This is a genomic window from Aeromonas sp. R6-2 (genome assembly GCF_040908155.1).
Lineage (GTDB): Bacteria > Pseudomonadota > Gammaproteobacteria > Enterobacterales > Aeromonadaceae > Aeromonas > Aeromonas schubertii.
The window spans coordinates 57,221-112,508 of record NZ_JBFODE010000045.1 but is presented as its reverse complement, the minus strand read 5'-3'; the positions used below and the strand labels follow the sequence as shown (position 1 = coordinate 112,508).

Genomic DNA, 55,288 nt, shown 5'->3' with positions numbered 1-55,288 from the left:
CCATGATCCCCATCGGTCGTGGCCAGCGTGAGCTGATCATCGGTGACCGTCAGGTGGGTAAGACCGCCATCGCCATCGACACCATCATCAACCAGAAAGACTCCGGCATTAAGTGTGTCTACGTGGCGGTAGGTCAGAAGGCCTCCACCATCGCCAACGTGGTACGCAAGCTGGAAGAGCACGGCGCGCTGGCCAACACCGTCGTGGTCGTGGCTTCTGCCTCCGAAGCGGCTGCCCTGCAGTTCCTGGCTCCCTATGCCGGTTGCTCCATGGGTGAGTACTTCCGTGACCGTGGCGAAGATGCCCTGATCATCTATGACGACCTCTCCAAGCAGGCCGTTGCCTACCGTCAGATCTCCCTGCTGCTGCGCCGTCCGCCTGGACGTGAAGCCTACCCGGGTGACGTCTTCTATCTGCACTCCCGTCTGCTCGAGCGTGCCGCTCGCGTCAACGAAGAGTACGTTGAGAAGTACACCAAGGGCGAAGTGAAAGGCCAGACCGGTTCTCTGACCGCCCTGCCGATCATCGAAACCCAGGCCGGCGACGTATCCGCATTCGTTCCGACCAACGTGATCTCCATCACCGACGGCCAGATCTTCCTGACTACCCAGCTGTTCAACTCCGGTATTCGTCCGGCCGTTGACCCGGGTATCTCCGTATCCCGTGTAGGTGGTGCGGCTCAGACCAAGATCATCAAGAAGCTGTCCGGTGGTATCCGTACCGCTCTGGCCCAGTATCGCGAACTGGCCGCCTTCGCCCAGTTCTCTTCCGATCTGGATGATGCGACCCGCAAGCAGCTGGATCACGGCCAGAAGGTAACCGAGCTGATGAAGCAGAAGCAGTATGCCCCGATGAGCGTTGCTCACCAGGCACTGGTGCTGTTCGCGGCCGAGAAGGGTTACCTCAACGACGTTGACCTGAACAAAGTGGTCGACTTCGAAGCCGCTCTGGTCTCCTACGCTAATACCCAGCATGGCGAGCTGATGGCTGAAATCAATGCCAAGGCCGACTACAACGACGCGATCGTTGGCAAGCTGACTGCGTTGCTCGATACCTTCAAAGCAACCCAGACCTGGTAAGCGTGTGTGGCAGCCCCGGGCTGCCACCTGATGGAGAATAGAGATGGCCGGCGCAAAAGAGATACGTACCAAGATCGGGAGTGTGAAGAACACTCAGAAGATCACCAGCGCTATGGAAATGGTGGCAGCGAGCAAGATGCGCCGTGCGCAGGATCGCATGTCTGCCAGCCGTCCATACGCTGAAACCATGCGCAAGGTGATCGGCCACATCGCTCAGGGGAACCTGGAATACAAGCACCCCTACCTCATCGAGCGTGAGGTCAAGCGTGTGGGCTACATCGTCATCTCCACCGACCGTGGCCTGTGTGGTGGTTTGAACATTAACCTGTTCAAGGCCGCCATCAATGACATGAAGCAATGGAGCCAAAAGGGCGCCAAGATTGATCTGGCCCTGATTGGCAACAAGGCGAACGGCTTCTTCCAGAAGTATGGCGCCAAGGTCGTTGCCCAAGTGTCCGGCCTCGGGGATGCCCCGAGTGTCAATGACCTGATCGGTTCCGTGAAGGTCATGCTGAAGGCCTATGACAACGGTGAGATTGACCGTCTGTACCTGGTGTACAACAAGTTTGTGAACACCATGGTGCAACAGCCCAAGGTCGATCAACTGCTGCCTTTGCCCATTACCGAAGACAGCAAGCTCGCCAAGAAACACCACTGGGATTACCTCTATGAGCCGGATCCCAAGCAACTGCTCAACACCCTGCTGGTTCGCTATGTCGAATCTCAGGTGTACCAGGGCGTAGTGGAAAACTTGGCAAGTGAACAGGCAGCCCGAATGGTTGCCATGAAAGCCGCGACTGACAACGCCGGCAACCTGATTAACGATCTGCAACTGGTGTACAACAAGGCCCGTCAGGCCAGTATCACCCAGGAGCTCAACGAGATCGTGTCCGGTGCTGCCGCGGTGTAAGGCAAGGGTTACCCAAAGGTTTAGAGGATTTGACATGAGTAACGGTTTCATCGTCCAAATCATCGGCGCTGTGGTGGACATCGAGTTCCCGCAGAATGCCGTGCCCCAAGTGTACGATGCACTGAAAATCGTCAGCGAGGGTCAAGGCCAGGGTCTGGTGCTGGAAGTTCAGCAGCAGATCGGTGGCGGGATCGTTCGCTGTATCGCCATGGGTTCCTCCGACGGTCTGCGCCGTGGGATGGAAGTCGTCAACACCGGCAACCCGATTCAGGTTCCGGTTGGCAAGGCCACCCTGGGCCGCATCATGAACGTGCTGGGCGAGCCGGTTGACGAAGCCGGCCCCATCGGCGAAGACGAGCGTTGGGCTATCCACCGCGAAGCGCCGAGCTACGAAGAGCAGTCTGGCTCTACCGACCTGCTGGAGACGGGTATCAAGGTTATCGACCTGGTATGCCCGTTTGCCAAGGGTGGTAAGGTCGGTCTGTTCGGTGGTGCCGGTGTAGGCAAGACCGTCAACATGATGGAGCTGATCCGTAACATCGCGATCGAGCACTCCGGTTACTCCGTGTTTGCGGGCGTGGGTGAGCGTACTCGTGAGGGTAACGACTTCTACCACGAGATGAAGGACTCCAACGTACTGGACAAGGTTGCCCTGGTATACGGTCAGATGAACGAGCCGCCCGGAAACCGTCTGCGCGTGGCACTGACCGGTCTGACCATGGCCGAGAAGTTCCGTGACGAGGGTAAAGACGTTCTGCTGTTCGTCGACAACATCTATCGTTACACCCTGGCCGGTACCGAGGTATCCGCACTGCTGGGCCGTATGCCCTCCGCAGTAGGTTACCAGCCGACCCTGGCCGAGGAGATGGGCGTTCTGCAGGAGCGTATTACCTCCACCAAGACCGGCTCCATCACCTCCGTACAGGCCGTTTACGTTCCTGCGGATGACTTGACCGACCCGTCCCCGGCGACCACCTTCGCCCACCTGGACGCGACCGTGGTTCTGTCCCGTCAGATCGCCGCCCTGGGTATCTACCCGGCCGTTGATCCGCTGGACTCCACCTCCCGTCAGCTGGATCCGCTGGTGGTTGGCAAGGAGCACTACGAGACCGCTCGTGGCGTGCAGACCGTTCTGCAGCGCTACAAGGAGCTGAAGGACATCATCGCCATCCTGGGTATGGATGAACTGTCAGAAGAAGACAAGCTGACCGTTGCCCGTGCCCGTAAGATCGAGCGTTTCCTGTCCCAGCCCTTCTTCGTGGCCGAAGTATTTACCGGTTCCCCGGGCAAGTACGTGCCGCTGAAGGAGACCATTCGTGGCTTCCAGGGCATCCTGAAAGGCGAGTATGACGATCTGCCCGAGCAGGCGTTCTACATGGTTGGCGGCATCGACGAAGTCGTCGAGAAGTCCAAGAAACTGTAAGCCTCGATAGGAGGGCTCATGGCTGAGATATCCTTTCACCTGGACGTCGTAAGCGCCGAAGGCAAGCTGTTCTCCGGTCGCGTTCAGAGTGTCGCGGTGACAGGTGCGGAAGGTGAGCTGGGTATTCATCATGGTCACACGCCGCTGCTGACCTCCATCAAGCCGGGCCTGGTCCGGCTGGTGAAGCAACAGGGTGGCGAAGAGGTGATGTACATCTCCGGCGGTATGCTGGAAGTACAGCCGGAAACCGTGACCGTGCTGGCGGACACCGCCATCCGTGCCGATGACCTGGACGAGGCGAAAGCCCTCGAGGCCAAGCGTCGTGCCGAAGAGCGGATCCACAGCTCCCACGGCGATATCGACTATGCCCAGGCCTCTGCCGAGCTGGCCAAGGCACTGGCCCAGCTGCGGGTCATCGACATCGTCAAGAAGAACTATCGCTGATAACGGTGATGCAAAAAGCGACCTTCGGGTCGCTTTTTTTTTGCCCCTTGGATAGACTCCGCCGGGTATTTCCACACGAATTCAAGGCTGAAATCATGTCTCTCAATGTCGTCATCCTGGCCGCGGGCAAAGGCACCCGCATGCGTTCTCCCCTGCCCAAGGTGCTCCATCCGGTCGCCGGCAAGGCCATGGTCTCCCATGTGATCGATACCGCTCGCCAGGTGGGCGCCGGCAAGATGCATCTGGTGTACGGTCATGGTGGCGAGCTGCTCAAGGAGCGGATCCAGGCGGACGACCTGAACTGGGTGTTGCAGGCCCAGCAGCTGGGGACCGGTCATGCGGTGGCACAGGCCATCCCGTTCTGGAGCGATGAAGATGACGTGCTGGTGCTGTACGGCGACACCCCGCTGATCCAGCCCGAGACCCTGCAGCGGCTGCTGGCCGCCAAGGCAAGCGATGGTATGGCGCTGCTGACCGTGGTGCTCGACAACCCCACCGGCTATGGTCGCATCGTGCGGGAAAACGGCCAGGTGGTCGGCATCGTCGAGCAGAAGGATGCCAGCGCCGGGCAGCTCGCCATTCGTGAGGTGAACACGGGGGTGCTGGTCGCCAATGGTGGCCAGCTGCGCAGCTGGCTGTCGCGGCTGGATAACAAGAACGCCCAGGGGGAGTTTTATCTCACCGACGTTATCGCCATGGCCCACGCCGACGGTTGCCCTATCGCTGCCGTGCATCCGGAGCGTGCCGCCGAGGTAGAGGGGGCCAACAACCGGGTGCAGCTGGCGGCGCTCGAGCGCAGCTACCAGCAGATGCAGGCCGAGCGCCTGATGATCGCCGGAGTGAGCATGATGGATCCGGCCCGCTTCGATCTGCGCGGCGAGCTGAGCGTCGGGGAAGAGGTGGTGATCGACGTCAATGTCATCATCGAAGGCAGGGTCACCCTGGGTAACCGGGTGGTGGTGGGTGCCGGCGCCATCCTCAAGGATTGCGAGATCGGTGACGACACCGAGATCAAACCCTACTCGGTGGTGGAAGGGGCCCGGGTGGCCGATCAGTGCTCGGTCGGTCCGTTTGCCCGTCTGCGCCCGGGGGCTGTGCTGGAGCAGGACGCCCACGTGGGTAACTTCGTCGAGATGAAGAAGGCACGCCTCGGGGTTGGCTCCAAGTGTGGTCATTTGACCTATCTCGGGGATGCGGAAGTCGGCGCCAAGGTGAACATAGGCGCCGGTACCATTACTTGTAATTACGACGGGGTGAACAAGTTCCAGACCATCATCGAGGATGATGTCTTCGTCGGCTCCGATACCCAGCTGGTGGCACCGGTGCGCATCGGCAAGGGGGCGACCCTGGGTGCCGGCTCCACCATCACCAAGGACGTGGCCGAGAACGAGCTGGTCATCACCCGGGTGCCCCAGCGCCACATCAAGAACTGGGCCCGCCCGGTGAAGAAGAAGTGATAACCGATCAACCATAAGCAGAGGGCGCCCGCAGGCGCCCTCTTTCGTTTCACTCTCCCCTGTTCAGGGCGTACCAGTCAAACGTGCGGGTCAGCATCATCACCAGAGCCAGGATCAGCAGCAGCAACAGGGCACCCAGCAGCAGGGCGAGATCCTCGGCCTGCAGCAGACCGTAGAGTACGGTGTAGAGCAGTGCCTGCAGGCCGGCGAAGGCGAGGCCTGCACGAGGCCCGCCCAGTGCCTGGCTCAGGTAGACAGCGTTGAGCAGCACACACGCCAGGCTGGCCAGCAGATAGGCCGGGGTGAAGCCGATCTGCTCGGTCAGGGCCAGCAGCACCAGATAGAAGATCACCAGGCTCATGCCGACCAGGGCGTACTGGATGGGGTGGATGCGCAGCCCGCGCAGCAACTCTCCCATCACCACGGCCAGGAAGGTGAGCCCGATAAAGAGCAGGGCATACTTGGCGCTGCGCTCGTTCTGCTGATAGTGATCCACCGGTTGCACCAGGCTGGTGGCAAAGGCCGGCAGTGTATCGCTGTGCTCCTCGATAAGGTCTGGCAGGCGGCTCTCCATGTCGGTCGCAAACCAGCTGGTCTGCCAGCGGGCGTTGAAGCCCTCCTGGGTGACCTCGCGGCTGGTGGGCAGGAAGTCGCCGAGGAAATTGGGGTGTGGCCAGTTCCCCGCCAGGGTGAGGCTGCTGTCGCGGCCGACCGGCACCAGAGCCAGCCTCTCCATCCCCTGCAGGGTCAGCTCTACCTCGAAGCGCCCCCCGGCATCCGTCGTCAGTGGGGCATGAACCCCAGCCAGTTGACCGAGGCGAGCCCCGGGCATCACCTCCAGGGACTTGCCCCCCAGGGTGAGGGTCGGGATCTGGCTGATGCCTCGGGCATCGGAGAGTGCCAGGCTGAGATAGGGGGTCTCGGCCACCGCATCGGCCGGTACCTGCCAATCCGGATCGGCATCCAGGGTTCCGCTCAGGGTCACTTTGGCCTGATAGACCTGGGCCTGATAGATACCCAGAGTGCGCGGGGTGACCTCCATGCCGATATGGGCGTCGAGGCGCTGGGGCAGGCGATAGCGCAGCAGGCGCTCCTGATAGCGCTTCACTTCCTTACCATCGTGCAACGTGACTTCGCGCACAAAGGGCTGCACCAGCACCGGGCCTATCAGGCGCTGGGGACCACTGGCGCTGCCCATGATCTTCTCTATCGCCTCTCGCCGATAGGCCTGACGCTCCTGGTTCAGATCCAGGATCCACTGCATCGGCAACATCAGCAGCAGGCCAAGCAGCAACAAGACGGTCGTTTTATGAGTCAGTATCTGTTTCACCATGACAATCCCTCCTTGAGATGGGAGCACTTTAGGCGGGGGGAGTGAAGCGGGCATGAGGCCGTGTGAAGAGAGGGTGAAGCCATGAAAAAACCGGCCCGTCGGGCCGGTCGTGCTACTCCTTGCCGAGACGGGCCGGCAGGGCTGCCAGCACCTCCTCTTTCGCCTGAACAGAGGCAAACTGCTTGCCAGGGGGCTGGATCCGGGTGCGCACGAAGATGCGATGCTGTGATCCCTTGCTCGCCCAGCCGACAAACCAGCCGATCTGTTGCCCCTTGTCGAGACTGCCATCGGCGCGCTTGGGATACCCCATGCCCGTCTTGCCGTGGATCTGCCAGCCATCGATCTCGGCCACCTTCAGGATGTTCGCACTGTGGCGCAGGGTCTCGGGGGCGAGGCCGAGACGGCCGTCGAGCATACGGCCGAGGAAGCGGGCCTGCTCCTGCGGGCTGATGGCCAGGCTGGCACTGAGCCAGGCCTGGGTCAGACCGTCCTGCTTGCCGGGGTTGCCGGACAGATCCCGGTTGCCGTAGTCGAAGCGATCGACGTAGCGCTGGAATCGCTGCATGCCCAGCCACTCGGTGAGGCGCTGGGAATACCAGACCACGGAGTAGGTCTCCCAGCGTCTCGGGGTGGTGGTTTCGCGCCAGGCGGGCAGCCAGCCATCGTATTGGGGCTGGTATGGCAGGGCCGGGTGCTCCTCATCGGTCAGGTAACCGCTCTCGTAACCCATCAGGGCGAGCGGGATCTTGAAGGTCGAGGCGGGGGGAAGGCGCCGATCGCAGCCTCCCTCCTGCTCGATGGGGTTGCCGTGACCATCGGCCCACAGGAAGCAGCCTGCCGCCGAGGCAGGCAGGGCGCACAACAGGCTCACGGCCAGGGCGGTACTCAGTAAGGGTGAGGGCATGAGGACTCCTTATGGGGAAAAGCCCGACACTACCCCTCCCCTGTGTGGTCAGTGTGAAGCGAGCACCAGCTCGGCCCTGGCTCCCCCATCCGGACGATTGGCCAGAACCAGATCGCCGCCATGCTGGTGGGCAACTTCCCGGGCGAAGCTGAGTCCGAGGCCGCTGCTCTTTCCCTTGTCCGGACGCGGCAGCGAGTAGAAGCGCTCGAAGATGCGATCCAGGGCGTAATCGGGGATGCCTGGGCCCTGATCCTCGACCAGGAAGCGGTAACCGCTCTGGGTCGGGCCTCCCTCCAGGGTGACGGTGCTGCCGGCGGGGGCAAAGTCGAGGGCGTTGTCTAGCAGATTGCCGAGGGCTTGCTCCACCAGCAGAGGATCCCAACGCAGGGGAGCTGCGTCGGCCAGGCTCAGGACGAGGTGGACCTGTCGTGAGGCGGCCTGGGGGGCCTTGATGGCGGCCACCCGCTCGCCCAGTGCGGCGGGGGCGACCAGCTGGCGCTCTATCCCCTGCCCCGACTCGAGACGAGCCAGCTGTAGCATGCGGTCGATGAGTTGCTGCATGCGGGTGCCCTGCTCACTGATGTTGGCAAGAAAGCGCGCCGCCACCTCGGGGGGCGGTGACTCGGCCAGTATCTCGCCGGCACCGCGAATGGCGGCCAGGGGACTCTTGAGCTCATGGGTGAGCCCGTGTACGTAGCGCTCGACATAGTGCTTGCCGTCGAGCTGGCGGCGCATGGTCTCGAGGGCCCGGCCTAGGCGGTCCAGTTCGGGGGTGTAGAGGCGTGGCAGGGGGGCTGCCTCCCCCCGGGTCACGGCGCCGGCGTAGTGCTCCAGCTTGCCGATGGCACGGTTCATCCACCACACCAGCAGGGCGCCGATCAGCAGGGCGATGAGCAGCAGTTGGCCGGCGGCCCTCAGCAGCCGCCGTTCGCTGCGCTCGATGGCCGGCATCAGGGCCCGATTGGGTTTGGCCACGGTGAGCACACCGATGATCGCCTCCCCATCCCGCAGGGGGGCCGCCACATGCATCACCGAGGTGGCGGGATCGTCCGGATCGCTGCGGGTGCTGCGGGCCCCATACTCACCGCGCAGGGTGAGGTAGACGTCGTTCCAGCGTGAATAGTCCTGGCCGAGGGCCGCACCGTCCGAGTCGTAGATCACCCTGCCCAGGCGATCGGTGACATAGATGCGGTACTCCACCTGCTCCTTGAGATGCCCGTCGATGAGGGCATTGATCGGTGCCTGGTTGAGGCGGGCATAGGCCTTGGCAAGGTTGCCGTCGGTCATGTTGCCACGCTGCAGATCCTCCAGCGCCAGGGGCGCCAGCAGTTGGGCCATATCCACCAGGGTGTCTTCGGTGGCACTGCGCACGCCCGGCTTGATCTCCTGCACGAAGATCTCGAGCACGAACCAGGCGCCGAGGGCGAAGATAAGCAGGAGCCCCGCCAGGAGCTGTTGCCAGAGCCGCATTACCCCTCCAGGCTATAGCCCAGACCCCTGTGGGTCAGGATGGGGTTGAAGTCGGGGGCCTGCTCGCGCAGCTTGGCGCGCAGGGTCTTGATATGGGTATCGACGGTGCGATCCAGGCTCTCCTCGGCGTCTTGCCACACCCGTTCCATCAGTTGCTGGCGTGAGAAGACCCGCCCCGGTGCCTGCATCAGGGTCTTGAGCAGCAGGTACTCGTAACGGGTCAGCGCCAGCGGCTGGCCATGCAGGGTGATGCGGGCCCGCTCCTCGTCCAGTTGCAGACCCGCCGCGGGGGTGGGTGCACTCCCCTGGCTGCGCCTCAGTATCACCCGCACCCGGGCCGAGACCTCGCGCGGCGAGAAGGGTTTGGCCACATAGTCGTCGGCCCCGATCTCGAGGCCGATCAGGCGATCCATCTCCTCGCTGCGGGCGGTGAGGAACATCAGCGGCACCTGGCTGACGGCGCGCACCGCCTTGCACAGCTCGAAGCCACTGATATCGGGTAGCCCCACATCGAGAATAAGAAAATCGGGTGTCATCCCGGCCAGCCGCTCCAGCATGGGGCGGCCGAGGGGGAACCACTCCACCGCAAATCCCTCGGTTTGCAGGGTGTAGATCAGGGTATCGGCGATGCTGGACTCGTCTTCCACCAGCCAAATCAGGGGTGTGTGTTGCACCTGGTCACTCCGCCAGAGAAAGGTTGGGAGCAGGTTAGCAGGAGTGGCTGCCCATGTAACGAAGGTCGTGCCGCGTGTATTGAGCAGGGAAAAGGCCCCTCACTCATCGCTGAGGAGGGGCAGGAAGATTACTCGATGTTTTGGATCTGCTCGCGCATCTGCTCGATAAGGACCTTCAGCTCGACGGCGGACTGGGTCACCTCGGCGTTGATCGACTTGGAGCCAAGGGTGTTCGACTCGCGGTTGAACTCCTGCATCATGAAGTCGAGGCGACGGCCACAGGCGCCCCCTTTTTTCAGGATCTTGCGGGTCTCGCCCATGTGCATCTCGAGGCGGTCGAGCTCTTCGGCCACGTCGATCTTCTGGGCCAGCAGCACCATCTCCTGCTCGAGGCGGGCCGGATCCAGCTCCACCTTGGCTTCGGTCAGGCGGTCGGTGAGCTTCTGGCGCTGCCACTCGATGATCTGGGGCAGCTGACCACGCACCTTGACCACCTCGACGCCGATGCCGTCGAGACGCTGCTCGATCAGGGCCTTGAGGTTGGCCCCTTCGCTGGCGCGGGCGGCGATGAAGTCGGTCAGGGTCTCGTCAAAACCGGCCATCAGGGCGGCGTTGACGGCGTCCATGTCCTGCTCGGCGGCGGCCATGACCCCGGGCCAGCGCAGCACGTCGACCGGGTTGAGCTGGCCCTGGCCCGCCTCCTTCATCACCCAGTTGGCGCTGTCGATGATGAGCCTGGCCAGCTCCTCGTTGATGTGCAGCTGGCCGGCACCGGCCTGGGCCGCTTCGAAGCGCAGGTTGCACTCCACCTTGCCGCGCTGCAGGGCATTGCGAAAGCGCTCGCGCAGCACCGGCTCGAGGCCGCGCAGTTGCTCCGGCATGCGGATATAGGTCTCGAGGTAGCGCTGGTTGACCGAACGGATCTCCCAGACGGCGGTGCCCCAGTCGCCCTTGATCTCCTTGCGGGCGTAGGCGGTCATGCTGTGGATCATGGGTGTGTCCCATCTGATGAAAAGTGCGCCGATTATAACCGGCGCCGGGCGAGGCGTCAGCCGCATTGGGCACCAGGCTGATATTTGTCGCCCGATCACGTATACTCCTCCGCCAATTCACGCCAGCCCAGAGGTCATCATGTCCCGTCCCAACGATCGCGCGCCTGCCGACGTCCGTCCGGTCACCATTACCCGCCACTTCACCAAGCACGCCGAAGGCTCTGTGCTGGTCGAGTTCGGCAACACCCGGGTGCTGTGTACCGCCAGCGTCGACACCAACGTGCCGCGTTTTCTCAAGGGCAAGGGTCAGGGCTGGGTGACCGCCGAGTACGGCATGCTGCCGCGCTCTACCCACTCGCGCATGAACCGCGAGGCCGCCTCCGGCAAGCAGGGTGGCCGCACCCTCGAGATCCAGCGCCTGATCGCCCGCTCCCTGCGTGCTGCAGTCGATCTGACCGCCCTGGGTGAGCACACCATCACGGTCGACTGCGACGTGCTGCAGGCCGACGGCGGCACCCGTACCGCCTCCATCACCGGCGCCTGCGTGGCCCTGGTCGATGCCCTGAACTGGATGGTCGGCAAAGGCATGCTCAAGCAGAGCCCGCTCAAACAGATGGTGGCCGCCGTGTCGGTCGGCATTCACGAAGGCCAGGCCATCTGCGATCTGGAATATGTGGAGGACTCGGCCGCCGAGACCGACATGAACGTGGTGATGACCGAGGACGGTCGCATGATCGAGGTGCAGGGCACCGCCGAGGGTGAGCCCTTCACCCACGAGGAGCTGCTGGCCATGCTGGCACTCGCCAAAGACGGCATCGGTCAGTTGATCGAGATGCAGAAGGCATCCCTGAAGTGATTTTCAAAACGCGGCATTGGCCGCGTTTTTTGTATCTGAAGTTTACCCCCCACAAGCAGCAATCAAGGAGCCATGATGAAAGCCTATCAGCGTCAATTTATCGAGTTTGCCCTGGAGAAACAGGTCCTGAAATTCGGTGAGTTCACCCTGAAATCCGGTCGCAAGAGCCCCTACTTCTTCAACGCCGGCCTCTTCTCCACCGGGCGTGATCTGGCCCGCCTCGGCCGCTTCTACGCCGCCGCCCTGATGGATGCCGGCATCGAGTTTGATGTCCTGTTCGGACCGGCCTACAAGGGAATCCCTATCGCCTCCGCCACTGCGGTGCAGTTGGCCGAGCAACACGACGTGGACACCCCCTGGTGCTTCAACCGCAAGGAGGCCAAAGACCACGGCGAGGGCGGCAACCTGGTCGGCAGTCCGCTGCAGGGACGCATCATGCTGGTGGACGATGTGATCACCGCCGGCACTGCCATCCGCGAGTCGATGGATCTGATCCAGGCCAACGGCGCCTCCCTGGCCGGGGTGCTGATCGCCCTGGATCGCCAGGAGAAGGGCAAGGGCGAGCTCTCCGCCATCCAGGAGGTGGAGCGTGACTACGGCGCCCATGTCATCGCCATCGTCCAGCTGGCGGATCTTATCAAGTACCTGGAAGAGAAGCCGGAGATGGCCGAACAACTGGCCGCCATGCGCGCCTACCGCGCCCAGTACGGCATCTGATCGGACGGCCCGGTTGGGCCTCTTAACCCTGTATGATGAGGGGCGCTGCGGCGCCCCGTCTTGTTTGTTCCAAGGAGCCCTCATGTCTCTGCACACCTTCGAGCGCCTGATCCGGCTGCTCGACGCCCACCAGGCCCGCTACCGGGTGGTGCATCATTCGAGCGCCGGCAAGACCGAGGAGGTAGCCAGGGTGCGCGGCACCGCTCACGGCCAGGGGGCCAAGGCGCTGGTGTGCCACGTCAAGGGGAGCGGCATCCGGTGCCATGTGCTGGCGGTGCTGCCGGCCGACTGTCAGGCCGATCTGGCGACCCTCGCCAAGGGGCTGGGCGGCAGCCGGGCGTCACTGGCCAGCCCCGCCGAGGTGGCTACTCTGACCGACTGTGTGTTCGGCGCCATCCCGCCTTTCAGCTTTCACGACGATCTGCGGCTGGTGGCCGATCCACTCCTGTTCGATCGCTTCGACGAGCTGGCCTTCAACGCCGGCGTGCTGGAGCGCTCCCTCATCCTCGCCACCGAGGACTACCGGCGCATCGCCGCCCCTTGCCTGGTTCCGTTCGCCCGTCATCCCTGACAAGAGAGGGGCCTGTGGCCCCTCTGGTTACTCCAGATTGATCGTCGTCGTTGGCGCTGCCACCGCCTGAGCCTTGAGTACGGGCCCCAGATCCAGTACATCGCCGGCCACCTCAGGGTCATCCTGATCGCTGTTGCACACCAGGGCCAGGTCATAGCTGCCCACGGCGACGAAGCCCAGCTCGTAGCGGAAGCCGCCTGCCCCGTCACTCACCACGGGGGCGCTGGCATAGAGGCCATTGTCGGCATCCGCCATGTCGGGGTAGTTGTCGTCGCTGCGCGGGGCGTAGAGGTAAACCGCCCCCTTGTCGGCCAGCAGGCCGCCGCACAGGCCGCCGGCAATGCTGCCGCTCAGGGTCGCTGCCTCGCTGTTGTTGACCAGCCGAACGCCACGGGGCTTGAGCTTGTAGTACTGCAGATGGCCCGGCAGCACCATGGAGTGGCGCAGGTCGAACTCGGTGGTGAAGCTGCTGGTGCCGTTGGCGGCGATGGTGAAGGCATCGAGTTTCAGCTCGCTGCTTGGCACCTCGAGGGGCTTGATGGTGTCGTCATCCTGCTGCACGTAGGAGTAGGGAGTGCCATCGTCAAACTGGTTGGCTGCCTCACGACCGTCGAGCACGGTCAGACGCATCTGGCTGTACTCCCCGGCGCTGACGCTCTGGCCGGCGAGCAGGTTACGGCTGGCCGAGCCCTGATACTTGAGCAGATCGATGTAGACGAACCGGGGAGAGCCGTCGGCGTTGAGGGGAATGCTCTCACCGAGCGGGGTGCAGCCGTCATCCTGGGCGGCGCTGAGGATACTCTGGCTACTCCAGGCGGTCTCGCCGCCGGCGATTGGATGGATGCTGATCCGGCTCACCGCGATGCAGACCCGCTTGGCCGAATCGACCGGTGCATCGGAGAAGGCGAGGGAGAACCTGGCATCGGAAGTTGAGCCGGAGGAGCCGCCGTCACCGCCGCCGCAGGCGGTCAGTGCGGTGGTGAGGCCGAGAAGTAACAGACGCTTCATGGGGGTCATCCTTGTTGGGGGCATCTGTTCCACTCTAGACGAAGGCGGTGGCTTGTCAGGAGGCGGTCGTCAGAGTGGGGAGCCACAACCAGAAGCAATACATTGATTTTGCAGGCAGTGGCGTCTTATGAACCTGGCCGGTAATGCGAAGGGGTTTGACGGAGAGGGTAAAGAATCGGGAGGCGTCATGCCTCCCGTTCGATCAGTCGGGTTGGCCAGCCCATCTTCTGCTGGCGCTCTACTTCCATGCGCAACTCGCTGGCGCGCAGGTAGTGCACATCGAGCCAGCCCTTGGGCAGGGCCAGGGTCAGGGCATCCTCTTCGGCCTGCAGGGTGAAGGTGGGAACCGTCCCTTGAGTGCGGCGCATGCAGAGGATGAGCGAGAGGCGCAGCAGCCGAGCCAGCCGGATCGCCTGGCGGGCGGTGACGGCACCCTGTCTCTCCAGCGGCTCCATCTTGAAGTCGTCGCGCTGGTTGAGCAGCAGGGCCGACAGCAACTTCTTCTGGGCCGGGGTAAAGCCGGGCATGTCGATGTTGTCGATGATATAGGCGGCGTGCTGGGGGGCCTTCTTGTACTCGATACAGAGGCCGATCTCATGCAGCAGGGCGGCGTAGCGCAGGATAGGGCGGCCGTAGCGGCGCGACAGGCGCCAGGCACTCTGTACCTGGGCGAAGGCCTCGACAGCGGTGTCGCGCACTCGTTCGGCGTGTTCCCGATCGAGCTGGTAGCGGTTGATCAGGCTGTTGGCGGTACGATCCCGGGCATCACAGTCGTGGCTGTTGCCGAGCAGACCGTAGATAAGTCCCTCGCGCAGGGCACCGCCGGCGAGCGTCATGCTCTCGATGCCGAGCACCTCGAACAGGGCGATCAGGATGGCGAGCCCGGAGGGGAACACGGTGAGGCGTTCGGCGGTGAGTCCCTCCAGCTGCAGTTGGTCGAGGCGGCCACAGGCGATCGCCTGCTGCATCAGCTCCTGCAGCTTGGGCAGGGTGACCCGCTCGCTCTTGCCCTGGGCCAGCATGATCTCCTGCAGGGCCTGCACCGTGCCGGAGGCACCGACACAGCTCTTCCACCCCAGCAGGCGATAGTCATTGGCCACCTCGGTGAGCACCGCCTTGGCGGCATCGATGGCCTGGGCGAAGCGCTCTGTGGAGAGCTGGCCGTCGCCGAAGTGGTTGCTCAGCCAGGTGACGCAGCCCATGTGCAGGCTGCTCAGCAGCTTGGCCTCGCTCTGCTCGCCGATCACCAGCTCGGTGCTGGCACCGCCGATGTCGATGACCAGGCGGTTACCCTCCCCGGCCGATGTCCAGGAGACCCCCTCATAGATGGTCTTGGCCTCCTCCTCACCCGAGATGATCTCGATGCCGTGGTTAAGCACCCGCTCCGCCTCGGCGAGAAACTCCTCCACGTTGGTGGCGAGCCGCAGGGTGGCGGTGCCGACCACGCGAATATTCTCGGGCGGGATGTCCTGTAACTGTTCGGAGAAGAGGCGCAGGCAATCCCAACCACGCTCCATGGCGGTTCGGCTGAGGCGAAAATGCTCGTCGAGGCCGGAGGCCAGGCGCACCTTGCGCTTGACCTTGGCCACGGTACGCAGGGCGCCGGCGACCTCGCGCACCACCAGCATATGAAAGCTGTTGGAGCCGAGGTCGATGGCTGCGTAGAGGGGGGTACTGCTCACTGCCAGTCTCAGTGACGCTTGGGTGGACGGCGACGGTTGCCACCGCCTCCCTGGCGATCGCGCATGTTGCGGTTCACCGGCGGACGGTTGCGTTGTACCCGGCGCGGCGGGGTCACGTCACCCAGCAGGGCCTCGCGGTCATACTTGCTGACCGGGATCGGGTGACGGATGTACTCCTCGATGGCCGGCAGGTTGAAGGCATAGTCTTCACAGGCCAGGCTGATGGAGTGACCGCTCTTGCCGGCACGGCCGGTACGGCCGATGCGGTGGACGTAGTCCTCGCAGTCGTCGGGCAGGTCGTAGTTGAAGACGTGGGTCACATCCGGGATGTGCAGGCCACGGGCGGCCACGTCGGTGGCAACCAGGATATCCAGCTTGCCCTGGGTGAATTCTTCCAGGATCTTGAGGCGCTTCTTCTGCGGCACGTCACCGGTCAGCAGACCGACCCGATGGCCATCGGATTCCAGCCAGGCGTGCACATCTTCACAGCAGTGCTTGGTGTTGGCGAAGACGATCGCTTTATCCGGCCACTCCTCCTCTATAAGGGTGAGCAGCAGCAGCATCTTGTCTTCGTTGGAGGGGTAGAAGAGCTCCTCCTTGATGCGCACCCCCGTCATCTGCTCCGGCTCTACCTGCACATGACGCGGGTTGGTCATGTGTTCGTAGGCCAGCTCCTGCACCCGCAGGGAGAGGGTGGCGGAGAACAGCATGTTGAGGCGGTCGGCGGCGGCCGGCATACGGCGGAACAGGAAGCGGATGTCCTTGATGAAGCCGAGATCGAACATGCGATCCGCTTCGTCCAGTACCACCACCTGGATGTTGGCCAGATCGATCACCTTGGACTTGTAGTAGTCGATGATGCGACCCGTGGTGCCGATCAGGATGTCGACACCCTGCTCCAGTACGGCCAGCTGCTTGTCATACCCTTCACCGCCATAGGCCAGGCCCAGTTTGAGGCCGGTGCTGGCGGAGATGCTTTCGGCATCCTTGTGGATCTGCACCGCCAGCTCGCGAGTCGGGGCCATGATGATGGCGCGCGGTTGGTTGATGAGGCGGGGTTTGGTCAGGGGATGGGTCAGCAGATAGTTGAAGGTGGCGGCGAGGAAAGCGATGGTTTTGCCTGTACCTGTCTGAGCCTGGCCGGCAATATCATGGCCTTCTACCAGTAGAGGCAGGGAGAGTGCCTGGATCGGTGTACAGTAGTGAAAACCCTTGGTTTCCAGACCGGCCAGCACTTCCGGCTCGAGGCCCATTTGGGCGAATTTTTCGTCAGTTAGGTGTGTTTTGCTCATGGCGGTAGGTTATCAGGTTAGGCTTGCATTAATAAACAGGATCATTTCAAATAGGGCAACTATGGCCTTTATTGGCCTCTCAATAAAGCCTTATTTACTGACTGGAGTTGGAAATGAGTGACAAAATTGTTCAGCTGAGCGATGCCAGCTTCGAGGCAGATGTTCTCAAGGCTGCGGGTCCCGTTCTGGTTGATTTTTGGGCAGAATGGTGCGGTCCGTGCAAAATGATCGCCCCGATCCTGGACGAGGTTGCTCAGGAATACGAAGGTCGCGTGACTGTCGCCAAACTGAACATCGATCACAACGCAGATACCCCGCCCAAATTTGGCATTCGCGGTATTCCGACCCTGCTGTTGTTCAAAAACGGCGAAGTGGCCGCGACCAAGGTGGGTGCGCTGTCCAAGACTCAATTGAAAGAGTTTCTGGACGCCAACATCTGATGAGATAGACAAGGAGCGCATTGCAATAATGCGCTCCTTCCGTTTCTGCCTGTAGACGCTCACCCCGATTGGTGCTAGTTTATTGTTCGTTTGCTAACCGCCTCTGCAATCCAGTCCAATCAGTAGCTACCCAGCAGACTTTCCCCACATCTTAAAACCCTTCTTACAGACCTTCATTGCTATGAATCTGACCGAATTAAAGAACACCCCTGTGTCCGAGCTCATCAAGCTGGGCGAGTCCATGGGGCTGGAAAACCTGGCTCGGGCACACAAAAAAGACATCATCTTTGCCATCCTCAAGGCCCATGCCAAGGGTGGGGAAGATATCTTCGGTGACGGCGTACTCGAAATCCTGACCGACGGCTTTGGTTTCCTGCGCAGTGCCGACGGCTCTTACCTGGCCGGCCCGGATGACATCTATGTCTCCCCGAGCCAGATCCGCCGTTTCAACCTGCGTACCGGTGACACCATTGCCGGCAAGATCCGCCCGCCGAAAGAAGGCGAGCGTTACTTTGCCCTGCTCAAGGTCGACAACATCAACTACGACCGCCCGGAAAACGCCCGCAACAAGATCCTGTTTGAGAACCTCACCCCGCTGCACGCCAACGAGCGTCTGCGTATGGAGCGCGGTAACGGCTCCACCGAGGATATCACCGCCCGTGTGCTGGATCTGGCCTCTCCGATCGGTAAGGGCCAGCGTGGCCTCATCGTCGCTCCGCCCAAGGCCGGTAAGACCATGCTGCTGCAGAACATCGCCCAGAGCATTGCTTACAACCACCCGGACTGTGAGCTGATCGTGCTGCTCATCGACGAACGTCCCGAAGAGGTGACCGAGATGCAGCGCATGGTCAAGGGTGAGGTGATCGCCTCCACCTTCGACGAGCCGGCTGCACGCCACGTTCAGGTTGCCGAGATGGTGATCGAGAAGGCCAAGCGCCTGGTTGAACACAAGAAGGATGTGGTGATCCTGCTCGACTCCATCACCCGTCTGGCCCGTGCCTACAACACCGTCATCCCCTCCTCCGGCAAGGTACTGACCGGTGGTGTGGACGCCAACGCCCTGCACCGTCCGAAGCGCTTCTTCGGTGCCGCGCGTAACGTTGAAGAAGGCGGCAGCCTGACCATCATCGCCACCGCCCTCATCGACACCGGCTCCAAGATGGACGAGGTGATCTACGAGGAGTTCAAGGGCACCGGCAACATGGAGCTGCACCTCTCCCGCAAGATCGCCGAGAAGCGTGTCTATCCGGCCATCGACATCACCCGCTCCGGCACCCGGAAGGAAGAGCTGCTCACCACTCCGGAAGAGCTGCAGAAGATGTGGATCCTGCGCAAGATTGTGCACCCCATGGGCGAGATCGACGGCATCGAGTTCCTCATCGACAAGCTGGCGATGACCAAGACCAACGACGAGTTCTTCGACGCCATGAAGCGTCAGCAGAAATAACCCGTCTCGATGACAAGCCGCGGCCCCAGTGCCGCGGTTTTTTATTTGCCCATGGAGGAGTGGCATCGCACTATAGGGGCGACAGACCAGGGAGTGGCACGGATGAAAAGGATCGGGGCAGGAGTCCTGCTGTGGCTGGTCAGCCTGATGGCCATGGCGGTGAGTGAGGTGGTGCCGGGAGATCATCTCTCCTACCTGCAGGCGCGCCTGCAGCAGGGGCAGGAGGAGGCGGTCGAGAGTCTGCTGGTCACCCTGCCCGTTGAGCAGAGTGAGCAGCTGCGTTGGCAACTGCTCGGTGCCATGGAGGGGAGCATGCGTCCCGCGGCACCGATCCGTCATTGGGTGGACCGGCAGGCCGAACGGGTACCCCTGACGCTGGCTGAGCAGACCCGCGACGGTTTCCTGGTGTCGCTTCCCCGCTATGACTACCCGGCCCGCGCCCGCTATCTGCAACATGCCTGGCGCCAGCTGGACTGGCAGGCCCAGTTTGAGGCCGAGCTGACCGCAGGCCGCTTCGAGCTTCGCTCCCTCTATCGCCTCAACAACCCCGAGGTGGAGTGGCAGCAGGCGGCCCTGTTGGCGGCGCTGAACAAGGCTCCCGCCGGTGAGGTGATCCGTCTGGCCACCGAACTGGCGCAAGAAGCACTCTATCTCCCCGACAACAGGCTGGCCTACGACCTCCTCTCCCGCACCGGTAACCGGGCCCTGTTCCTGGCCCTCTGGCGGCGTCCGGTGGATGAGAGCTCATTGCGGGCCCTCTCCCTGGTGAGCCGCTTCTATCAGGGACGGGACGCCGGCTCCCTGCTGCTGGCCGCAGCCCAGGTCCCCTCTCTCAACGGCCAGGCCATGCTGGCGCTCGGTGCCCTGCGCCCGCTGCCCGATGCCATTCGCGATTATCTCAACCGGGAGCTCGGCATCAGTGACAACGGCGTCGCGCTGGCCAAGCTGTTGCAGCCCAGGGCGGAGTCCTTGCAACTGATCCTGCTGGCCGATCGCCTGCTGCAGGAGCAGAAGTCGGGGCAGGCCGGTGTCGAGCCGGGTCGCCCCTGAGCCCCCGTCAGGGTATACTGTCAAACCCTGAATCCAACGCGGTAGCCTTATGAAATACAAGGATTTGCGCGACTTTATCGCGCAGCTCGAAGCGCGGGGCCAGCTCAAGCGGATCGGCCGCGAGATCGACCCCTATCTCGAGATGACCGAGATTTGCGACCGTACCCTGCGTGCCGGTGGCCCCGCCCTGCTGTTCGAAAACCCCAAGGGGTATCAGATGCCGGTGCTGGCCAATTTGTTCGGCACCCCGGATCGGGTCGCCATGGGCATGGGCCAGCCGGACGTCGGCGCCCTGCGCCAGGTGGGCACCTGGCTCTCCTACCTCAAGGAGCCGGAGCCACCCAAGGGATTCAGGGAGTTGATGGAGAAGCTGCCCATCTTCAAGCAGGTGCTCAACATGCCGACCAAGCGCCTCTCCTCGGCCCCCTGCCAGGAGCAGGTGCTGACCGGCGACGAGGTCGATCTCGACCGTATCCCCATCCAGCACTGCTGGCCGGGGGATGTGGCGCCCCTGGTCACCTGGGGACTCACCATCACCCGCGGCCCCTACAAGAAGCGGCAGAACCTCGGCATTTACCGCCAGCAGAAGATCGGCAAGAACAAGCTCATCATGCGTTGGCTGGATCATCGCGGTGGGGCTATCGATTTTCGCGAGTGGCAGGAGGCGCACCCGGGTGAGCGATTCCCGGTGGTGGTGGCGCTCGGTGCCGATCCCGCGACCATACTCGGTGCCGTGACGCCGGTGCCCGACACCCTCTCCGAATACGCCTTTGCCGGTCTGCTGCGCGGCAGCCGTACCGAGGTGGTCAAGGCTGTCAGCTGTGAGCTGGAGGTGCCGGCGAGCGCCGAGATCGTGCTGGAGGGCTATATCGAGCCGGGCGAGCTGGCGCCGGAAGGTCCCTATGGGGATCACACCGGCTACTACAACGAGGTGGACGAGTTCCCGGTCTTCACCATCACCCACATGACCCTGCGTAAGGATGCCATCTACCACAGCACCTACACCGGCCGTCCACCCGATGAGCCGGCGGTGCTCGGGGTGGCGCTCAACGAGGTGTTCGTGCCCCTGTTGCAGAAGCAGTTTCCCGAGATCGTTGACTTCTACCTGCCGCCGGAGGGGTGCTCCTACCGGATGGCGGTGGTGACCATCAAGAAGCGCTACCCGGGCCACGCCAAGCGGGTGATGCTGGGGGTCTGGTCCTTCCTGCGCCAGTTCATGTACACCAAGTTCGTGGTGGTGTGCGATGACGATATCAATGCCCGCGATTGGAAGGATGTGATCTGGGCCATCACCACCCGGATGGACCCGGCCCGCGACACCACCCTGATCGAGCACACGCCGATCGACTACCTGGACTTCGCCTCGCCGGTTTCGGGGCTCGGCTCCAAGATGGGGCTGGATGCCACCAACAAGTGGCCGGGAGAGACCAACCGCGAGTGGGGGGCGCCCATAGTGCAAGACTCGGCGGTGAAGCAAAAGATCGATGCGATCTGGGACGAATTGGGTATTCTCGACTAATAGCCCAACCGGGAATCGACCGGTCATCATAATGACGACATGAGCCAGGGTGGCGAGTGCCACCGAGAAAGGAAACGAATGCAACGAATCAAGTGCCGCGTAACCGAGTTACGCGAAGTGGTAGAGACCATCTGGCAGGTGGGCCTGACACCTGCCGACGCGATCACCTTCAAGCCGGGCCAGTATCTGCTGGTGGTGATGAGCGACTCGGACAAGCGCCCCTTCTCCATCGCCAATGGGCCGGGCCGTCCTGGCCTCGAGCTGCAGATCGGTGCCACCCCGGAAAATGCCTATGCCGGTCAGGTACTGGCTCGCATGCGCGAGCAGGGGGAGATCGAGGTCGAGCTGGCGGCGGGCAAGGCCTTCCTGCGGGAAGAGTCGCCCCGCCCTCTGCTGCTGATGGCGGGCGGTACCGGTTACTCCTATGTGCGCAGTATATTGCAACAACTGATCGACGGCGGCAGTCAGCGTCCCGTGTTCGTTTACTGGGGGGTGCGTCAGGCCCACTGGCTCTATGAACTCGACGAGATGCGCGCCCTCGAGCAGCGTTATGCGCCGCTCACCTTTATCCCCGTGGTACAGGAGCCCGATCCGCAGTGGCAGGGCCGCACCGGACTGGTGCACAAGGCGATCATGGATGACTTCGTCAGTCTGCACGACTACGACATCTATGTGGCGGGGCGCTTCGAGATGGCCGGTGCTGCGCGCGAGGAGTTCAAGCTGCTCGGCGCCGAGCCGGAGCGCATCTTCGGTGATGCCTACGAGTTTATCTGAATAGGGTGGCTGGGGGTGATCCCGGTGACGCCAATGTATCTGTTTGAATGGGGCCGAACGGCCCCTTCTTCTTTTCTCCCTGTGATGCCTTTCTCTCCCTATGCGTTATCCGCTTGCATTCTATTGATAATCAACACTATTGTGTCTCACTTGGAGCAGAGTTCAGAGCAGGGAGGCGGCGGTGACGGAGGGTTCGGAATGGCTGACCCTGGCCCAGGTTGAGGAAGATGAGCTACGCCAACTGCGTCAGGCAGTGCGTCAACTGGAGCAGGAAAATCGCATCCTGCAGGAGCGCCTCAATGCTGCCCTGGATGGTACCGGCCTCTGTCTGTGGCAGGGGATGATCCCGACCGGTGAGCTTAAGGTCTTCAATCTACAGCACTTTAAAGCTGGTGAGATGGCACCTCACTTCGACCAGTGGCGCGCCAAGCTCCATCCCGAAGACAGTGAGCTGGCCCTCACCCGCTACTTCGATCACCTGTCGGGAGAGACGCCCTTCTACGAGGCCGAGTACCGCACCCTGGCTCCCGATGGTCGGGTGACCTGGCTGTGGGACCGGGGGCGGGTGGTGGAGTGGGATGGGGATGGCAAGCCGCTGCGGATCCTCGGCTCTCATATCGATATCACCCATCGCAAGGAGAACGAGCAGCGTCTGGCTCGCCAGGCCCGTCGCGATGCCCTGACCGATCTGCTCAACCGCCAGGGGTTGGCTCATGCCTTCAGTGAGACGCCGTCGCTGGCGGCGCTGCTCTTTATCGACCTCGATGACTTCAAGCTGGTGAATGACAGTCTGGGGCATGCCTGTGGTGATCGGGTATTGCAACAGATAGCCGGCTGGCTGCGTGACATCATGCCCGAATCGGCCCCGTGCGGGCGTTACGGCGGGGATGAGTTTGTGGTCTGTCTGCCGGAGGGGGTGTCGCCGGGTCCGCTGGCCGAGCGATTACTGGCACAGGTGAGCGACTATCTGCCCGATCCGGGCAGTCGCCTGACGCTGGGGATGAGTATCGGCATCGCCCGTTGGGAGGCGGAGCGCCCCCCTTTTAGGCTGGCGCTGGAGGCCGCGGACCGGGCCATGTACCTAGCCAAGGAGAGGGGCAAGCAGCGTTGGCATCAACTCTACCTGTGACGGCCTGCCCCGGGAATTACTCCCCCTTCTGGCCCAGCTGCTGCTCGAGCTGTTCCAGCTTGGCTTCCAGCGTGGCCAACTTCTCGCGAGTGCGCAGCAACACCTTGGTTTGCACGTCAAACTCTTCGCGGCTCACCAGATCGAGCTTGCCGAGCTGAGCCTGCAGAACCTGACGAATCTTCTTCTCTACCTCTTCCCCAACGCTCTTCATGCCAGGGGGCATGGCGTTGTGGATCTGCTTGGCGATCTCTTCCAATTTTTTCGGGTCAATCATGGCTGTCTCCTTGTTGCTGGTCAGCATTCTACCGCTAATGGCCCCAGCTGCCGAGCCTGTTTGATGGGCCTGGTCGGAGCGGGAGCCAACGCGGGGTGTGCTAGTCTGCGCCTCCTCCCGATGAGGGGTGCGTCGCATTTTTAAGCAAGAGTTGAGATCCGATGACGGACCAGTAGCTTCTGAGCTGTTGCTTTTATGTTAATGTGCCTGGGTGCGGGTTGGAGCCGTACCCGCCTCGTCAGGACACATTCACAATAATGAGACATGGATATGAAGAAGAAGCTGATCTTTGTTGCGGTGGCCACTGCGCTGCTGACCGCCTGTGGCGGTGGTGACGACAACAAGGGGGATACCTCCTCCTCTCTCGATTATCTGCTGACCGGCTCCACGGGTCTGCGTGCCAGTGTGCTGGCTCCCCGCGACGGTGACGGGACCCTCAAGTTCTCCACCGAAACGACGGATCTCTCCAACCCGGTGTCCGCTCTCTCCACCCTGGATGGATGGTCCACCACCCAGCCGGTGACCCTGGTCCCCATCGGGGTCGAAGGGGTGAGTGTGCCGGCTCCTTCCGGCGCCGATTTTGCCGCTGCGGTGGCCCCCCTCTATCTGTTCGAGCTGGATTTTGACAGCAGCACCATGGCGCCCAAGGGGATCAAGAAGCAACTCGTCTATGGCTCCGACTTCGTCGTGGCCGAGAGTGGCGGCAAGCTGGCCCTGGTACCGTTCAAGCCCTTCAATCCCTCCTCTTACTACATGACGGTGGCCACCAGCACCCTCAAGGACAGCCGTGGCAGTGCCCTGCGTGCCGGCGATGACTACGCCAACCTGAGAGCCAATGCGGGCAGCAGCGCCACCGAGCAGAAGCTGCACAACCTGATCGCCCTGCAGGAGGGGCTGTTCCTGCAGAAGACCGGCATTACCTCAGACAAGGTGATCTTCTCCGACTGGTTTGCCACCCAATCCGGCGCCGATGTGCTGACCGCCGTCAAGGGGGCGGCAGCCAGCATCCTGGCAAATTCCGCCACTCTGGACGCCGCCGCTCTGTGGAAGCAGGATGCCAGCGGCAATACCAGCCTGCCGGGGACCTACACCATCAACCAGATCGATGGCGGTACGGCGTTTCTGACCAAGCTGGCCGGTGAAACCTTCCTGCCCCAGGCCTCGCGTGATCAGTTGGCCCAGGTGATTGGTGCCGACCCGACTCTCTCCGGTTTGGCGGCAGCGACCAAGGTCTATAGCGGCACCGTCAGACTCCCCTATTTCCTCTCCACCCCGGCCCTGGCGGGCTCCTGGGACAAGGCCAAGGGACAATCCTGGCACGGGGCTGTCGACAGCCTCTACGCCATCGCCAACGCCCTCAAGGCGGGCGACAAGGAGGTGATTGACGGTCTGGTGGGCGCAGGTGTCAACCCCGCCGAGCTGGCCGAGTTGCTGGCCGATCCCGGCCGCTCGGCCGAACTGCTGGCCGAGGCGAGCAAGTTGATCGGGGTGACCCTCACCTCGGGTGGCAAGCCCATCGACACCCAGCACAACATAGGTCGCTTCAACCCGCTGCCGGCCCTGAGCGAGGTGCAGTCGGTGCCGATGCGCATCTTCGCCGCGGCGCCCCTGAGTGCCGTGACCGATGTGATCATCTACCAGCATGGCGTCACCTCGGTGAAGGAGAACGCCTACGCCCTGGCCCTGAGCCAGATCGGTGCCGGCCTGCAGGCTCTGCCCAGTGCCAAGAATGTAGCCATCGTGGTGATCGACCACCCGCTGCACGGTGAGCGTGGTTACGCCCTGAGCGGCAGCATGGATACGGTCACCAGCAGCAGCAACCCGACCCCCTACCTCAACCTCAGCTACCTGACCGTGGCCCGCGACAACCTCAAGCAGAGTGTCGCCGACCTGCTCGGGCTGCGTCTGGCGGTGGGGCTGGCCAACGGCAAGGGGCTGGGTACCCAGATTGGTACCCAGGGCAACCTCAAGGTGCACTTCCTGGGTCACTCCCTGGGGGCCATCACCGGCACCAATCTGCTGGCGGTGGCGAATGCGGAGCTTAACCCGCAAGTCGATCCTCTGTTCAAGTTCGACACCGGCGGCCTGGCCATGCCCGGTGGTGGCATAGCCCCCCTGCTGCTCAACTCACCGACCTTCGGGCCGACCATCCAGTACGGGATACTGACCAGCAGCTCTGCCGCACTCAAGGATGGCTTCGCCGCCTATGCCCCGAGCTGCCAGAAGGCACCGGATCCTGCCTGCTTCGTCAACGAGTTCCTGCCGAAACAGGATGCGGCGACCCGGGCTGCCGCCACCTCGACCCTGGCCAGTTACAGCTTCGCCGCCCAGTCGGTGCTCGACTCGGCCGATCCCATCAATCTGGGGGTGGGCATCAAGAGCGACCTCAAGCTGTTTGCCACCGAGATCGTGGGCGATGGTGCCCTCAAGCTGCCGGATCAGGTGATCCCCAACAGTATCGCGAGCGCTCCCCTGGGTGGCACCGAGCCTCTGCTCAAGGTGTTGGGGCTGCAGCCACTGACCGGCACCCAGGCCGGACCCATCCGCCATGTGGCACGCTTCGTCGACGGGGGCCACAGTTCGCTGCTGGCGCCGGACGGGGGTGATGACGCCGGGGCTGTGACTGCCGAGATCCAGAAGGAGTTTGCCAGCTTCTTCGTGACCGCCGGCGGGGCTGTGCAGGTGAGTGATCCCAACCTGCTCAAGCAATAAACCAAGCAGCAATGAAAGAGGCCGCCCCACGTGGGGCGGCCTCTCTTTTTTCATGGTGAGGTGTTATTCAGACTTCATATGCACCACACGCTGGGGGAAGGGGATCTCGATACCCTCGGCGTCGAAGGCCATCTTCACCCTCTCGTGGAAGTCGAACCAGACCCCCCAGTAGTCGGCGGTCTTGACCCAGGGGCGCACCACGATATTGACCGAGGAGTCGGCCAGGGCGGCGACGGCGATGGTGACGGCCGGATCTTTCAGGATGCGCGGCTCTTCATGAACCAGGCGCTCGAGGATCTGCTTGGCCTTGCGCAGGTCGGAGCCATAGCCGATGCCGAAGGTCATGTCGACCCGGCGGGTCTCCATGCGCGAGTAGTTCACTATGGTGCCGTTGAGGATGGCGGAGTTGGGGACCACCACCATCTTGTTATCGGCGGAGTTAAGGGTGGTGGTGAAGAGTTGCACCGCCTGTACCACACCACTGGTGCCGGCGACCTCGATAAACTCCCCCGCCTTGATGGGACGGAAGATGATGAGCAGGAAACCGGCGGCAAAGTTGGAGAGCGACCCTTGCAGTGCCAGGCCGATGGCCAGACCGGCGGCACCTATGATGGCCACGAAGGAGGCGGTCTGCACTCCGACCCGGCCCAGCGCCGCGATCACCACGAATATCAGGATGGCGTATTTGAGGATGCTGCCAACGAATTCGGTAATGGTGATATCCAGCTGGCGGGCCTTCATCACCCGGGTCACGCCACCGCTGATGATGTTGGCCGCGAAGTAACCCAGCAGCAGGGTAAGCAGGGCGGCCGCGATATTGACGCCATATTCGATGATCAGGGTCTGATTGTTCTGCAACCAGGTCTGGGCCTCGTTGAGGATCTCGGGTTCCATAGGGTCTCCTGTCCGTGATGGTGATGGTGATGGGCAAAGGGGTGGATTAGAGCACAAGGGTGCGACGACTACGGTCGCATATGAAACAGACAAAGAAAAGGGGGAGACCTCTGGTCTCCCCCTCGGCAATCAGCTCTGCAGCAGCTGGCTGCGAATGAAGTGCCACTGCTCCTCAAAGCCGGCGGTGGGCTTGAGCTTGAACTCGGAGCGAACAAACTGACTGATACGTCCCTCGGCGTAGGCGAGCAGCAGGTTGGCCAGCATGGTCTCGTCGAGCTGGAATCCCTGCCCCTCGCGCAGTCGCTTCTCGCGCAGCACCTGCTTGAGCTGGGTCTCCAGCTTGTCGAACAGCAGGCCGATGCGATCCCGCAGCCGGTCGTTTTCCCCCAGCAGGGCATCGCCGTTGAGGATACGGGTGATGCCCGGGTTGCGCTCGGCAAACACCAGCAGCAGTTGTAGTATGTGGCGGCAGCGCGCCATGGTGTCCTTCTCCTCGGTCAGGATCAGGTTCACCCGGGAGAGCAGGGAGTCCTCGATGAAGTCGATCAATCCCTCGAACATGCGCGCCTTGCTGGGGAAGTGCCGGTACAGGGCTGCCTCCGATACCCCGACCTCGGCGGCCAGGCGGGCCGTGGTGATGCGCTGCCCAGGACTGGTTTCCAGCATATGGGCGAGAGCCTGCAGGATCTGCTCCCGACGGCTCTGCTTGAGTTGACTGCTTGCCATAAATTCCCCTACAAAAACAATGCCTTGTCTTTATTATTTGGCGCTGCCCGGGTGTGTCTGCCGGCGGCGTTACTGGCGTCCGGAGGAGCCAAAGCCCCCCTCGCCGCGCTCGCTCTGATCAAACTCGTCGACCAGGGTAAAACTGGCCTGTACCACGGGCAGGATCACCAGCTGGGCGATGCGCTCGCCCGGTTGCATGGTGAAGCTCTCCTTGCCGCGATTCCAGACCGAGACCATCAGCTGGCCTTGATAGTCGGAATCGATGAGGCCCACCAGGTTGCCGAGCACGATGCCGTGCTTATGGCCGAGGCCGGAGCGGGGCAAGATGGTGGCGCACAGGCCCGGATCCTGGATATGGATGGCCAGGCCGGTGGGGACGAGCGTCGTCTCTCCGGGGGCCAGGGTGATGCTCTCGTCCAGCAGGGCGCGCAGGTCCATGCCGGCAGAACCCGGGGTCGCGTAGGCGGGCAGCGGAAATTCGCGGCCGATGCGGTCATCGAGGATTTTCAGTTCAATCTGTGTCGTCATGAGTGCTTGTTATCTTGGGCGCGGCGGCGCAGATAGTGTTCCGCCACCAGGGTGAGCAGGTGCCGGGCGATCGACAGCTTGTCGGCCAGTGGCAACTCGTGGCGTCCCCCCTGCCAAAACAGGGTAAGGGCGTTGTCATCGGCATTGAATCCTTGGCCGGCGCGGGACACGTCGTTGGCGGCGATCATGTCGAGCCGCTTCCGTTGCAGCTTGTCGAGGGCGTATTGTTCCACATCCACGGTTTCGGCGGCAAACCCCACGGTGAAGGGTTTATCCTCGAGGGCGCCAACCGAGGCGATGATGTCCGGGTTCTTCACCAGGGTCAGCACCATCTCCTCTTTATCGACCGTTTTCTTGATCTTCTGAGGGTGGATCTCGGCCGGCCGGTAGTCCGCCACGGCGGCGCAGCCGATAAAGATGTCGCTGCCGGCCACCTGGGCCAGCACGGCCGCATGCATCTGCCCGGCGCTCTCCACGTCGATGCGGGTGACGCCTGCCGGGGTGGCCAGGGCCACAGGTCCACTCACCAGGGTCACCTCGGCCCCCAGCTCGACCGCCGCACGGGCCAGGGCGAATCCCATCTTGCCCGAGCTGTGGTTGCTGATGTAACGCACCGGGTCGAGGGCTTCCCGGGTCGGGCCGGCGGTCAGCAGCAGACGACAACCGGCCAGGGGGCGTTCTCCCTGCAGCCGGGTCACGCAGCGCTCCACCAACTCGAGCGGGTCGAGCATGCGACCCGGCCCCACATCGCCGCATGCCTGGCTGCCCGAGTCGGGCCCCCACAACAGGATACCGCGGCTGGCCAGGGTCTTGAGGTTGGCCTGGGTGGCGGGGTTGAGATACATCTGCTGGTTCATGGCCGGCGCCAGTGCGACTGTGGCCGGGGTGGCCAGGCAGAGAGTGGTGAGCAGTTCGTCGGCCATGCCGGCGGCCATACGGGCCATCAGGTTGGCACTGGCCGGGGCGATCAGGACCAGATCGGCCCACTTGGCCAGCTCGATATGGCCCATGCCAGCCTCGGCGGCCGGGTCGAGCAGGCTGTCGGCCACCGGATGGCCCGATACCGCCTGCAGGGTCAGGGGGGTGATGAACTCCTTGGCGGAGCGGGTCATCACCACCCGCACCTCGGCCCCCTGATCTTTCAGGCGGCGCACCAGCTCGGCACTCTTGTAGGCGGCGATCCCCCCGCTGATGCCCAGCAGGATGCGTTTGTCGGCCAATCTCATGGATCTCGTTCCGGTCGTCTCAGTCACTGGTCGGCTAAGATATCACACCCCTCTGTTCGGGACAGGGGGCAAGGTCAAGTTCATGGGTGAGCAGAGAAGAGGGGGACGGGCTAAGGTTGTCTCATCCCACAGGGAGGGTGACAAATGGCTATCAAAGATTGGCCCCGGGACGAGCGCCCACGGGAGAAGCTGCTGGCCAGGGGGGCACAGGCGTTATCGGATGCCGAGCTGCTGGCGATTTTTCTGCGCACCGGAGTGAGCGGGACGGATGCGGTGACCCTGGCGCGCAACCTGTTGGGGGAGTTTGGCTCCCTGCGCGCCCTGATGGGGGCCGAGCGGCAGGCCTTTTGTCGTGGCCGTGGTCTCGGTGAGGCCAAATTTGTCCAGTTGCAGGCGGTCCTCGAGATGGCCCGGCGCCATCTGGCCGAGCGGCTGGAGCGGGGGGAGGCCCTCACCAGCCCCCAGCTGACCCGCGACTATCTGCAGGCCAGGCTCAGGGATCGTGAGCGGGAGATCTTCGCGATCCTCCTGCTCGATAATCAGCACAGGGTGATCCATGACGAAGAGTTGTTTCAGGGAACCCTGGGCAGTGCCAGCGTCTGGCCGAGAGAAATTGTGCGGATCGCGATCAAACATAATGCAGCCGCCGTGATTCTGGCGCATAATCACCCGTCCGGCGTGGCCGAGCCCAGCCGGGCCGATCGCCAGTTGACGGAACGGATCCTGGCCGCACTGGCCCTGATCGATGTGCGAGTCCTGGATCATCTGGTGATCGGTGACGGCATCACGGTTTCCTTCGCCGAGCGCGGTTGGCTCTGACAACCATGGCGCTGGGCCCCGTTTTAGTTGATCTTTGATCACAGATGCTGTATAAAATGCCGCCTTCTGTTTGCCCCGCAATCGAAGGCCAGCGGGGCAAATATTTGCTCGAGCAAGAAGTAAGATTTGGAGAGACTGACATGTCTAGAGTATGCCAAGTAACCGGCAAGCGTCCGGCTGTTGGTAACAACCGTTCGCACGCTAACAACGCTACCAAGCGTCGTTTCCTGCCGAACCTGCACACTCACCGTTTTTGGGTTGAGAGTGAAAAGCGCTTCGTAAGCCTGCGTGTTTCCGCCAAGGGCATGCGTATCATCGACAAGCGTGGCGTAGAAGTCGTTCTGGCTGAACTGCGCGCCCGCGGTGAGAAGGTATAAGGACTAAATCATGGCTAAAGGTATTCGCGAGAAGATTCGCCTGAACTCCAGCGCCGGTACTGGTCACTTCTATACCACTACCAAGAACAAGCGCACCATGCCCGAAAAGATGGAGATCAAGAAATTTGATCCGGTCGTTCGTCAGCATGTGATCTACAAGGAAGGCAAAATCAAGTAATTACTTGATCTTGCTCTCCCAAAAACCCGGCTTAGGCCGGGTTTTTTTATGGCCGCGATCCACAGTACACTGTCCTCCCTTTTCAGGAGGAAAGCATGTTCAGACTCTCCCGTCGGGGCTGGAACAACGTCATCATTGTCGGGGTCCTGGCCGCCATCACCCTGTTGCATCGCATGGAGCAGATGCAGGAGATCAACAGCCAGAATCGTCAGCGTACCCTGCTGCCGGCCGATGCCGTGGTGCTCACCTGGCAGGGGCCCACCTGGCAGATCGAGCGGATTGGCCAGGGGTGGCGCAGCCAGCCCGACCTTGGTCTCGACAGTGCGGCGCTGGGAGGGCTGGTGAGCCAGTGGAGCCAGTGGCTGCTTCCTCCCACCGAGCCACTGCGTGGCGCGCCGACCCTGATCCGGGTCTGGCTGGCGGCCAGCGACGATCCGGTCGAGGTTGGCCTCTACCAGGATAACGGCCGCTACGGGGCCCTGTTGCCGCCGGATCGCTGGCTTGCCCTCACGGCCGAGCAGTATCAGGCTCTGCTCTCCCCCACCCCTGCCAAGTAAGGGAACACATGCCAGAACTGCCCGAAGTCGAGGTGAGTCGGCAGGGGATTGCCCCCTGGCTCACCGGTATCGCCGTGACCCGCGTCGTGGTGCGTGACGGCCGCCTGCGCTGGCCGGTGCCCGGGGAGATCCAGGAGCTGGCCGGGCTCACCCTTCGCCGGGTCGCCCGGCGTGCCAAGTACCTGTTGCTGGAGACCGATTTTGGCACCGCCATCCTGCATCTGGGGATGTCGGGCAGCCTGCGGGTGCTGCCCATAGGCACCCCGGCCGGGAAGCACGATCACGTGGACATAGAGTTTGCCAACGGCAAGCTGCTACGCCTCAACGATCCCCGTCGTTTCGGCGCCCTGCTGTGGACCCGGGACCCCGCCGAGGCACATGCCCTGCTCGCCAGGCTGGGCCCGGAGCCGCTGACCGATGCCTTCAGCGCCGATTATCTGGCCCAGCGTGCCAAGGGGCGCAGCACCGCCATCAAGCAGTTTTTGATGGACAATCAGGTGGTGGTCGGGGTCGGCAACATCTACGCCAACGAGGCCCTGTTTGCCGCCGGTATTCATCCCAAGCGGGCGGCCGGCAACATCAGCCGGGAGCGGCTGGGGCGACTGGTTGAGGAGATCAAACGGGTGCTGACCGAGGCCATCGCCCAGGGGGGGACCACCCTCAAGGACTTCACCAGTGCCGATGGCAAGCCGGGCTACTTCGTGCAGCGGCTGCAGGTTTACGGGCGTTCCGGGGAGCCCTGCCACACCTGTGGCAGCGAGATCCATTCCCTGCGCCTGGGGCAGCGCAACACCTTCTTCTGCCCCCACTGCCAGCATTGAGATCCCTTCTCATCTTGTAAGAGAGTGTTGCAGGGGCTTGTCCTGGTGGTCGCTCCTTCCTTAGTATCTCGTCCGTTCAGGCTGTACACGAGATAAACAACAATGACAACTTCACACGCATGTTGGGCCGACCTGGCCCGGCAGGAGCGCTATCGCGCCTCTGCCATGGCTCGCTACCTCTATCCCGAGGGGAGTGCCCGCTGTACCTTCAACCGCACCAAGTTTGTGTTGCGTAGTCTGCTCTACCGCAAGCCGCTCAGCCGGGTCTATCGGCTCTTCTGCGAGGCGCCCCTGTGCGAGCTGCCGACCCGTTATCCCGAGCTGCTCGACAAGCCGATGCGCCCCTATCGTTTCGCCAGCTCCAGTGCTCACCAGCGCGCCGCCATGGTGGAGGAGCACTATCGACTGATGCTGGAGCGCTTCCCGTCACTCATCGTTCCCCTCTATCTGGAGCAAGGGGTCGAGGTGGGGCGGATCCCTGACTCCGAAGTGCGCCTGGTGCTGCGTCACGACGGCACCTTCCGCCGTGAGGCCGAGCTCTCCCTCTCCCTGCTGGATGGAGAGGGCAAACGTCTCTACAGCTGTGCCTTCTCCCTGGAGCGTTGTGGCGGCTCGCTGGGGCTGGTGATCGGCTCGGTACAGGGGCCTGAGCCCTCGGTCGAGGCTCCCCAGGAGCGGGTCCGGTTACTGACCAAGCTGTGCCATGGCCTGCGTCCCAAGTCGTTGGTGGTGATGCTGGTGCTGATGCTGGCAGAGAGTGTGGGGGCCAGCCGGGTGAGTGCTATCCGCAAGTGTGCCCACATCTTCCAGGCCAAGCGCTACAGCAAGAAGAAGAAGGAGTGCCTGCAGGCGGACTATGACGAGCTGTGGGAGGAGTTTGGCGCCCGGGTGCTGGACGCCAACTTCGTGACCCTGGCCCCCCTGGAGCGTAAACCCCTCGAGGAGATAGCGTCCAAGAAGCGGGCCATGTATCGCCGTCGTTACGACTGGCTGGACGAGTTGGCCCGCCGGCTGGATCAGGTGTTCGGCTGACGCTGGGCCAGCTTGGCGGCGATCGCCTTGCCGACTCTGGGGTCGACAAACTGACCGATGTCGCCCCCGTGCAGGGCCACCTCCTTGACCAGGGTGGAGGAGATAAAGGAGTTCTCCTCCGCCGGGGTGAGGAAGACGCTCTCGAGCTCCGGCATCAGGCGGCGATTCATGTTGGCCAGCTGAAACTCATACTCGAAGTCGGAGACGGCACGCAGGCCACGGATCAACACATTGGCCTGGTGAGCCTTGGCAAAGTCCACCAGCAGGCCACAGAAACCCACCACGGTGACGTTGGGCAGGTGTGAGGTGACCTCGCGGGCCAGCTCGACCCGTTCGTCCAGCTCGAACAGGGGGCGTTTGCTCGGGCTGGCGGCGACACCGACGATCACCTCGTCGAAGAGGCTGGCGGCCCGGCCGATGAGATCCGTATGGCCATTTGTGATGGGATCGAAGGTGCCCGGATAGATGACCCGATGGCTCATGATGTTCTCTCCTGGGATCGAAATAGGGCGCATTATACGACCACACCTTGAGAAGTGCAGTCGGTCGGGCAAGAATAGCGCACCACAGGTAACGATCGTCCCCACCATAGTGGTCGGGGCACAGGATGAGGTTGTGATGAAACGTATTCTGGTGGTGCGCAACGACAAGATCGGTGACTTCATGTTGGCATGGCCAAGCTTCGCCATGCTCAAGCAGTCACTGCCCTGTCATGTGACCGCCCTGGTGCCGTCCTATACGGCGCCGCTGGCCAGGCTCTGTCCCTGGATCGACGAGGTGTTGATCGATCCGGGCAAGGGGGCCGACAAGGAGAAACAGCAGGGGCTGCTCGGCGCCATCCGCGAGCAGGCTTTCGATGCGGCCATCTGCCTCTTCTCCAACTCCCGCAATGCCATGCTGGTGTGGAAGGCGGGCATTCCCTATCGGCTGGCACCGGCCACCAAGCTGGCCCAGGTGCTCTACAACCAGCGCCTGACCCAGCGTCGTTCCCGCTCCGAGAAGCCCGAGTACGAATACAACCTCGACCTGATACGTCGCTTCCTGGCGGATCAGGGGGTGACGCCGGTCGAGCCCGTGGCGCCTTTCCTGCGCTTCCCGGGCGAGGTGCTGGCACGGGTACGCGAGCAGGTGGCCGCCCGCTTGCGGGTCGATGCCAACCGCCCCTGGCTGCTGGTACATGCCGGCAGCGGTGGTTCGGCCAACAACCTCTCCATCGAGCAGTATGCCCGTATCATTATCAAGCTGAACCAGGCTCGTCCCGAGCTGCAATGCATCCTCACCGCCGGTCCCGGCGAGGAGAAGATGGCCGAGCAGCTGGCCGCCGAGCTGCTGGCCCACGGGGGGAATGGCTGGATCTACCGCTCCGAGGGGGGACTTCCCCTGTTCTGCCAGGTGATCGCCAACGCCGCCCTCTTCATGGCCGGCAGCACAGGGCCCCTGCATATCGCCGCCGCCCTGGACGTGCCCACGGTCGGCTTCTTCCCCATGCGTCGTTCGGCCACGCCCCTGCGCTGGCGTCCGCTCAACGGGGAGGGACGCCACCTGGCATTCAGCCCGCCAGAAGATAGCGACCATCCCGAAGACATGAGCCAGATCGAGCCCAGGGTGGTGGCGGCCGCCATCACCGAGTGGGCTCCGCCATTCTGGCAAGCCTCCTGAATGAACAAGGCCCCGTGAGGGGCCTTGTGGTTATTCGGGGCGTTGTGGCTGGTGGCGGATCCAGAGGTCGGCGTACTTGATGAAGGTCGAGTGAGCCGAGAGGATGGCCAGCAGCAGTCCCTGCCGTCCGTCGAGGAAACCCGCCTTGAGCAGGTACATCTTCATGAAGCAGCCGATCGCATGCAGCAGCCCCTGGCCGAGGGAGCTCTTCTTGCCGCGGGCCTGACGCTGGTCGGCCCAGGCGCGGCCATAGCCGGCCGATTTCACCAGATAGTGTTCGAGATCCCGATAGGTGTAGTGGAGCAGGTCGCCGCTGAGGTCCACCACCTTCATGTTGGCGCGCACTTCTACCTTTTCGTGGACCAGGGCGTCGTTGTAACCGGTCAGCGCCCTGGGGTAGAGACGCAGCACCCGATCCGGGTACCAGCCGCTGTGGCGGATGAAACGGCCAAACACCCAGGAGAGGCGCGGCAAGGTGTAGAGGGTATCGGCTGGCGGGTTCTCCAGCACGGTGCGGATGCTTTGAGCCAGCTCGGGGGTGAGGCGCTCGTCGGCGTCCAGCCACAGCACCCAGTCGGATTGTACGTGAGACTGGGCCAGCTGACGCTGGCGACCAAACCCGGGCCATTGGTTGTTAACGAAGAAGCGGGCGCCAAACTCGGCGGCGATGGCGGCGGTCTCATCCTGGCTGCCGGAGTCGAGGATGACAATCTCGTCGACCACTCCCTGCAGGGTGGCCAGGCTGGCTCTCAGGTTTTCGGCCTCGTTCTTGACGATGAGCACGGCGGCCAGGGTCGGTTTCATGGGTCTTTCCATCGGGGAGTGCAGGGGCTCCATTCTAGTGAGGTGAGAGGGCCGGCGCCAGCACCGGCCCGGCTCAGGTGGAGATAAGTACCCGGCTGCCGCCGGGGGGCAGGGTCAGTTGCAGTTCCCCTTGCACCAGCTCGAAACGCTCGCCGGTGAGGGCATCACAGAAGCGGCTGACCGGTGCGCCGGTCTGCCACAGGGGCAGGGTGAGGCTGCGCGGATTGTCCGGGTGGCGGTTACAGGCCACCACCACCTGATCCCGCTCCAGGGTGCGGGCATAGGCTAGCGTGTGCTCCCCGGCATAGAGGGTCTGCAGATCGCCCCGACGCAGGGCCGGTCGCTGGCGGCGCAGCCGGATCAGGCGGCGGTAGAGATCGTGCAGGGCGTGATCCCAGCGGGTGCTCTCCCAGGGGAAGCAGCGGCGACAATCCGGATCATTGCCCCCCCGCATCCCCACCTCGTCACCGTAATAGACGCAAGGGGCACCGATATAGGTCATCAGCAGGGTGACGGCCAGGGCCATCCGTTCCCTGTCTCCCCCCAGCAGCTCGAGGAAGCGGGCGGTATCGTGGCTGTCGAGCAGGTTGAACTGGGCCAGCTGGTTGGCAAAGGGGATGTGGGCGCGGGCCAACCGCAGCCAACGATCCAGCTCGACGGCGCTGATCCGGATCGGTTGATAGGCGATGTCCTTGCCGGCGAGGAAGGCGCGGATCGGGTGGGCGAAGCCGTAGTAGTTCATGGCGCCGTCCTCCTGATCGCCCTGCAGCCACTGGCTGGCCTCGAAGAAGTGCTCGCCGAGCACGTAGGCGTCCGGGTTCTCCTGTTTGACTGCACCGCGCAGGGCCCGCACATGGTGGCGGTTACCGCTGGCCGAGCCCTGCTCTCCCAGCATGTGGATGACGTCGAAGCGCCAGCCGTCGATCTGGTAGGGGGGGCGCATCCAGTGGCGCACTATGGCGTCGTCGGCCCGGTAGATGACGTCCTGTACCCGCTCGCTGGCGAAGTCGAGCTTGGGCAGGCTGCGGATCCCCTTCCAGCTCACGTAGTCCCCGTCTTCAGCGAAGGTGTAGAAGCTGCGCCAGGGGGAGTCCGGGTTACCGTGTGCTCCCTCGGGGGGAGCAAACCAGGGGTGCTCGGTAGAGGTGTGGTTGACCACCGCATCGAGCACGATGCGCATGCCGCGCTGACGCAGGTTGCGGGTCAGCTGGGCGAACTGCTCGTTGCTGCCGAAGTGGGGATCGATCCGGTAGTAGTCCTGGGTGTCGTACTTGTGGTTGCTCGGCGAGGCGAAGATGGGGTTGAGGTAGAGGGCCGTCACTCCCAGGGAGTGCAGGTAGTGGAGCTTCTGGTCGATGCCGGCCAGATCGCCGCCGTAGAACTCGCTCGCCTCGTCACCGCTGCCCGGCAGGCTGACCGGTTCACCCCAGGCCTTGCTCAGTACCGGACGACCGCGGTAGTCGTACTCTCCCTCCTGCACGTTCAGGCTGGGATCTCCGTTGCAGAAGCGGTCCGGGAAGATCTGGTAGAAGACCTGATCCTGCACCCAGGCCGGTGGTTGGTGCCTGGCGTTGTAGCGAAAATGGGTGGCGCGTGGGGGCATGGCGGGATCGATGCCGCCTCCGTGCAACCACCATTGGCTTTCATCGGTCAACCCCTTGAAGCAGTAGAGGTGCTGATCCTGATGAGGGGACAAGGGCAGGGTGAGTTGCCAGATCTGCAGGCGATCGCGTACCTCGACCAGAGTCATGGGGTGCAGCTCTTCCTCGTTGTCGGGTTCGATGCGCAGCAGCACCTGATTCAGGTTGGCGGCGCGATCGACAAAGAGGGTGAGCAGTAATGTGTCGTTGGTCGCCCTGAACCAGGGCGACGCTTGGGGATGAAACAGAAAGGGGGTCATCTTTATCCGGTCAGGATCTCGGCCAGGGCGTTGCCCTGTTCGTGCAGGGATTCCAGTTGGTTGGCGAGTTTCTCCGGCTGCAGGCCGAGGTGGGTCGCCAGGGGTTTGGGGAAGCGGGCAATGATAGCCTGGGCCGGGACGCCGGCGTTCCAGGCAAACGAGACAAACATGGCGAGTCGGATCAGTACTGCCTCCTTGCTCACCGGTTCGTGTTCCAGCGGGTCGAGTTGCTGGGCAATGGCGGTGATGAAGGCATCGGCCAGGTTCCAGCGGCGAGCCAGCTCGGCGCCGAGCTGGGCGTAGTCGTAGCCCAGCATCTCCCGCTGGGCCTCGACCCGGCTTGCCCCCTTGGCCATGGCCAGGCTGATGAGCTCGGCCTCTTCCGGCAGTGTGCTCTGGATGAGCAGCTCACCGATGTTGTGGATCAGGGCGCAGGTGAAGGCGGTCTCCGGGTCGACCGTGCCGCACTGCTGGGCAAGGGTCTTGGCGATGGTCGCCACCTGAAAGGTTTCGGTCCAGAACTTGTTTTTGTCGAAGCTGGGGGGCGCCTTGAAGCTGCCAATGATGCCGGAGGCCACCACCACGGAGCGCAACCGGTTGAAGCCGAGCCGGATCACCGCCTGCTCGATGGAGGTAACATCCTGCCCCCGTCGGAAGGCCGCCGAGTTGGCCATGCGCAGCACCTTGACGCTGATCACCTGATCCATTGCGATCTTGCGGGCGATCTCGTCGATGCGGGCATTCTCGTCGTTGAAGCTCTCCATCAGCTCGTGCAATAGCTGGGGGATGGTGGGGAGCTGCTTAATCTTGTCAAACAGACGATCCATCGACATGGCAGTGGTGGCCTCCCTGGTCCTTACTCCTGTTTATTGTGCCACAGGGGCGGTGGGGATGCCTGCAAATATGCCCCTTGTGTTCATAAGGGGTTCAAGGTGGCGGTGCCATCCTGCCACCCAGTAGAGCTCACGCTCTCTCAGCACTGTGTGGAACACCTGTTGTTTCTTTTAACCGGCTCTCGCAGCCGGTTTTTTTATTTCCAGTCTTCCAGCCGGTAGTGCAGGGTGTGCCGCTTTCCCTTCAGGATCAACTGCTCGGGCTCGAGGGTCAGGCTGGCCCCCTCCTGCAGGGTGGTGAGTACCGCCTGCTCCACCGTATCGAGAGGGACGGTACAGGCCATCTCGGTGTTCCCCAGACTGGTGACCCAGAAACGTCCCCGATCCAGATTGCCCATGCCGAAGTAGCGGTTGCAGCCGGCGATGCCGTTGACCGTGAAATTCTCCCCAATCTCCAGATCCGGCTCCTGCCCGCGCTCGGCACGAACGGCTTGGCCATCCAGGCTCTCCAGCACCCAGTGGTGGTGCATCAGATCGGTCTGGGTAGGACAGGTGGTGCTGCAGGCGGTCAGCAGCAAGAGGCTGGCGAGGGTCATGGCAGGGCGGTTCATCACTGTGGCTCCTTGGTAGGGCTCAAGGATAGAGTGAGGCGAGACGGGGTGACAGGGGGCGGTGGCGGCCAACCGACCGCCCCTGTCGCTTCGCTCAGGCGAACAAACGCTCGGCGTAGCGAGCGAGTCCCGAGGCCACCGAGCCGAGGTCGTCGCCCCCCTCCAGCGGCACCCCGGGCAGGCGAGTGCGGATGAACTGGCCGATCAGGGGGGACTTGGCGCTACCCCCGGTGATGAAGATGCGATCGGGTTGGCAACCGGCCTGGGCGATGGCCTCGTCCATCAGCTCACCGATCTTCCCGAGCAGGGGGGCGGAAGAGTCGGCGAGCTGGGCGCGGGTCAGGGTCACGACCAGCTCCCGTTCCAGTTCGCCGAGGGGCTGGAGCGCGCTCTCCTGGCTGGAGAGGGCGATCTTGCCCTGCTCGGCACGCCACACCACCTGATGGCTCAGCTTGTGCTCGCGCAGGCGGATGAGTCGGGCGAGGTGGCTGCCGCTCGGGCAGTCGAGCAGCATGTCTTGCAGCTCGCGCCCCGTGGTCAGGCTGTAGAAGCGACTCTGGGCGGCCACATCGTTGATGGCGGCGGCGTCCCAGAACAGGGGGTGGGGCAGGGGCTTGCCGCTCTTGAGTCGTTCATGCATGCCGAGCAGGGGCATGATGCCCTCCACCGTCAGGCGGATGTCGAAGTCGTTGCCGCCGATACGCTGGCCACTGTGCCCCAGCATCTGGGCGCTGCGATCGAGCCGGGCGCGGTAGCTCGGTCCCATGCGCAGCATGGAGCAGTCGGTCGTACCGCCGCCGATGTCCACCACCAGCACGGTGCAGTCCGCATCGAGGCGCGCCTCGAACTCGAAACCGGCGGCCACCGGCTCATAGAGGAACTCCACCCGCTCGAAGCCGGCCAGGCTGGCTGCCTCGGTCAGAATGGCGATCGCCTGGCGGTTGCTCTCTTCCCCGGCCAGCCCCTGGAAGTTGACCGGTCGGCCGATCACCGCCCGGTCGATGGGGACCCCGGTGAGCGCCTCGGCACGCCGCTTCACCAGCAGCATCATGGCGCAGACGATGTCTTCGAACAGGGCGATCTGGGGCGGCTTGAGCCCATAGGCACCGAGGAAGGACTTGGGGGACTTGATGTAGTACCCCTCTTCCGGCTCCTCCAGATAGGCGCTGAGGGCCGCCTCACCGATGGCGAGGGCATCGTCGAGCCCCTCTTCGCGCAGCTCGCGGCGCAGGCTCTGGGCCCGTTGCACCTGGGGGCCGCGCAGGGTCAGATAGCGGGCCCGCCGGGTCTCGGGCAGCAGCTCGGCGAGCAGGCCCGGGATGGCATCACGATGGGGTGAGTGCAGGGTGGAGGGGAGATAGCTACCCTGGCCCAGGGGTAACAGGCGTGGCGCTCCCTGCTCCATCACGGCGATGGCGCAGTTGGAGGTGCCATAATCGAATCCGACAAACATGGGCAGGTTCTCCCGGCAAAAAGGGAGAGCCTACCCAAAGCGTCGGCCCGTCTCAAGGGGCTGCGTTATTCCACTTCGTTGCCGCTCACGCATCCCTCGCGTACCGCCTTGACGTTGGCCAGGGTGGTATCGGCGATGGCGTGCAGGGCCTCGCGGGTCAGGAAGGCCTGGTGACCGGTAAAGAGCACGTTGTGGCAGGCCGACAGGCGGCGGAACACGTCGTCGGTGATCACCTCGTTGGACTTGTCCTCGAAGAAGAGCTCTTCTTCCTCCTCGTAGACGTCGAGGCCCAGGGCGCCGATGCGACCGCTCTTGAGTGCCTCGATGGCGGCGTTGGCGTCGAGCAGGCCGCCCCGGCTGGTGTTGATGATCATCACCCCGTTCTTCATCCTGGCGAAGGCTTCACCGTTGAGCAGGTGGTAGTTCTCCTGAAGCAGGGGGCAGTGCAGGGAGATGACATCGGACTCGCGATAGAGGGTGTCGAGGTCCACGTACTCGGCCCCGAGATCCAGGGCTGCCTGGTTCGGGTAAGGGTCGCTTACCAGCAGGCGCATGCCGAACCCCTTGAGGATGCGCAGGGTGGCGATACCTATCTTGCCGGTGCCGATGACGCCGGCGGTGCGACCGTACATATTGAAGCCGACCAGACCCTCGAGGGAGAAGTTGGCGTCGCGGGTGCGCTGGTAGGCCTTATGGATGCGGCGGTTGAGGGTCATCATCAGCCCCACCGCGTGCTCGGCCACCGCCTCTGGCGAGTAGGCGGGTACCCGCACCACCTTGAGCCCCAGCTCCCTGGCGGCCACCAGATCCACGTTATTGTAACCGGCGCAGCGCAAGGCGATGACCCGGGTGCCATTCTCGGCCAGCTCGGTCAGTATGGTGCGGTCGGCCTCGTCGTTGACGAACAGGCAGACCACGGGGAAGCCGTGGGCCAGCCGCAGGGTCTTGGCCTCCAGCCGGACATCGAAGAACTCCAGCTCGAAGCCGTAGCCGGCGTTTGCCTGCTGAAAGTACTCCTTGTCGTAATTCTTGCTGCTGAAGAGGGCGATTTTCATGGTGTGGACTCCCGAGGATGCGTGGCCACACCTTACACCAAAGTGTGATCCCTATCACCCGTGCCGAGGCAGGGGTATTAGCCCCACGGCATGATGGGTACGGCGCTCACCGCACTCTTGTAGGATCCATCGACCAGCCGGGTGCTGTAGGTGAGGTAGACCAGGGCATTGCGCTTCTGGTCGTAGAAGCGGACCACCTTCTGCTCTTTGAAGACCAGCGAGGTGCTGACGTCGAACACCTCCTCCCCCTCCTTGAGTGTGGCCGGCACCCGGATGGGGCCGACCTGATGGCAGGAGAGGGTGGCGTGAGAGGGGTCCTCGGCCAGCCCCAGACCGCCCTTGATGCCGCCGGTCTTGGGGCGTGCCAGATAGCAGGTGACCCCCTGGATTCGCGGGTCGTCGAACGCCTCGATCACTATCTTGTGGTTGGGGCCAAACAGCTTGAAGGCGGTGCTCACCTCGCCGACCCGATCGGCGTCGGCCCCCTGGGCGAAGGCCGTCAGCAGGGGCAGAGTGAACAGCAGCGGATATTTCATTAAAACCTCCTGTCAGTAGGGGATGTGCAGTCGGCGATAGAGGCCTGCCAGTACCCAGAGGGGGCCGATCAGCAGGAACTGCAGGTCGGTGAGAAAGGCCGGGCGACGCCCCTCGTGCCGGTGCCCGATAAACTGGGCCACCCAGAAGAGGGCAAACAGCAGCAGCGCCAGGGGCCAGGCGTAGCCTCCTGCCCCCAGTTGCTGCCAGCTCCACAGGCCGGCCGCGGTCAGCAATCCCATGCCGAGAAAGAGGCGAAAGGAGAGGTACAGGTAGAAGAGCAGGACCGGGATGGCCATGAGCAGGGCCCAGTCCAGCCCGGCCGGCGCCCAGGGCAGCTCTCGCAGCAGGCCAATGGAACAGAGGTAGATGCCGGGCACCGCCACCCTGTGTATCGCCTGGTTGAGCGGGTGCCGGTGGCTCTCTCCATAGAGGGAAAACCAGGTGGTCAGGTCTTTCATCGGGCTCCTCCTTGAGCCGGTTGGTCAGGGCTGTGGCCACTCCCAATAGGCGGCAGGAACGGCCCTGAGAGCGGGGGTCATGTCCGGGTTGGCCAGATCGATGGTGACACGCTGGCCCAGATTGGCCCGGGCCAGTGCATCGCGCACCAGGGGATTACCCCGAAAGAAGCGCAGAAAACTGCCATCGGCGTAGAGCCGCTCCAGACCCGTCTGCAGGGCCTTGGCCAATTCGCTCTCATCGTGGCCGACGAAGAAGAACTGGGCATAGGGATAACGCACTTGCAGGTGGGTGTCGATCATCAGATTGGGGTACTGCTCGGCCAGTTCACGACGCTCGGCATAGGCTTCGACCAGAGCCCTTGGAAAGAAGTCGACCTCCTGATGGTCATTGATGAGGTGGAACAGGGTGTGAAAGCGCCCCGCATAGGTGGGAATGCCGGCGGCCTCCAGAATCCGGTTGTCGCCCCAGCCCACCCCCTGGGCCGCCTTGTGCTGCCTTAGATCATCGAGATTGTTGATGCGGGCGAAGGTCTCCTGGGCGTCGCGGTGGATGATGGCGACCCGCACCCCTTCCAGCCCTCGAAACAGGGGAACCGGTATGGGGGTGAGGCGCTGCTCCAGATCGCTTGAGGTTCCCATCCAGAAGAGGTTGAACTGCTTGCCCTTCTCGAGCTCGCGGCTGATGGAATCCTGGGTGAGTGTGGTGGGAACTTCGGTGATCTCGAAGGGAATGCCCGACTTCTCCAGGGCCAGCCTGAGCAGGGGCAACTGGTACTGTTCGGCCATCTGGTTGACCGGCAGGCGGGGGACTCGGACCGTGAGGGTCTGTGCCTGTACCAGCAGAGGAAGGTACAGGCACAACCAACCAAACCATTTCATCGAATCGGACTCCGTATGGAAACTGGCCCGATTCTAACAGAAATGTCAGGCGACGCGGCGATAGACGTGGGTGTCGTTGAACTCCTTGGTACTCTGACACTCGACGCAGAAGCGCGACTCGGGGCGTGCCTGCAGACGCTTGATGGCGATCTCGTCGCCACAGGACTCACAGTAACCGAAATCCCCTTCGGAGATGCGCTTGAGGGCAGCCTTGAGCTTGCGCAGATGGAGTTTGTCGTGCTCGATGCGGTTGAGCTCGAGGCGGCGTGCCTCTTCGACGCTGGCGCGATCGATCTCGTCAGCCATCTCGTTGGTGTCGGTGGCAATCGCCTGACTGGCCTGGGAGTTGAGACGCTCCTCGATCTCGACGATCTGGGCCTCGATTTGGCCCTTGTAGAAGCTCAGTTGGTCTTCAGTCATAAAGTCACACATGTGTTACTACCCGTGTATTCAAACCCGAATTATCAGTATGGATAGGGGCGGTCTGTGACCAGACCAATTCCCGGTGCTCTGAACTCGTGCGTGAGCACGAAATCAGGGCGGGCCTTTTATCAGATCTTTTCCGGCTAGCAAAGGGGGGCGTCGCTATTTTGTGCACTTCTTCGGGAAAAGATGGGTTCCGAGTGAGTTTTTGCGTCGATTTCGGCCTCATGGCACCTGGATCCGGCCTTGGGTCAAGGTGTTTAATATTTGCGTCCGTAAAGCTGTTTTTGGGGTGAATCTTTTTATTTTTTTAAACACCCTCCCTTGACAGTGGATCCTATAACCGGCTTAGATGGTGACAAGTTACATTTCGGTAACATCGCTCCAGACGGGGCAGATTCACAGTCGGGGTTAACATGGATCGCATCAAGGGTTGGATGGACGCCAACCGCATCACAGAGGTGGAGTGCCTGATTCCGGACTTCACCGGTAACGCCAGGGGCAAGATTCTTCCCGCCAGCAAGTTTCTGCGCGAGGGGGGAATGCGACTGCCCGAGGTCATCTTCATCCAGACCGTCACCGGGGACTACCCGGAGGACGAGAGCATGGTCGATCCCCTGGAGCGGGACATGCTGCTCTACCCCGACCCCAACACCATTCGCTTCGTGCCCTGGGCTCTGGAGCCCACTGCCCAGGTGATCCACGACTGCTTCGACTCTCACGGTCAGCTGGTGGATATCGCCCCCCGCTCCGTGCTGCACCGGGTCCTCTCCTTCTATGAGAAGCAGGGGTGGAAACCGGTGGTGGCCCCCGAGCTGGAGTTCTATCTGGTCAAGCGCAACGAGGATGCCGACTACCCGCTGGAGCCGCCCATCGGGCGCAACGGGCGTCCCGAGACCGCCCGCCAGTCGTTCAGTATCGATGCGGTCAACGAGTTCGACCCCATCTTCGAGGACATGTACGACTACTGCGAGGCCCAGGAACTGGAGGTGGATACCCTGATCCATGAGTCCGGTGCCGCCCAGATGGAGATCAACTTCCTGCACGGGGATGCCATCGACCTGGCCGATCAGGTGTTTCTGTTCAAGCGCACCATGCGTGAGGCCGCCCACCGTCACGGTATCTACGCCACCTTTATGGCCAAACCCATGAGCAACGAGCCCGGTTCGGCCATGCATATCCACCAGAGTCTGGAGGATAGCGAGGGGCGCAACCTGTTTGGTACCGAGGATGGGGGACATACCCAGCTCTTCATGCACTTCATTGCCGGACTGCAGAAGTACACCCCGGCTGTCACCGCCCTGCTGGCCCCCAACGTCAACTCCTATCGTCGCCTCACCTTCGGCGAGAGCGCGCCGCGCAACGTGCAGTGGGGGGTGGAGAACCGCACCTGTGGTCTGCGGGTGCCCCACTCCGATGCCTCTGCCCGCCGCGTCGAGAACCGCTTCGCCGGGGCCGATGCCAACCCCTATCTGGCCCTGGCTGCCACCCTGGCGTGCGGCTTCCTCGGCATCCAGGAGAAGCTGGAGCCCCTGCCCGAGATGAAACACAGTGCCTACGACCTGCCCTACAGCCTGCCGCGCACCCTGGAGGAGGCCCTGAGCCACCTCGAGCAGTGCGAGCCCATCAAGGAGATGCTGGGAGAGCGCTTCGTGCGGGCCTTCGTGGCGGTCAAGCGCAAGGAGTACGAGACCTATTTCGGTGTCATCAGTTCCTGGGAGCGGGAGTTCCTGCTGCTCAACGTCTGATCCCGGCGGGCCGCCTGGCGGCCCGCTTCAACTGGAGGGCGGCCAGTCCGTCCGCGCAAGGAGCGAAAGATGCAATTCGATACCCGTGAGTGGCAGCGTCTGGATGCGAGCCACCACCTGCACCCCTTTACCGATCACCAGCCGTTGCGCCAGAAGGGGTCCCGCATCATCACCCGGGGTGAGGGGGTCTACCTGATCGACTCCGAGGGGAAGCGCATTCTCGACGGCATGGCCGGCCTGTGGTGCGTCAACATGGGTTACGGCCGCGAGGAGCTGATCGAGGCTGCAGAGCGCCAGATGCGCGAGCTTCCCTACTACAACCTCTTCTTCCAGACCGCCCATCCGCCCGCCATCGAGCTGGCCAGCCTGCTGGCCGAGGTGACCCCGGCCGGCCTGAACCAGGTCTTCTTCACCGGATCGGGTTCCGAGTGCAACGACACTGTGCTGCGCATGGTGCGCCACTACTGGGCCTGTCAGGGCAAGCCGGAGCGCCAGGTGATCATCAGCCGCCACAACGCCTATCACGGCTCCACCGTGGCCGGTGCCAGCCTGGGTGGCATGAGCGGGATGCATGAACAGGGCTCCCTGCCGATCCCGGGTATCGTCCACATCGATCAGCCCTATCACTTCGGTGAAGGGAGTGGCATGACTCCTCACGAGTTCGGTCTGGAGCGGGCCCGACAGCTCGAGAAGAAGATCCTCGAGGTGGGGCCGGAGAAGGTCGCCGCCTTCATCGGCGAGCCGATCCAGGGGGCCGGTGGCGTCATCATCCCTCCCGAGAGCTACTGGCCAGAGATCCAGCGCATCTGCGATGACTACGGCATCCTGCTCATCGCCGACGAGGTGATCTGTGGTTTCGGCCGTACCGGCGCCTGGTTTGGCAGCGACACCTTCGGCATCCGTCCCGACTTCATGTGCCTGGCCAAGGGGATCACCTCGGGTTATGTGCCGCTCGGTGCCGTGATGGTAAGCGATCGGGTCGCACGTGTGGTGGAGAAGGGGGGAGAGTTCGCTCATGGATTCACCTATTCAGGCCATCCGGTGGCTTGCGCCGTAGCGATCGCTAACATCAAACTTATGCAAAAAGAGAGCATAGTTAGTCGCGTGCATGATAGAATCGCCCCCTATCTTCAGCAGCGCTGGTCGGAGCTCTCTGACCTGCCCATCGTCGGGGAGACCCGGGGCAAGGGGATGGTGGCGGCGCTCGAGATAGTGCAAAACAAGCAGGACAAACGTCGCTTCCCGGCCTCGTCAAAAGCGGGTCTGACGTGCCGTGAGTTCTGCTTTAACAATGGCTTGGTGATGCGGGCGGTAGGGGATACGATGATCATATCCCCCCCCTTGGTCATCACCGAGACGGAGGTGGATAACTTGGTCAACCTGGCCAGACGGAGTCTGGAGCTGACCGCCGATAGCCTGCTCGGCTGAGTCTGAGGCCCGGTTGCCGTATGCAAACTTGAAGGAGACAAGGATGATGTCTTTTAAGAAGGGTGTGCTCGCCGCCTGCGTGGTTTCTGCCATGCTGGCCACGAATGCGGTAGCCGCAGACAAGAAGCTGCATGTTTACAACTGGTCCGACTATATCGCCCCGGACACCATCGCCAAGTTCGAGAAAGAGACGGGCATCAAGGTGGTGTACGACGTGTTCGACAGTAACGAGGTGCTGGAAGCCAAGTTGCTGGCGGGCAAGTCGGGCTATGACGTGGTGGTGCCTTCCAACCCCTTCCTGGCCAAGCAGATCAAGGCCGGTGTCTTCCAGAAGCTGGACAAGTCCAAGCTGCCCAACTGGAAGAATCTGGACACCGATCTGCTCAAGGCGCTGGAGCCGAGCGATCCGGGTAACCAGTACTCCCTGCCCTACATGTGGGGCACTATCGGTTACGCCTACAACGTGGACAAGGTCAAGGCCGTGCTGGGGGACAAGGCCCCGGTCGATTCCTGGGATCTGGTCTTCAAGCCGGAGAACATGGCCAAGCTCAAGGAGTGCGGCGTCTCCTTCCTGGACTCTCCGACCGAGATGCTGCCGGCTGCCATGCACTATCAGGGGCTGCCCAGCAACTCGGAGAAGCCGGCGGATCTGAAGAAGGCCGAGGAGCTGTTCCTCTCCATCCGTCCCTATACCGCCTATTTCCACTCTTCCAAGTACATCGGTGATCTGGCCAACGGCAACCTCTGTGTCGCCGTGGGTTACTCCGGTGATCTGCAGCAGTCCAAGTCCCGTGCCGTCGAGGCGAACAATGGGGTGAACATCGTTTACACCATTCCCAAGGAGGGGGCGGGCAGCTTCTTTGACATGCTGGCCGTGCCGGCCGACGCCAAGAATGTGGAGGAGGCCCACGCCTTCCTCAACTTCCTGATGAAGCCGGAGATCATTGCCGAGATCACCAATGCCGTTCAGTTCCCGAACGGTAACAAGGCGGCCACGCCGCTGGTGGATGAGGCGATCCGCACCGACCCGGGCATCTACCCGACGGCGGAGACCCTCAAGAAGATCTACACCTTCCCGGATCTTCCGGCCAAGGTGCAGCGGGCCATGACCCGTAGCTGGACCAAGATCAAGTCCGGTAAGTAATGCCGTATCGCCCCTCCGGTTCGCCGGAGGGGAATTCGCCGGAGTGTGAGGGGTTCAGGTTCTCTAACCCAAGATACGAGGATGGATTCTGTGCATAGCAAACTGTTGACCGCGACCCTGTTGTTGGGAGCCTCTTCCCTGCTCCAGGCTGCTCCGACCGTACACATCTATAACTGGTCCGATTATATCGGCGAAGAGACGCTGCCCTCTTTCCAGAAGGTCACCGGCATTCGACCCGTCTATGACGTGTTCGATTCCAACGAGACCCTGGAAGGGAAGCTGCTCACCGGTAATACCGGTTATGACGTTGTGGTGCCTTCCAACAACTTCCTCGGCAAGCAGATCAAGGCGGGCGCCTTCCAGAAGCTCGACCGCAGCCTGCTGCCCAACTGGAACAATCTGGACCCCATGCTGCTCAAACAGCTGGAGGTCAACGATCCCGGCAACCAGTACGCGGTGCCCTACCTGTGGGGGACCAACGGCATCGGCTACAACGTCGAGAAGGTGAAGGCAGTGCTGGGAGTGGATCACATCGACTCCTGGGCCGTCATCTTCGAGCCGCAGAATATCCAGAAGCTCGCCAAATGCGGCGTCGCCCTGCTCGATTCAGGGGATGAGATGCTGCCTCTGGCGGCCCTCTACCTTGGGCTCGATCCCAACAGCAAGGACCCGGAGACCTTCAAGAAGGCCGAGGCCCGCCTGATGGAGATCCGCTCCTATGTCACCTATTTCCACTCCTCCAAGTACATCGGCGATCTGGCCAACGGCGACATCTGCGTGGCGGTCGGTTATTCGGGCGATGTGATGCAGGCCGCCGCCCGTGCCGAAGAGGCGGGCAAGGGGATCGAGATCGCCTATTCCATCCCCAAGGAGGGGAGCAACCTCTGGTTTGACATGATGGCGATTCCGGTGGACTCCAGGCATGTCAAAGAGGCCCACGCCTATATCAATTATCTGCTCGATCCCCAGGTGATCGCCGGGGTCAGCAAGTACGTGGGGTACGCCAATCCCAATACCAAGGCGGTGCCCTACATGGATGAGGGGATGCTCACCGATCAGGGCATCTACCCCAGTAAAGACGTGCTCGGTCGGCTCTACATCGCCGCCGAACGTACCCCCAAGATCCAGCGACAGTTCACGCGCAGCTGGAGCCGGGTCAAGACCGGAAAATAACAAAAAGTGGGGTCGGGCCGGCAGGCCCGCCCCTTCGTCTCAGTAGCCAGGACACGGCCGTGAGGGGCAGTGTGCATTGTTTGGGAGTTTGGTGATGGCAATAGCCTCCAGTGCCTACAAGAAAGCCCTAGAAGGGAGCCAGCAGCCGAAAGAGGTGCTGGTGAAGATCGACAGGGTGAGCAAGCAGTTTGACGAGACCCTGGCGGTCGATAACGTCTCCCTCAACATCAACAAGGGGGAGATCTTCGCCCTGCTGGGGGGCTCGGGCTCCGGTAAATCGACCCTGCTGCGGATGCTGGCGGGGTTCGAGCGTCCGACCGAGGGTCGCATCTTCCTCGACGGGGTGGACATCACCGACATGCCCCCCTACGAGCGCCCCATCAACATGATGTTCCAGTCTTACGCCCTCTTCCCGCACATGACAGTGGCGCAGAATATCGCCTTCGGTCTTAAGCAGGATGGTCTGCCCAGGGCTGAGGTCGATGCCAGGGTCGAGGAGATGCTCAAGCTGGTGCAGATGACCCAATATGCCAAGCGCAAGCCGCACCAGCTCTCCGGTGGTCAGCGGCAGCGGGTGGCCCTGGCCCGATCTCTGGCCAAGCGCCCCAAGCTGCTGCTGCTCGACGAGCCCATGGGGGCGCTCGACAAGAAGCTGCGCTCCCAGATGCAGCTTGAGCTGGTGGAGATCATCGAGCGGGTCGGGGTGACCTGCGTCATGGTGACCCACGATCAGGAAGAGGCCATGACCATGGCCGAGCGTATCGCCATCATGCACCTGGGGTGCATCGAGCAGATCGGCAGCCCGATGGACATCTACGAGACCCCGGCCAGCCGCCTGGTGTGCGAGTTTATCGGCAACGTCAACCTGTTTGACGGCGTGTTGGTGGAAGATGAGCTGGACCACGCGGTGATCGCCTGTCCCCATCTGGATCAGCCCATCATGGTGGGCCACGGCATCAGTACCCGGGCCGAGGACAAGAAGGTCACCTATGCCCTGCGTCCCGAGAAGCTGCTGATGAGCACCCAGAAGCCGGAGGACCTGGAGCATCCCAACCATAACGGCACCTGGGGCAAGGTGTACGACATCGCCTACCTGGGGGGCCACTCCGTCTACTTCATCGAGCTGCCGTCGGGCATGGTGGTTCAGGCCTTCATCGCCAATGCCGAACGCCACGGCAAGCGGCCCACCTGGAACGACCAGGTGTTCCTCTACTGGGAAGATGACAGCGGCGTGGTGCTGCAATCATGAAGACGATGAATCTTGCCATCGGCCGCCGGTTGGTCATCGGTGTGCCCTTCTTCTGGCTGTTCCTGTTCTTCCTGCTCCCCTTCATCATGGTGCTGAAGATCAGTTTCGCCGAGGCGGATGTGGCCATTCCGCCCTACACGGATGTGATGACCTGGGCCGATAACCAGCTCACCATACTGCTTAACCTCGGCAACTACCTGCTGCTCGACGAGGATGAACTCTATCTGGCCGCCTATCTCGGTTCGCTCAAGATGGCGTTCATCAGCACCCTGCTCTGTCTGCTGATCGGCTACCCCATGGCCTACGCCATCTCACGGGCCGAGAAGCATATGCAGACCGTCTACCTGCTGCTCATCATGATGCCCACCTGGACCGCCATCCTGATCCGGGTCTACGCCTGGATGGGCATCCTCAGCAACAATGGGCTGCTCAACAGCGTCTTGATGGGGATCGGCCTCATCGATCAGCCGCTGCAGATCCTCAACACCAACGTGGCCGTCTACATCGGCATCGTTTACTCCTATCTGCCCTTTATGGTGCTGCCCCTTTACGCCAACCTGGCCAAGCACGATCACAGCCTGCTCGAGGCAGCCTCGGATCTGGGGGCGCGCAACCTGACCCGTTTCTGGCAGATCACCGTGCCTCTCTCCAAGAACGGCATCATCGCGGGCTGCATGCTGGTGTTCATCCCTGTGGTGGGGGAGTTCGTCATTCCCGAGCTGCTCGGTGGTCCAGAGACCCTGATGATCGGCAAGGTGCTGTGGCAAGAGTTCTTCAACAACCGCGACTGGCCGGTGGCCTCGGCCCTGGCGGTGGTGATGCTGGCGATCCTCATCATCCCCATCATCCTGTTCAACCGTAACCAGGCCAAGGAGCTGGAGGGCAAGGTATGAAACAGCACAACTTCTCCCGCTTCATGCTCTGGGCCGGTCTGACCTTCATCTACCTGCCCATGGTCATCATGGTGATCTACTCCTTCAACGCCTCCAAGCTGGTGACCGTGTGGGGGGGCTGGTCCCTCAAGTGGTATTTCGGTCTGCTCAAGAACACCCAGCTCATCAACTCTGTGCTGCGTTCCCTCGAGATCGCCTTCTACACGGCGATCGCGGCGGTGGCGCTCGGTACCCTGGCGGCCTTCGTGCTGACCCGCATCCCCCGCTTCCGCGGCCGGACCCTGTTCGGTGGCATGGTGACGGCGCCGCTGGTGATGCCCGAGGTGATCACGGGTCTCTCCCTGCTGTTGCTGTTCGTGGCCATGGCCCAGCTGGTGGGCTGGCCGGCGGAGCGGGGCATGCTGACCATCTGGATCGCCCACACCACCTTCTGTTCGGCCTATGTGGCGATCGTGGTGTCGGCGCGCCTGCGCGAGCTGGATCTCTCCATCGAGGAGGCGGCCATGGATCTGGGGGCCCGCCCGTGGAAGGTGTTCTTCCTTATCACCATCCCGATGATCGCCCCCTCCCTGGCGGCCGGTGGCATGATGTCGTTTGCCCTGTCGCTGGACGACCTGGTACTGGCCAGCTTCGTGGCGGGCCCCGGCGCGACCACCCTGCCGATGGAGGTCTTCTCCGCCGTGCGTCTCGGTGTGAAGCCGGAGATCAACGCCATCGCCAGCCTGATCCTGCTCTCTGTCTCCCTGTTTACCTTCTTTAGCTGGTACTTCATGGCCAAGGCAGAGAAGCGTCGCAAGGCGGAGATTGCCCACATGCTGCAGATGCAGTCGGTGGTCGACGCCCAGTGATGATAAGATCCGCATTCTCTCGTCAATCAGGAGGATGAGAATGCGGATTACCCTCTTTACCGGCAGCCGGGCTGCACTCTCCCCCCAGCTTGATTCCGCCATCGCCAAGCGGCCGGCCACGGCTTCGCTCTGGTGTGGTGCAACCGGGCTGGAGGGGGATGAGCAGGCCGATCCCCGCCATCACGGTGGCCCGGAACGGGCCCTGCATCACTATCCTGCCGACCACTACGCCTTCTGGCGCAGCTGGCAGCAGAGCCTGGGGTTACCCGATCCCGCCACTCCCTGGTTGCCCGGCGCCTTCGGCGAGAACCTCTCGTGCACTGGCCTGACCGAGGAGGGGGTTCATATCGGGGACCTCTTTCGCCTGGGTGAGGCACTGGTGCAGGTGAGTCAGCCCCGTTCTCCCTGTTTCAAGCTCAACCTGCGCTTCGGTTACCCCGACTTCTCCCTGATGATGCAGCTGAGCGGTCGCTGTGGCTGGTTACTGCGGGTGGTGGAGGAGGGCGCTGTTGCGCCGGATGCCGAACTGACCCTGATCGATCGTACCTCGACCCTAAGCGTGAAGCGCTGTGCGGATATCCTCTTCAACCAGGCATTGGTTGAGGCCGATCTGCGTCTGCTGGCGGAGCATCCAACCCTCTCCCCCAACTGGCGACACCATGCCAGCCAGTGGCTGGAGCGGGGGGAAGCCGCCGACTGGCGCCATCGCCTGCTCGGTCCCCAGGGTCTTTCTGGTTGAAAAAACGGCGCTTCGGGCAGGCGGTGAGCAAACGCGCCGCTTTTCCAAAAAAAAGTGAAAAAAACCTTGTCACGGGGCGGGGGTTTAGGTAAATTCACGCCCCGTCGACATCGGTGTGTAGCGCAGCTTGGTAGCGCACTTCGTTCGGGACGAAGGGGTCGGAGGTTCGAATCCTCTCACACCGACCACATTTGAAAAGGCCGCTCATAGAGCGGCCTTTTTGCATTTCAGCCCTGCCGATGACGGGCCGCCTCCTGTTGCAGTAACCGGAGCATGGTCGTCCACTCCTCCCCCTGCCGGTAATACACACCTATGATGCCCCTGTTGTACTCCTCGCTCATCCGCAGGGGCAGCAGCCCCTGCCGGCCCAGGTATTCCCCCATCTGACGCGGGAAGGGCATGATCATGTTGCTCCCCCGCAGCAGGTCCATGGCCACCATCATGGAGTTGGTGGTGTGGATGAATTTGTCGTCGATTCCCATGCGTTGCTTCTCTGCCTGCTTGGTGGAGAGGTCGTGTACCAGCCGGATGAAGCGATGTTCATCGGGGGTGACCAGCAGGGTCGGGTAGCGGGCCAGGTCCTGCTTGCTGCAGAGGGTGTGGCTCAGGGGGTGTCCAGTGCGGACGAAGAGGGCATCCTCGGCCTGCAGCAAGGGCTCGAAGTGGAGTTGGCTCTGTTCGGCCAGCCCGTGGATCTCGTGGCCGATGAAGAGATCGATCTCGTGATGGGCGAGCAGGTCCAGCAGGCGCAGGTGGTTACCCACCTGGATGTTGAGCGAGGCGGCCGGGTGGGCGTCACAATAGCGGCTGACGACCGGCAGCAACAGGCCGTGCCACCAGGCGTGACCGGTGCCGATGCGCAGGGCGTGGTGCTGGCGATCCCGGATTCGTTGCAGGCGTTGGTGAGTCTGTTGATAGAGCGCCTCTATCTCCCTGGCCTGCTCCAGCAGGCAGAGTCCCGCCTCGGTCAGGGTGATGCCGCTGCTGTTGCGTTGGTAGAGGGTGACCCCCAGCCTCTCCTCCAGACGGCGCATGTTGTGGGTGAGGGTGGGTTGGGTCACGCCGAGGTGTCGGGCCGCCTGGCTCAGGTTACGGCAGGTGGCGACCTGAATGAATTGTTGTAGCTGTCGGTTCACTGTGATGATGGGGGCTTGGCAAGGGGAGGCCACCATATCCCCGCCGAGTGTGGGTAGCAAGGTGCGGAAGGCGGTGCGGGGAGCCCCGTCACGATCACAGTTTCAGAGAATCGAAATAGCGGGTTATGGCCTCTCAACGGTGACCCGATCACACTTTTCGGGGGCGTTATAGATGGCCTCTATCGGTGGTGAGGCCCTGTGCTATTTCTAACCCCATGATCCTCTTCCCTAGAATGGCGCGGCACATCGTTGCCTATAAAAAATAAAGGGAAAATCATGAAGCTCCATCCTGTCGCCATGGCCGTTGCCCTCTGCAGCGGCGGCCTGCTACTCAGCGCCTGCAACCAGAATGACTCGACAACCCCGCCCAACCCCGAGGCCCAGAAGGCCCCCTGGGCGTTCGATCTCTACATGGTCGGGGAGTTCAGTGGCTGGAATCGCGATAACAAGTTCAAGTTTGTCTATCGTGACGGCGCCTATCACCTGGATAACCTGCGTCTCAACAGCGGCATGCCCCCCTTCAAGGTGGCGGGCCCCGAGTGGGGGACCTATCCGGACTTCGCCGCCGACACCCAGAAAGAGACCGCGATTCACCCGGGGCAAGCCTATCCTATGTACTACCTGGACGGGGGACAAAACAACCGGCTGGTGGTAGAGCGCAGGGGGCTGTTCGACATCAGGGTCGAGGTGAATCGCGCCGATCTGGCGGCCCCCGGCATCACCTTCACCATGGAGCGGGATGACCCTGTGTACCCTCAAACCCTCTATCTGTTCGGCATCGAGGGGAGCCGCGAGCCGGTCCTCTCCCTCACCTATCTGGGAGACGGTCGCTACGTCACCGTGGCCCGCCTGGCGGCCGGTGATCACCGGCTGGAGATAGGCTCAGCCGGCGGCGAACTGGGCCTGTCGAGCCTGGGTGCGCAGGCCAAACCCAGCGAGAGCCTGCCGCTGGCGCGCTGTGATGGCGCCTGCAGCCCGTTCGATCTCACCCTGGCTCAGGAGG

At 62.7% G+C, this 55,288-nt stretch carries 56 protein-coding genes and 1 tRNA gene (2 of these 57 cut by a window edge); 32 read left to right on the top strand and 25 right to left on the bottom strand.

Translation table 11 applies throughout. The annotated features are described in order from the left end of the window. The 5 genes from atpA to glmU form a co-directional block, all read left to right on the top strand. Positions 1-1,079, top strand: the 3' portion of a protein-coding gene (atpA, locus tag AB5Y48_RS12320; protein WP_050665277.1) for a F0F1 ATP synthase subunit alpha. It extends 463 nt beyond the left edge of the window; 1,079 of the gene's 1,542 nt are visible here — the last part of the coding sequence; its start codon lies beyond the left edge, outside the window; the stop codon is at positions 1,077-1,079. A gap of 43 nt (positions 1,080-1,122) precedes the next feature. Then, positions 1,123-1,989 (top strand): F0F1 ATP synthase subunit gamma, encoded by an 867-nt coding sequence (atpG, locus tag AB5Y48_RS12315; RefSeq protein ID WP_050665278.1) that lies wholly within the window; start codon positions 1,123-1,125, stop codon positions 1,987-1,989. 34 nt (positions 1,990-2,023) lie between these two features. After that, positions 2,024-3,412, top strand: coding sequence for a F0F1 ATP synthase subunit beta (gene atpD, locus AB5Y48_RS12310; RefSeq protein ID WP_050665279.1), 1,389 nt, complete (start codon positions 2,024-2,026; stop codon positions 3,410-3,412). A gap of 18 nt (positions 3,413-3,430) precedes the next feature. Then, entirely contained in the window at positions 3,431-3,856 is a 426-nt protein-coding gene (locus AB5Y48_RS12305; RefSeq protein WP_050665280.1) for a F0F1 ATP synthase subunit epsilon, read from the top strand. A 95-nt stretch (positions 3,857-3,951) separates the two neighbouring features. Continuing rightward, positions 3,952-5,313, top strand: coding sequence for a bifunctional UDP-N-acetylglucosamine diphosphorylase/glucosamine-1-phosphate N-acetyltransferase GlmU (gene glmU / locus AB5Y48_RS12300; protein WP_368164630.1), 1,362 nt, complete (start codon positions 3,952-3,954; stop codon positions 5,311-5,313). Between the two features lie 49 nt (positions 5,314-5,362). On the opposite strand, the gene creD is transcribed toward glmU, so the two are convergent. The 5 genes from creD to AB5Y48_RS12275 all read right to left on the bottom strand — a co-directional run bounded on the left by creD (position 5,363) and on the right by AB5Y48_RS12275 (position 10,686). Then, on the bottom strand, positions 5,363-6,646 hold the full coding sequence (gene creD / locus AB5Y48_RS12295; RefSeq protein ID WP_368164629.1) for a cell envelope integrity protein CreD: 1,284 nt from the start codon (positions 6,644-6,646) through the stop codon (positions 5,363-5,365). 112 nt (positions 6,647-6,758) lie between these two features. Further along, positions 6,759-7,550 carry a class D beta-lactamase gene (blaOXA, locus tag AB5Y48_RS12290; protein WP_224160936.1) on the bottom strand — a complete coding sequence of 264 codons (792 nt, stop codon included), beginning with the start codon at positions 7,548-7,550 and terminating at the stop codon, positions 6,759-6,761. 48 nt (positions 7,551-7,598) lie between these two features. Continuing rightward, positions 7,599-9,020, bottom strand: coding sequence for a beta-lactam sensor histidine kinase BlrB (blrB, locus tag AB5Y48_RS12285; RefSeq protein WP_368164628.1), 1,422 nt, complete (start codon positions 9,018-9,020; stop codon positions 7,599-7,601). Next, positions 9,020-9,694, bottom strand: a complete 675-nt coding sequence (gene blrA, locus AB5Y48_RS12280) for a beta-lactam response regulator transcription factor BlrA (protein WP_060588172.1) — start codon at positions 9,692-9,694, stop codon at positions 9,020-9,022. The genes blrB and blrA overlap by 1 nt, the downstream gene beginning before the upstream one ends. Positions 9,695-9,822: 128 nt before the next feature. Then, positions 9,823-10,686 (bottom strand): YicC/YloC family endoribonuclease, encoded by an 864-nt coding sequence (locus tag AB5Y48_RS12275; RefSeq protein ID WP_136612587.1) that lies wholly within the window; start codon positions 10,684-10,686, stop codon positions 9,823-9,825. Positions 10,687-10,825: 139 nt separating this feature from the next. Between AB5Y48_RS12275 and rph the strand changes: the two genes are divergently transcribed. The 3 genes from rph (at position 10,826) to AB5Y48_RS12260 (ending at position 12,830) form a co-directional block, all read left to right on the top strand. Further along, on the top strand, positions 10,826-11,542 hold the full coding sequence (rph, locus tag AB5Y48_RS12270; RefSeq protein ID WP_136612588.1) for a ribonuclease PH: 717 nt from the start codon (positions 10,826-10,828) through the stop codon (positions 11,540-11,542). 75 nt (positions 11,543-11,617) lie between these two features. Further along, positions 11,618-12,259: an orotate phosphoribosyltransferase gene (pyrE, locus tag AB5Y48_RS12265; protein WP_050665288.1), complete on the top strand. Its 642-nt coding sequence runs from the start codon at positions 11,618-11,620 to the stop codon at positions 12,257-12,259. 82 nt (positions 12,260-12,341) lie between these two features. Further along, on the top strand, positions 12,342-12,830 hold the full coding sequence (locus AB5Y48_RS12260; RefSeq protein WP_368164626.1) for a YbaK/prolyl-tRNA synthetase associated domain-containing protein: 489 nt from the start codon (positions 12,342-12,344) through the stop codon (positions 12,828-12,830). A gap of 27 nt (positions 12,831-12,857) precedes the next feature. On the opposite strand, the gene AB5Y48_RS12255 is transcribed toward AB5Y48_RS12260, so the two are convergent. From AB5Y48_RS12255 to rhlB, 3 genes are all read right to left on the bottom strand, one after another. Next, positions 12,858-13,838 carry a DUF4382 domain-containing protein gene (locus tag AB5Y48_RS12255; RefSeq protein WP_368164625.1) on the bottom strand — a complete coding sequence of 327 codons (981 nt, stop codon included), beginning with the start codon at positions 13,836-13,838 and terminating at the stop codon, positions 12,858-12,860. 185 nt (positions 13,839-14,023) lie between these two features. Further along, positions 14,024-15,520, bottom strand: a complete 1,497-nt coding sequence (gppA, locus tag AB5Y48_RS12250) for a guanosine-5'-triphosphate,3'-diphosphate diphosphatase (RefSeq protein WP_224162942.1) — start codon at positions 15,518-15,520, stop codon at positions 14,024-14,026. Between the two features lie 8 nt (positions 15,521-15,528). Next, entirely contained in the window at positions 15,529-16,812 is a 1,284-nt protein-coding gene (gene rhlB / locus AB5Y48_RS12245; protein ID WP_050665292.1) for an ATP-dependent RNA helicase RhlB, read from the bottom strand. 113 nt (positions 16,813-16,925) lie between these two features. Between rhlB and trxA the strand changes: the two genes are divergently transcribed. The 6 genes from trxA (at position 16,926) to AB5Y48_RS12215 (ending at position 23,171) form a co-directional block, all read left to right on the top strand. Then, on the top strand, positions 16,926-17,252 hold the full coding sequence (trxA, locus tag AB5Y48_RS12240; RefSeq protein ID WP_005349340.1) for a thioredoxin TrxA: 327 nt from the start codon (positions 16,926-16,928) through the stop codon (positions 17,250-17,252). 181 nt (positions 17,253-17,433) lie between these two features. After that, entirely contained in the window at positions 17,434-18,699 is a 1,266-nt protein-coding gene (gene rho / locus AB5Y48_RS12235; protein WP_005349337.1) for a transcription termination factor Rho, read from the top strand. 102 nt (positions 18,700-18,801) lie between these two features. Next, the gene (locus AB5Y48_RS12230) at positions 18,802-19,749 is read left to right on the top strand and encodes a hypothetical protein (RefSeq protein WP_060588166.1); all 948 of its coding nucleotides are present in this window, start codon (positions 18,802-18,804) and stop codon (positions 19,747-19,749) included. A gap of 49 nt (positions 19,750-19,798) precedes the next feature. Beyond that, complete coding sequence (gene ubiD, locus AB5Y48_RS12225; protein ID WP_368164623.1) at positions 19,799-21,268, top strand: 4-hydroxy-3-polyprenylbenzoate decarboxylase; 1,470 nt, start codon at positions 19,799-19,801, stop codon at positions 21,266-21,268. 78 nt (positions 21,269-21,346) lie between these two features. After that, entirely contained in the window at positions 21,347-22,042 is a 696-nt protein-coding gene (gene fre, locus AB5Y48_RS12220) for an NAD(P)H-flavin reductase (protein ID WP_060588164.1), read from the top strand. Between the two features lie 181 nt (positions 22,043-22,223). Beyond that, on the top strand, positions 22,224-23,171 hold the full coding sequence (locus tag AB5Y48_RS12215; protein ID WP_144431435.1) for a sensor domain-containing diguanylate cyclase: 948 nt from the start codon (positions 22,224-22,226) through the stop codon (positions 23,169-23,171). A gap of 16 nt (positions 23,172-23,187) precedes the next feature. Here AB5Y48_RS12215 and AB5Y48_RS12210 read toward each other — a convergent pair whose 3' ends face one another. Further along, positions 23,188-23,445 carry an accessory factor UbiK family protein gene (locus tag AB5Y48_RS12210; RefSeq protein ID WP_050665296.1) on the bottom strand — a complete coding sequence of 86 codons (258 nt, stop codon included), beginning with the start codon at positions 23,443-23,445 and terminating at the stop codon, positions 23,188-23,190. Between the two features lie 270 nt (positions 23,446-23,715). Here AB5Y48_RS12210 and AB5Y48_RS12205 point away from each other — a divergent pair, with 270 nt between their 5' ends. After that, positions 23,716-26,157, top strand: a complete 2,442-nt coding sequence (locus AB5Y48_RS12205; protein WP_368164621.1) for a VolA/Pla-1 family phospholipase — start codon at positions 23,716-23,718, stop codon at positions 26,155-26,157. 63 nt (positions 26,158-26,220) lie between these two features. Here AB5Y48_RS12205 and AB5Y48_RS12200 read toward each other — a convergent pair whose 3' ends face one another. From AB5Y48_RS12200 to coaBC, 4 genes are all read right to left on the bottom strand, one after another. Beyond that, positions 26,221-27,051, bottom strand: coding sequence for a mechanosensitive ion channel domain-containing protein (locus AB5Y48_RS12200; protein ID WP_050665298.1), 831 nt, complete (start codon positions 27,049-27,051; stop codon positions 26,221-26,223). 129 nt (positions 27,052-27,180) lie between these two features. After that, on the bottom strand, positions 27,181-27,777 hold the full coding sequence (gene slmA / locus AB5Y48_RS12195; RefSeq protein ID WP_050665299.1) for a nucleoid occlusion factor SlmA: 597 nt from the start codon (positions 27,775-27,777) through the stop codon (positions 27,181-27,183). Positions 27,778-27,846: 69 nt separating this feature from the next. Then, on the bottom strand, positions 27,847-28,305 hold the full coding sequence (dut, locus tag AB5Y48_RS12190; RefSeq protein WP_050665300.1) for a dUTP diphosphatase: 459 nt from the start codon (positions 28,303-28,305) through the stop codon (positions 27,847-27,849). Next, the gene (gene coaBC, locus AB5Y48_RS12185; protein ID WP_368164618.1) at positions 28,302-29,531 is read right to left on the bottom strand and encodes a bifunctional phosphopantothenoylcysteine decarboxylase/phosphopantothenate--cysteine ligase CoaBC; all 1,230 of its coding nucleotides are present in this window, start codon (positions 29,529-29,531) and stop codon (positions 28,302-28,304) included. The genes dut and coaBC overlap by 4 nt, the downstream gene beginning before the upstream one ends. A 144-nt stretch (positions 29,532-29,675) precedes the next feature. Between coaBC and radC the strand changes: the two genes are divergently transcribed. The 6 genes from radC to AB5Y48_RS12155 all read left to right on the top strand — a co-directional run bounded on the left by radC (position 29,676) and on the right by AB5Y48_RS12155 (position 33,315). Then, positions 29,676-30,350, top strand: a complete 675-nt coding sequence (radC, locus tag AB5Y48_RS12180; RefSeq protein ID WP_050665302.1) for a DNA repair protein RadC — start codon at positions 29,676-29,678, stop codon at positions 30,348-30,350. Between the two features lie 140 nt (positions 30,351-30,490). Further along, entirely contained in the window at positions 30,491-30,727 is a 237-nt protein-coding gene (gene rpmB, locus AB5Y48_RS12175; RefSeq protein ID WP_005349438.1) for a 50S ribosomal protein L28, read from the top strand. Positions 30,728-30,737: 10 nt separating this feature from the next. Then, positions 30,738-30,905: a 50S ribosomal protein L33 gene (rpmG, locus tag AB5Y48_RS12170; RefSeq protein ID WP_005307500.1), complete on the top strand. Its 168-nt coding sequence runs from the start codon at positions 30,738-30,740 to the stop codon at positions 30,903-30,905. Between the two features lie 95 nt (positions 30,906-31,000). Beyond that, a complete protein-coding gene (locus tag AB5Y48_RS12165) occupies positions 31,001-31,462 on the top strand; it encodes a hypothetical protein (protein WP_050665303.1) in 462 nt (153 codons plus the stop codon). Between the two features lie 8 nt (positions 31,463-31,470). Further along, positions 31,471-32,283 carry a bifunctional DNA-formamidopyrimidine glycosylase/DNA-(apurinic or apyrimidinic site) lyase gene (mutM, locus tag AB5Y48_RS12160; RefSeq protein WP_368164616.1) on the top strand — a complete coding sequence of 271 codons (813 nt, stop codon included), beginning with the start codon at positions 31,471-31,473 and terminating at the stop codon, positions 32,281-32,283. A 165-nt stretch (positions 32,284-32,448) separates the two neighbouring features. Then, complete coding sequence (locus tag AB5Y48_RS12155) at positions 32,449-33,315, top strand: VirK/YbjX family protein (RefSeq protein WP_368164652.1); 867 nt, start codon at positions 32,449-32,451, stop codon at positions 33,313-33,315. Here AB5Y48_RS12155 and coaD read toward each other — a convergent pair. Further along, a complete protein-coding gene (gene coaD, locus AB5Y48_RS12150) occupies positions 33,300-33,797 on the bottom strand; it encodes a pantetheine-phosphate adenylyltransferase (protein ID WP_050665306.1) in 498 nt (165 codons plus the stop codon). The genes AB5Y48_RS12155 and coaD overlap by 16 nt on opposite strands. Positions 33,798-33,933: 136 nt before the next feature. Between coaD and AB5Y48_RS12145 the strand changes: the two genes are divergently transcribed. After that, positions 33,934-34,974 (top strand): glycosyltransferase family 9 protein, encoded by a 1,041-nt coding sequence (locus AB5Y48_RS12145; RefSeq protein WP_368164615.1) that lies wholly within the window; start codon positions 33,934-33,936, stop codon positions 34,972-34,974. Between the two features lie 30 nt (positions 34,975-35,004). On the opposite strand, the gene AB5Y48_RS12140 is transcribed toward AB5Y48_RS12145, so the two are convergent. The 10 genes from AB5Y48_RS12140 to AB5Y48_RS12095 form a co-directional block, all read right to left on the bottom strand. Continuing rightward, on the bottom strand, positions 35,005-35,778 hold the full coding sequence (locus AB5Y48_RS12140) for a glycosyltransferase family 2 protein (protein WP_368164613.1): 774 nt from the start codon (positions 35,776-35,778) through the stop codon (positions 35,005-35,007). A gap of 73 nt (positions 35,779-35,851) precedes the next feature. Further along, a complete protein-coding gene (gene malZ / locus AB5Y48_RS12135) occupies positions 35,852-37,678 on the bottom strand; it encodes a maltodextrin glucosidase (protein WP_368164612.1) in 1,827 nt (608 codons plus the stop codon). A 2-nt stretch (positions 37,679-37,680) separates the two neighbouring features. Next, a complete protein-coding gene (locus tag AB5Y48_RS12130; protein ID WP_050665310.1) occupies positions 37,681-38,511 on the bottom strand; it encodes an HDOD domain-containing protein in 831 nt (276 codons plus the stop codon). Between the two features lie 197 nt (positions 38,512-38,708). Further along, positions 38,709-39,122, bottom strand: a complete 414-nt coding sequence (locus AB5Y48_RS12125; protein WP_050665311.1) for an META domain-containing protein — start codon at positions 39,120-39,122, stop codon at positions 38,709-38,711. A 94-nt stretch (positions 39,123-39,216) separates the two neighbouring features. Then, on the bottom strand, positions 39,217-40,575 hold the full coding sequence (gene yegD / locus AB5Y48_RS12120) for a molecular chaperone (protein ID WP_050665312.1): 1,359 nt from the start codon (positions 40,573-40,575) through the stop codon (positions 39,217-39,219). A 65-nt stretch (positions 40,576-40,640) separates the two neighbouring features. Next, complete coding sequence (locus AB5Y48_RS12115; protein WP_368164611.1) at positions 40,641-41,630, bottom strand: 2-hydroxyacid dehydrogenase; 990 nt, start codon at positions 41,628-41,630, stop codon at positions 40,641-40,643. A gap of 77 nt (positions 41,631-41,707) precedes the next feature. Then, complete coding sequence (locus tag AB5Y48_RS12110) at positions 41,708-42,166, bottom strand: CreA family protein (protein ID WP_136612602.1); 459 nt, start codon at positions 42,164-42,166, stop codon at positions 41,708-41,710. 12 nt (positions 42,167-42,178) lie between these two features. Further along, complete coding sequence (locus AB5Y48_RS12105; RefSeq protein WP_060588150.1) at positions 42,179-42,625, bottom strand: DUF962 domain-containing protein; 447 nt, start codon at positions 42,623-42,625, stop codon at positions 42,179-42,181. Positions 42,626-42,649: 24 nt separating this feature from the next. Continuing rightward, positions 42,650-43,504, bottom strand: a complete 855-nt coding sequence (locus AB5Y48_RS12100) for a hypothetical protein (RefSeq protein ID WP_368164610.1) — start codon at positions 43,502-43,504, stop codon at positions 42,650-42,652. Positions 43,505-43,549: 45 nt separating this feature from the next. Next, positions 43,550-43,936 (bottom strand): TraR/DksA C4-type zinc finger protein, encoded by a 387-nt coding sequence (locus tag AB5Y48_RS12095; protein WP_050665317.1) that lies wholly within the window; start codon positions 43,934-43,936, stop codon positions 43,550-43,552. Positions 43,937-44,343: 407 nt separating this feature from the next. On the opposite strand from AB5Y48_RS12095, the gene AB5Y48_RS12090 reads away from it, so the two are divergent. The 9 genes from AB5Y48_RS12090 (at position 44,344) to AB5Y48_RS12050 (ending at position 53,337) form a co-directional block, all read left to right on the top strand. Continuing rightward, the gene (locus tag AB5Y48_RS12090) at positions 44,344-45,675 is read left to right on the top strand and encodes a glutamine synthetase family protein (RefSeq protein WP_060588143.1); all 1,332 of its coding nucleotides are present in this window, start codon (positions 44,344-44,346) and stop codon (positions 45,673-45,675) included. Between the two features lie 69 nt (positions 45,676-45,744). Beyond that, positions 45,745-47,103: an aspartate aminotransferase family protein gene (locus AB5Y48_RS12085; protein WP_060588141.1), complete on the top strand. Its 1,359-nt coding sequence runs from the start codon at positions 45,745-45,747 to the stop codon at positions 47,101-47,103. Between the two features lie 46 nt (positions 47,104-47,149). Beyond that, positions 47,150-48,247 carry a polyamine ABC transporter substrate-binding protein gene (locus tag AB5Y48_RS12080; protein ID WP_136614561.1) on the top strand — a complete coding sequence of 366 codons (1,098 nt, stop codon included), beginning with the start codon at positions 47,150-47,152 and terminating at the stop codon, positions 48,245-48,247. A gap of 81 nt (positions 48,248-48,328) precedes the next feature. Beyond that, positions 48,329-49,420, top strand: coding sequence for a polyamine ABC transporter substrate-binding protein (locus AB5Y48_RS12075; RefSeq protein ID WP_368164609.1), 1,092 nt, complete (start codon positions 48,329-48,331; stop codon positions 49,418-49,420). A 94-nt stretch (positions 49,421-49,514) separates the two neighbouring features. Continuing rightward, complete coding sequence (gene potA, locus AB5Y48_RS12070; protein ID WP_050665322.1) at positions 49,515-50,669, top strand: polyamine ABC transporter ATP-binding protein; 1,155 nt, start codon at positions 49,515-49,517, stop codon at positions 50,667-50,669. Further along, entirely contained in the window at positions 50,666-51,562 is an 897-nt protein-coding gene (locus tag AB5Y48_RS12065) for an ABC transporter permease subunit (RefSeq protein ID WP_050665323.1), read from the top strand. Before potA ends, AB5Y48_RS12065 begins: the two co-directional genes overlap by 4 nt. Next, a complete protein-coding gene (locus tag AB5Y48_RS12060; protein WP_050665324.1) occupies positions 51,559-52,410 on the top strand; it encodes an ABC transporter permease subunit in 852 nt (283 codons plus the stop codon). The genes AB5Y48_RS12065 and AB5Y48_RS12060 overlap by 4 nt, the downstream gene beginning before the upstream one ends. A 40-nt stretch (positions 52,411-52,450) precedes the next feature. Further along, positions 52,451-53,149 carry an MOSC domain-containing protein gene (locus AB5Y48_RS12055; protein ID WP_050665325.1) on the top strand — a complete coding sequence of 233 codons (699 nt, stop codon included), beginning with the start codon at positions 52,451-52,453 and terminating at the stop codon, positions 53,147-53,149. Between the two features lie 111 nt (positions 53,150-53,260). Next, positions 53,261-53,337 (top strand) — tRNA-Pro (locus AB5Y48_RS12050). A 39-nt stretch (positions 53,338-53,376) separates the two neighbouring features. Here the strand turns inward: AB5Y48_RS12050 and AB5Y48_RS12045 are convergent. Then, on the bottom strand, positions 53,377-54,321 hold the full coding sequence (locus AB5Y48_RS12045; RefSeq protein ID WP_231686236.1) for a LysR family transcriptional regulator: 945 nt from the start codon (positions 54,319-54,321) through the stop codon (positions 53,377-53,379). A 240-nt stretch (positions 54,322-54,561) separates the two neighbouring features. On the opposite strand from AB5Y48_RS12045, the gene AB5Y48_RS12040 reads away from it, so the two are divergent. Then, positions 54,562-55,288, top strand: partial view of a hypothetical protein gene (locus AB5Y48_RS12040; protein ID WP_368164606.1) — the beginning only. Its footprint extends 2,579 nt past the window's final position; the window shows 727 of its 3,306 coding nt (coding positions 1-727); its start codon is at positions 54,562-54,564; its stop codon lies beyond the right edge, outside the window.

Coding starts and splice junctions, on each gene's coding strand:
- atpG (WP_050665278.1), top strand. CDS start 1,123: ATGGCCGGCGCAAAAGAGATACGTACCAAGATCGGGAGTGTGAAGAAC.
- atpD (WP_050665279.1), top strand. CDS start 2,024: ATGAGTAACGGTTTCATCGTCCAAATCATCGGCGCTGTGGTGGACATC.
- AB5Y48_RS12305 (WP_050665280.1), top strand. CDS start 3,431: ATGGCTGAGATATCCTTTCACCTGGACGTCGTAAGCGCCGAAGGCAAG.
- glmU (WP_368164630.1), top strand. CDS start 3,952: ATGTCTCTCAATGTCGTCATCCTGGCCGCGGGCAAAGGCACCCGCATG.
- creD (WP_368164629.1), bottom strand. CDS start 6,646: ATGGTGAAACAGATACTGACTCATAAAACGACCGTCTTGTTGCTGCTT.
- blaOXA (WP_224160936.1), bottom strand. CDS start 7,550: ATGCCCTCACCCTTACTGAGTACCGCCCTGGCCGTGAGCCTGTTGTGC.
- blrB (WP_368164628.1), bottom strand. CDS start 9,020: ATGCGGCTCTGGCAACAGCTCCTGGCGGGGCTCCTGCTTATCTTCGCC.
- AB5Y48_RS12275 (WP_136612587.1), bottom strand. CDS start 10,686: ATGATCCACAGCATGACCGCCTACGCCCGCAAGGAGATCAAGGGCGAC.
- rph (WP_136612588.1), top strand. CDS start 10,826: ATGTCCCGTCCCAACGATCGCGCGCCTGCCGACGTCCGTCCGGTCACC.
- pyrE (WP_050665288.1), top strand. CDS start 11,618: ATGAAAGCCTATCAGCGTCAATTTATCGAGTTTGCCCTGGAGAAACAG.
- AB5Y48_RS12260 (WP_368164626.1), top strand. CDS start 12,342: ATGTCTCTGCACACCTTCGAGCGCCTGATCCGGCTGCTCGACGCCCAC.
- AB5Y48_RS12255 (WP_368164625.1), bottom strand. CDS start 13,838: ATGAAGCGTCTGTTACTTCTCGGCCTCACCACCGCACTGACCGCCTGC.
- rhlB (WP_050665292.1), bottom strand. CDS start 16,812: ATGAGCAAAACACACCTAACTGACGAAAAATTCGCCCAAATGGGCCTC.
- trxA (WP_005349340.1), top strand. CDS start 16,926: ATGAGTGACAAAATTGTTCAGCTGAGCGATGCCAGCTTCGAGGCAGAT.
- rho (WP_005349337.1), top strand. CDS start 17,434: ATGAATCTGACCGAATTAAAGAACACCCCTGTGTCCGAGCTCATCAAG.
- AB5Y48_RS12230 (WP_060588166.1), top strand. CDS start 18,802: ATGAAAAGGATCGGGGCAGGAGTCCTGCTGTGGCTGGTCAGCCTGATG.
- ubiD (WP_368164623.1), top strand. CDS start 19,799: ATGAAATACAAGGATTTGCGCGACTTTATCGCGCAGCTCGAAGCGCGG.
- fre (WP_060588164.1), top strand. CDS start 21,347: ATGCAACGAATCAAGTGCCGCGTAACCGAGTTACGCGAAGTGGTAGAG.
- AB5Y48_RS12210 (WP_050665296.1), bottom strand. CDS start 23,445: ATGATTGACCCGAAAAAATTGGAAGAGATCGCCAAGCAGATCCACAAC.
- AB5Y48_RS12205 (WP_368164621.1), top strand. CDS start 23,716: ATGAAGAAGAAGCTGATCTTTGTTGCGGTGGCCACTGCGCTGCTGACC.
- AB5Y48_RS12200 (WP_050665298.1), bottom strand. CDS start 27,051: ATGGAACCCGAGATCCTCAACGAGGCCCAGACCTGGTTGCAGAACAAT.
- slmA (WP_050665299.1), bottom strand. CDS start 27,777: ATGGCAAGCAGTCAACTCAAGCAGAGCCGTCGGGAGCAGATCCTGCAG.
- dut (WP_050665300.1), bottom strand. CDS start 28,305: ATGACGACACAGATTGAACTGAAAATCCTCGATGACCGCATCGGCCGC.
- coaBC (WP_368164618.1), bottom strand. CDS start 29,531: ATGAGATTGGCCGACAAACGCATCCTGCTGGGCATCAGCGGGGGGATC.
- radC (WP_050665302.1), top strand. CDS start 29,676: ATGGCTATCAAAGATTGGCCCCGGGACGAGCGCCCACGGGAGAAGCTG.
- rpmB (WP_005349438.1), top strand. CDS start 30,491: ATGTCTAGAGTATGCCAAGTAACCGGCAAGCGTCCGGCTGTTGGTAAC.
- rpmG (WP_005307500.1), top strand. CDS start 30,738: ATGGCTAAAGGTATTCGCGAGAAGATTCGCCTGAACTCCAGCGCCGGT.
- AB5Y48_RS12165 (WP_050665303.1), top strand. CDS start 31,001: ATGTTCAGACTCTCCCGTCGGGGCTGGAACAACGTCATCATTGTCGGG.
- mutM (WP_368164616.1), top strand. CDS start 31,471: ATGCCAGAACTGCCCGAAGTCGAGGTGAGTCGGCAGGGGATTGCCCCC.
- AB5Y48_RS12155 (WP_368164652.1), top strand. CDS start 32,449: ATGGCTCGCTACCTCTATCCCGAGGGGAGTGCCCGCTGTACCTTCAAC.
- coaD (WP_050665306.1), bottom strand. CDS start 33,797: ATGAGCCATCGGGTCATCTATCCGGGCACCTTCGATCCCATCACAAAT.
- AB5Y48_RS12145 (WP_368164615.1), top strand. CDS start 33,934: ATGAAACGTATTCTGGTGGTGCGCAACGACAAGATCGGTGACTTCATG.
- AB5Y48_RS12140 (WP_368164613.1), bottom strand. CDS start 35,778: ATGAAACCGACCCTGGCCGCCGTGCTCATCGTCAAGAACGAGGCCGAA.
- malZ (WP_368164612.1), bottom strand. CDS start 37,678: ATGACCCCCTTTCTGTTTCATCCCCAAGCGTCGCCCTGGTTCAGGGCG.
- AB5Y48_RS12130 (WP_050665310.1), bottom strand. CDS start 38,511: ATGTCGATGGATCGTCTGTTTGACAAGATTAAGCAGCTCCCCACCATC.
- AB5Y48_RS12125 (WP_050665311.1), bottom strand. CDS start 39,122: ATGAACCGCCCTGCCATGACCCTCGCCAGCCTCTTGCTGCTGACCGCC.
- yegD (WP_050665312.1), bottom strand. CDS start 40,575: ATGTTTGTCGGATTCGATTATGGCACCTCCAACTGCGCCATCGCCGTG.
- AB5Y48_RS12115 (WP_368164611.1), bottom strand. CDS start 41,630: ATGAAAATCGCCCTCTTCAGCAGCAAGAATTACGACAAGGAGTACTTT.
- AB5Y48_RS12110 (WP_136612602.1), bottom strand. CDS start 42,166: ATGAAATATCCGCTGCTGTTCACTCTGCCCCTGCTGACGGCCTTCGCC.
- AB5Y48_RS12105 (WP_060588150.1), bottom strand. CDS start 42,625: ATGAAAGACCTGACCACCTGGTTTTCCCTCTATGGAGAGAGCCACCGG.
- AB5Y48_RS12100 (WP_368164610.1), bottom strand. CDS start 43,504: ATGAAATGGTTTGGTTGGTTGTGCCTGTACCTTCCTCTGCTGGTACAG.
- AB5Y48_RS12095 (WP_050665317.1), bottom strand. CDS start 43,936: ATGTGTGACTTTATGACTGAAGACCAACTGAGCTTCTACAAGGGCCAA.
- AB5Y48_RS12090 (WP_060588143.1), top strand. CDS start 44,344: ATGGATCGCATCAAGGGTTGGATGGACGCCAACCGCATCACAGAGGTG.
- AB5Y48_RS12085 (WP_060588141.1), top strand. CDS start 45,745: ATGCAATTCGATACCCGTGAGTGGCAGCGTCTGGATGCGAGCCACCAC.
- AB5Y48_RS12080 (WP_136614561.1), top strand. CDS start 47,150: ATGTCTTTTAAGAAGGGTGTGCTCGCCGCCTGCGTGGTTTCTGCCATG.
- AB5Y48_RS12075 (WP_368164609.1), top strand. CDS start 48,329: ATGGATTCTGTGCATAGCAAACTGTTGACCGCGACCCTGTTGTTGGGA.
- potA (WP_050665322.1), top strand. CDS start 49,515: ATGGCAATAGCCTCCAGTGCCTACAAGAAAGCCCTAGAAGGGAGCCAG.
- AB5Y48_RS12065 (WP_050665323.1), top strand. CDS start 50,666: ATGAAGACGATGAATCTTGCCATCGGCCGCCGGTTGGTCATCGGTGTG.
- AB5Y48_RS12060 (WP_050665324.1), top strand. CDS start 51,559: ATGAAACAGCACAACTTCTCCCGCTTCATGCTCTGGGCCGGTCTGACC.
- AB5Y48_RS12055 (WP_050665325.1), top strand. CDS start 52,451: ATGCGGATTACCCTCTTTACCGGCAGCCGGGCTGCACTCTCCCCCCAG.
- AB5Y48_RS12045 (WP_231686236.1), bottom strand. CDS start 54,321: ATGGTGGCCTCCCCTTGCCAAGCCCCCATCATCACAGTGAACCGACAG.